Origin of the sequence: Polaribacter sp. (assembly GCF_049276715.1) — a bacterium.
Lineage (GTDB): Bacteria > Bacteroidota > Bacteroidia > Flavobacteriales > Flavobacteriaceae > Polaribacter.
In genome coordinates, this window is the sequence record NZ_JBASWY010000016.1 from 1 (window position 1) to 57,671 (window position 57,671).

Consider the following 57,671-nt stretch of genomic DNA (forward strand, 5'->3'; position numbering starts at 1 on the left):
GTATTTACAATCCTAATACTTTTAGTAAAAATTATTTATTCAAAAAATCGATACATAAAACTGTTGATAATTATAAATTCGAAGAATACACAGTTGACATATATGATTATGTTGATTATTACAAGTCTTTGTAAAAAAACTAACCAACCCATATTGGGTAGGTTTTTTCTCTCTTTTAACGTAAAACGTATCTTCTTATCTCAATTCAAATGAGATGTTTTTAAGACAGAAAAATTCCAACTTTTAAACTCTTTAGGATTTTACTATTCGCTCAAATTTTAACTAGCCTCTACTCTACTTATTTCAACCTCAACAAGATCTTAAAAACTAATAATTGTATTTAATTATAAATAGTATATTTGTTAATATAAACAACTCACAGAGTTGTATTATTTACTTAAAAAATATAGTTGCGGGTGCAGACAAGGGTGCTGAAAAAAAGAATCCCTCTCAAACTTAATGTTTAAAAGGGATTTAAAGTTACTTTCGTTGGCCTACAAGGACTCGAACCTTGAATGGCGGTACCAAAAACCGATGTGTTACCAATTACACCATAGGCCAATGCTTCTTAGCGGATGCAAATTTAAAGCAAAGTTTTAAATTCACAAACATTTTTATGCAATTTTTGAATTTAACAAACTTTTATGAGCATAAATACCTCTAGAAAAGCACTGTTAAATCAATTTTATTCATATTTATTAGTAAATTCGCCCAAGATTATCAGAGAACTTATGACATCAGAAAAATTTAAAAAATGGAACATCATTTTAGGATGGGTTACATTTGCAATAGCTTTAATAACCTATACACTAACTCTTGAGCCTACAGTAAGTGCTTGGGATGTAGGTGAATATATTTCTACAGCAGTTAAGCTAGAGGTTGGACATCCACCAGGAGCACCTCTTTTTCAAATGCTAGGTGCATTTTTTGCCATGTTTACTTCTGATGTCACTGAAATAGCAAAAATGGTAAACTTTATGTCTGCATTAGCAAGTGCATTTACCATTTTGTTTATGTTTTGGACGATTACCAATTTAGCAAAAAAGTTAGCTTTAAAAACGGGTGAAATTTCTGAAGGAAAATACATTGCAATTTTAGGTAGTAGTATTGTGGGTTCTCTTGCTTATACCTTTTCTGATAGCTTTTGGTTTAGTGCTGTAGAAGGCGAAGTGTATGCAATGTCATCATTTTTAATGGCTTTACTTTTTTGGTTGGGTTTAAAATGGGAAAGCGAAATACATCAACCAAGAGGAAACAAATGGTTAATTTTAATCAGTTTTGTAGTAGGTTTATCATTTGGAGTTCATATACTCTCGTTGTTGGTTATTCCTGCAATTGTTATGTTATACTTCTTTAAAACATATAAAAAGATCAACTTAAAAACCTCTGCTATTGCCACTGTTGTATCTGTTTTTGTTTTAATATTAGTTTTTAAATTTATATTCCCATTTACGTTAAAGTTCTTTAGTGCGTCAGAATTATTTTTTATTAATTCTATTGGATTACCATACAATTCTGGTAGTGTAATTGCAGGCCTTATTCTAATTGCTTTGTTTTACTTCGGATTAAACTACACCAGAAAAAACAATAAAATAACCGCAAACACTTTAATACTTTCTGTATTATTTATTGTGCTTGGTTTTTCTTCATGGATGATGTTACCAATTAGAGCCAATGCAAATACAACCATAAACGAGAACAATCCATCAAGTGCTCGTGAATTATTGGCTTACTATGAACGAGAACAATATGGAGATGCTAATGTTTTTTACGATACTTATTATTCGAATACCTATAGCAGAGATCAAGATGCAAAAAATCCTACAAGAGATGATAAACCAAAGTACGAAAAGAGAAATGGTAAGTACGAAATTGTAAATGTTTACAAAGATGTTTTGCCAAATTATTCTGATAAACACAAGGGTTTTATTCCAAGGATGGTAAATCCTGCATCAGAAAAAATGTACAAAGCCATTGCTGGTATTCCAGAAAATAGCCAAAGAAGACCAACATTTGCCGAGAATATTAAGTTTATGATGAGCTATCAGTTTGGCTATATGTATGGCAGATATTTTATGTGGAATTTTGCTGGGCGTCAAAATGATACACAAGGAAATTTAGACATTTACAATGGTAATTGGTTAAGTGGTTTTGATTTTATTGATGAACCAAGATTAGGCTCACAAGACAAATTGCCTCCTCAAGTTTTGGAAAACAAAGGAAGAAATATCTATTATATGCTCCCTTTTTTATTGGGGATTATTGGCTTGCTATTTCAAATAAGATGGGATAAAGAAAACTTTTTCACTTTGTTATTGTTTTTCGTGTTTACAGGTTTTGCCATTATTTTTTATACAAACCCAAAACCATTTGAGCCCAGAGAACGTGATTATGCAGTAGTAGGTAGTTTCTATATTTTTGCCATTTGGATTGGTTTTGGAGTGCTTGCTCTATATGAATATTTAAAAAACTTTGCGAACAAAAAAGCAATCGCAGTTGCAGTTTCTTTGATATCACTTTTAGCTGTACCTTCTTTAATGGCTTTCGAAAACTGGGACGATCATGATCGTTCTAACAGGTACACAACTCACCTAAATGCGCAAGCCTATTTAGAAAGTACAGACCCAAATGCAATTATGTTTACCATTGGCGATAATGACACCTTTCCTCTCTGGTACATGCAAGAAGTAGAAGGCATTAGAACTGATGTAAAACTAGTAAATACAAGCCTTTTTCAAACAGATTGGTACATAGACCAAATGAAAAGAGCAACTTACAAGGCTGGTCCTATTCCATCTCAATTAACTCATGATGAATACAAATATGGTAGTTTAGATCTAGCGTATTATTTTGCTGAGTTGTTTCCTCAATTAAAAGATTCTGTGCTAGATTTAGATGATTTTATGAAATGGATCAGAAGCGATAGCAAACGTACTTTTTACGATTTAGATGATGATGGTAATCCTGAAAAAATATTACCAGTAAACAAAATCAGAATTCCTGTAAACAAAGAAAATGTTTTAAAATATGGCATTGTAGCGCAAAAAGATGCTGATAAAATTGTGCCATATATAGACATTAAAATTGATAGAGCAATAGCTAAAAACACCATTTTAATGTTAGATATTTTAAATACATTTAATTGGGAACAACCAATTTATTTTACAGGAGGCTCAAATACAGACAGTGAATATATCTGGTTGAAAGACTACCTTCAATTAGATGGTGTTGCTTTTAAATTTGTTCCAATTAAAACACCTACTAAAATTTACAGAAATGGTGAATTACAGAGAGAGTTAAGTTTGTTTGACATTGGTAGAATTGATCCTGAGAAAATGTATGCGAACATTCAAAAATGGAATTGGAGAAACATTAACGATGGTAAAATTTATATAGATGAACAGACAAAAAGAAATGCCATTTCTATGAGAAATAGTTTAATGCGTTTGTCTAGAGCATTTGCCATGGAAGGTGATACTTTAAAAGCTATAGAAGTTTTAGATTTATCTTTAGAAAAAATGCCTATTGAAGATTTTGATCATTACAGCCTTTCTTTAGAATACCCAGAAATGTATTACGATTTAGGTGAACAAGACAAAGCAAGAGCTAGTGCAAAAACCTTAATTAAACTATTTAAAGACAAGTTAGTTTGGTTTAGTACTTTTTCTGCAGATGATTTTGATATGGTTTTTGAAGAATTCGATTTAACCTTTAGATATTTATACAGAGGTGTTTTAGATCAAGTTGCACAACGTGATTCTGATGAAAAGTTTATAACAGATTTACAAAATGAATTTAACGAAACCTTAGATTTGTTTCAACACATTATACCTCAAGAAGAAATTAAATAATAGACAAAAGTAAAAACCACAAACTTAATAGTTTGTGGTTTCTTATTTTTATAAAAATACTAAACGTATTGTTGCACTAAGCCAATTAATGTATTTGCATCTTGATATCCTGTTTGGCGCCATTTCATTTCGCCATTTTTATAGATCATAAAAGTAGGATTTCCTTTAACTCTCAAGGCTTCTGCTAAAGTCTCGTTTTTCTTGATATCTATTTTTATCACTTTAGCTTTATCTCCTAAAGCTGCAGCAACATCTCTTAATGTATCTAAACTATTTTCAACTTCATCCCAATCAGCATAAAAATCGATAAGAACTGGCTTATCAACACTAATTAATTCTCCAAATTTTGTCATAATAAAATGTTTTTAAAGGGAAAAAACTTATAACTATTCTATTTTTATTGATACAAATATACTAAATCTTATTAAATAAGCTGATTATCAAGCTTTTTTCAATTCTATAACTGTAATCTCTGGCCAAATACCAACTCTACCAGGAAATGCATGATAGCCAAAACCTCTATTTACATTAATATATCTGCCAAATTCTTCATACAACCCTGCCCATTGTTTATACACATATTGAGATGGACTCCATTTAAAAAACCCAGGAATTTCAATGCCCATTTGCAAACCATGTGTGTGCCCACTTAAGGTTAAATGATAATTAAAATCGTCGTTTTTTACTTTGTATTCCCAATGACTTGGATCGTGACTCATTAAAATTTTAAAATCTTCTTTTTTTATTTTTGATGATGCTTTTGCTAAGTCTCCTGCTTGATTAAATCCCTTTCCCCAGTTTTCTACTCCTAAAAGTGCAATTTTTTGTCCGTTTTTTTCTAAATATCTATGTTCATCTAGCAGTAAATCGAAACCTATTTTTTGATGAATTTCTTTTACTTTCTGAAAATTATCCTTTTTATCTTGCGGATTTTTCCAATCCATATAATCTCCATAATCATGATTTCCAAGAATTGAATACTTGCCTTCTTTGGCTTCTAATTGTCCAAAAACATCAATCCAATTATCCATTTCATCAGCTGTATTATTTACAATGTCTCCTGTAAATAACATCAAATCAGATTTTTGCTCATTAATTAGATCGACACCATATTGTATTTTTTCTTTGTTGGTAAAACTCCCTGAATGAATATCAGAAATTTGAGTAATGGTAAAACCGTCAAAAGCATCTGGCAGATCATCAAAAGTAAGTTGATATTTCACAACCTTATAATTGTACTTTCCTTGAATAATTCCGTAAATAAAAGAAGCAAAAGGAATGGCTGCCAAACCCAAAGCAATTTGTGATATAAACTTTCTTCTACTTTCTAAAGGTTGAGTTTCTGTATTCGAAATTATAGAGATTCCTTTTACAATCCATCTGTACATATCTTCTCCAAAAAGGACTAAAAAAAATACCAATTTCGGAATTATAAAGGTTAGCAATAAACCCATTGCCATTTGAAATTTTGGTGTTTGACCATCACTTCTAGAATAGGTTAAAATGGTGATAAAAAAATTGATATAAACAGCAATACTTACTAGTAAAAATCCCAATCTCAAAAACTTATTTTTAGAGATTGTTTTAAGAGCATTAAAAGTATAAATCTCAAGAATTACGATTAAAAAAGTAACAATTATCAGTGGAAAAATCCAACGTAACATAAATTTATTTTTGGGTATTTGCAAAGGTAACTGTTAAAAAACGAATGAATTTTAACAACTTGTTAAAGTTTTTAGTAGTTTTAGCTAATAATTTTTAAATACATATGGATTCTATTGTTACTTTTTTTGAAAATCTAACCAGCTTACAAAAGTTTATTTGGATTGTTGCTTGCTTATCTGTTTTCTGGATTTTAGAAGGCGTTTATCCTTTAAAAAAACATCAATACAACAAATGGAAACACGCTAAAACAAACTTCGTTTTACTCTTCTCTACAATGATTATTAATGTAGTTTTTGGCTTGATTACTGTTGGCGTTTTTTTATGGATAGAAACCTCAAACTTCGGTTTATTAAACATGGTTGATTGGCCTGTTTGGGTAGAAATTATTTTAGCAATTATGATTTTAGATTTCACCTCACAATATCTAGTTCATTTTTTATTACACAAAATACCATTTATGTGGCGTTTTCATACAGTACATCATAGTGATACACATGTAGATGTTACTTCTGGCACAAGACATCATCCAATCGATTTTATTTTTAGAGAAACCTTTGCTTTAATTGGAGTTTTAATTGCAGGCTTGCCAGTTTCTTACTATTTAATGTATAGAATTTTAACAGTACTTTTTACTTATTTTTCGCATGCTGACATTAGTTTGCCTACTAAATTAGACAAAGCCATTAGTTATGTTTTTATTTCGCCAAACACGCACAAATTCCATCATCATCATGTAATGCCTTGGACAGATACTAATTTTGGAAATATTTTTTCTTTTTGGGATCGTATTTTTGGCACTTTTATTTACAAAGACACTAAAGATATTGTGTATGGAGTAGATATTTTAGATGCAGAAAAAGCAGATGATATTCTTTATCAATTAAAAGCTCCTTTTAAAAAAGGATTAAAATCGGCAACATATAAAGCTTAAATTATTTTTGTTTTTTGTAGTTTTATCTTTTTACAATTTCAGATAAAATGGCAGATCAAAAAAGACTTTTTTTAGTTGATGCGTATGCATTAATTTTTCGTGGATATTACGCTTTTATAAAAAACCCAAGAATCAATTCGAAAGGATTAGATACTTCTGCAATTATGGGTTTTATGAACTCACTCTTAGATGTTATAAAACGTGAAAGACCCGACCATTTAGCTGTTTGTTTTGACAAAGGTGGCAGTGCAGACAGAGTAGAAATGTTCGAAGCTTACAAAGCCAACAGAGATGCAACTCCAGAAGCTATAAAATTGGCTGTACCTTACATTCAAGAAATCTTAAAAGCCATGCACATTCCAATTATGGTAAAAGAAGGTTTTGAAGCGGATGACGTTATTGGTACACTTTCCAAACAAGCAGAAAAAGAAGGCTATAAAACATTTATGGTAACACCAGATAAAGATTTTGCCCAATTGGTTTCCGAAAATATTTTTATGTACAAACCACGTTTTGGAGGTGGTTACGATATTTGGGGAGTACCAGAAGTTTTAGAAAAATTTGAAATTACAAATCCTTTACAAGTGATTGATTTTCTTGGAATGATGGGAGATTCTTCTGATAATATTCCTGGTTTGCCTGGAGTTGGAGAAAAAACCGCAAAGAAATTTTTAGCAGAATATGGATCTATGGAAAACCTATTAGCAAATACCCATGAGCTAAAAGGAAAAATGAAAGAAAAAGTAGAAGCTGCCAAAGAATTGGGTTTGCTTTCTAAAAAATTGGCAACCATAATGTTAGATGTTCCTGTTACGTTTGACGCTAAAGATTTTACCTTAGATCAACCAGATGTAGAAAAAGTAACCGAAATTTTTAATGAGCTAGAATTTAGAAATTTACTCTCTAATTTTTTAAACACTTTTGCAGATGAAAATGCAACTGCTACAAATAGTTCAAATGACACTTCGCCTGAAAAAGAGAAACCTCAGCCTAAAAAACCAACTCCAAATGTTGGTGGCCAATTCGATTTATTTGCAGCTCCTGGAACAGGAAATCTCTCAGAAACTGAAACTGCTTCTGGTTTTAAAACCATAGAAAATACCAATCATTTTTATCAACATATAGATTCTCCTTTATCAAGAAAATTATTAATTAATAAGTTAATGCAACAAACTTCTGTTTGTTTCGATACAGAAACTACAGGTTTAAAAGCGCTGGAAGTTGAGTTGATTGGCATCGCGTTTTCTTTCGAAATTGGCAAAGGATATTATGTTTCTTTTCCAGAAAATCAAGAAGAAACCAAATCCATTTTAGAAGAATTTAGACCCTTTTTTGAATCATCAGAAATAGAAAAAATTGGACATAATTTAAAATATGATATCAAAGTTTTATCAAACTATAACATGCCAGTAAAAGGTAAATTATTTGATACCATGATTGCACATTATCTAATTAACCCAGATATGCGTCATAATATGGATGTTTTGGCAGAAACGTATTTAAATTATCAGCCAGTTTCAATTTCAGAATTAATTGGTAAAAAAGGCAAAAATCAGCTTTCTATGAGAGATGTTCCTATTGCAGATCAAACAGAATATGCTGTAGAAGATGCAGATGTTACCTATCAATTAAAAGAACATTTTACCAAAGAATTACAATCTGGAAATGTGACAAAATTATTTAATGATGTTGAGTTACCATTGGTTTCTGTGCTAACAGCTATGGAAATTGAGGGCATCAATATCAATACAGAATTTTTGCAAGAACTGTCTGTGGCTTTAACTGATGACATTAACAGATTAGAAAAAAATATTTACGAATTGGCTGGAGAGGAATTTAATATCGCTTCTCCTAAACAATTGGGAATTGTATTGTTCGAAAATATGAAGTTGGTTGATAAACCCAAAAAGACGAAAACTGGGCAATACAAAACAGGTGAAGATATTTTATCTTACTTAGCAAAAGACCACGAAATTATTAGAGACATACAAGATTATAGACAATATAAAAAATTACAAAGCACTTACGTAGATGCTTTGCCAAATGAAATCAACCCAAAAACAGGCAGAATTCATACACAATATATGCAAGCTGTTGCAGCTACTGGAAGGTTGAGTTCTAACAATCCGAATTTGCAAAACATACCTATTAGAACAGAAAGAGGTCGTGAAATTCGAAAAGCATTTATTCCTAAAAGTCAAGAATATTTATTGTTGGCTGCAGATTATAGTCAAATTGAATTAAGAATAATTGCTGCATTAAGTGAAGAAGAAACCATGATCAATGCTTTTAAAAATGGCGAAGATATTCATGCATCAACAGCATCAAAAGTTTTTAATGTGGATATTAAAGATGTGACTCGTGAACAGAGAAGCAATGCAAAAACTGTAAATTTTGGAATTATTTATGGGGTTTCTGCTTTCGGTTTGAGCAATCAAACCGATTTAAACAGAAGTGAAGCAAAAGAATTGATTGATACGTATTACGAAACCTATCCTAAATTAAAAGCCTACATGTCTGCACAAGTAGATTTTGCAAGAGAACATGGTTATGTAGAAACTGTTTTAAACAGACGTAGATATTTAAAAGACATCAATTCTAGAAATGCAGTAGTTAGAGGAGCTGCAGAAAGAAATGCTGTAAATGCACCTATTCAAGGTTCTGCTGCAGATATTATAAAACTAGCAATGATTAATATTCACAAGCGTTTTGAAAAAGAAAACTTTAAATCTAAAATGTTATTACAAGTGCATGATGAATTGGTTTTTGATGCTTTTAGAGATGAATTAGAAACCATCAAACCAATTATAAAATACGAAATGGAAAACGCTTTTAAAATGACAGTTCCTTTGGATGTAGAAATTGGTGTGGGTTATAATTGGTTGGAGGCGCATTAAGATAAATTATGGATCTAGATTACATAGAAGATTACAATGGACATGAAGAAAATATTGTACGATTATTTAATTTTGATAAAGCTGAAGCAATAAAATTCAGAGATTTATTAAAAGATACCATTATTGATAAAAAACAGAAACTAGATTTAAGTCAAGTAGCTTTTATAAATACAGATAATTGTAATTTAATTTTTGGCTTGTTTAAAACTGATGAAGGAATTCTTACGAAAGATAACCAAACGTTTTTCTGCATTTTAACCCTAGAAGGTTTCAGAAAAATGATACACCTTTTGGAACCTTTTTGCAACAAAGAAACCAAAGGATATCAATATTTATATGATATTGACAATCCAACTGATTTATTATTTTCTCCCTCTGCTAATTAATTAGCTGATTCTCCTTTGTGCGAACGCCATAAAATTTAATGAAATAAACCATTTTAATAAAGGCCTTATTTAATTATATATATAAACTAATTATCTTTGAATATTACTTTATAAAATTGATGCACTTTTTACATTTTAAAACCAATGTTTCTGAAATACAACTTCCAGAAAAATTCACGTTTCCATTTTATTACAAACCACACTTATTAGCAAAAATTGCTATTAAAGAATTACAGGAATATTTAGAAAATCAAACCGATTTTAAACACAATTTTGGTTTTATTAAAAATTCTGATGAATTACCAATTGGAAAAATGTTTGGAGTTCTAGTGGTGCAAAACAACCAAAATGAAATAGGTTATTTAGCTGCTTTTTCTGGAAAGTTAGCGGATAAAAGCTTGCCCAAAAAATTTGTCCCTCCCGTTTTTAATATGAGAACAGAAGGTAGTTTTTATATTAAAGGCGAATTAGAAATTGATGAAATAAACCATCAATTAACAATTTTAAAAAAGGATGAAAACTACCTAAATTTAAAGAAAAAAGTAAAAAAACTTGAGAATGAAATAGCTGAAGATTTAGAGTTGCAAAGAAAAAAAATGAAGCTTTCTAAAAACAACAGAAAACAAAGAAAGAAAAATGCAGCTTCGCTTTTAAGTGATAAAGACTTTGAAAAATTCACGCAAAAGCTTACCCAAGAAAGTTATAATGATCAATTTTTTTACAAAGAATTGGTTGAATATTACCAATCTAAAATAGATAAAATTCAAAATAAATTAACTCCTTTCGAAGATAAAATCTTGACCTTAAAAAAAGAGCGAAGAGAAAAATCTAATATTTTACAACAAACTTTGTTTAGTAAATACGCATTTTTAAATCAAAAAAAAGAACTTAAAAACTTGTTAGATATTTTTGATGATCCTGCAATAAAACCTCCTGCAGGTTCTGGAGAATGCGCTGCACCAAAGTTATTAAATTATGCTTTTGCAAACGATTTAAAACCAATTTGCATGGCAGAATTTTGGTGGGGAATTTCGCCAAATTCAGCAATTCGAAAACACAAAAATTATTATCCAGCTTGCCAAAGTAGATGCAAACCAATTTTGGGTCACATGTTAAATGGTGTCAAAATAGATGATAATTTATTGCTCGAAAACTTATCAATAAATAAAGAACTTGAAATTATTTACGAAGATGAAGTTTTAATTGTGATTCACAAACCTGCCGAATTTTTATCTGTACCAGGCAAAGAAATCAGTGATTCTGTTTATATCAGAATTAAAGAAAAATATCCAAATGCAACTGGCCCTTTAATTGTACATAGATTAGACATGTCTACTTCTGGAATTTTATTGCTCACAAAAACTAAAGAAGCCAATAAAGTTTTACAAAGTCAGTTTATAAACAGAACCGTTAAAAAAAGATATGTGGCTTTGTTAGATGGAATTTTATCCGAAAATAAAGGAAGCATCAAACTTCCATTAAGAGTAGATTTAGATGACAGACCCAAACAATTAGTAGATTTTGTTCATGGCAAAAATGCAGAAACAACTTGGGAAATTATTAATAGAGAAAATGGCAAAACTCGCGTTTATTTTTATCCAATTACTGGCAGAACACATCAATTAAGAGTGCATGCTGCTCATAAAAACGGTTTAAACTCGCCCATCATTGGTGACGATTTATATGGAAAAAAAGCAAACAGATTGCATTTACATGCAGAATTTATTGAGTTTTTACATCCATCAACTAACAAAAAAATGAGTTTTACAGTTCCTGCTGATTTCTAAAATAGAAATCATTTTTATATGTAATTTTGCAATTATATGAGCATTATTTCTAAAGACATACAAAAAGCAATTTCGTTATTAGAAAACGAAGAATTGGTTGCCATACCAACAGAAACTGTCTATGGTTTGGCAGGGAATATTTTTAGCGAAAAAGCCATTAAGAGTATTTTCGAAACTAAAAAACGCCCTTTTTTTAATCCTTTAATTGTTCATATTTCTTCTGTGGATGAATTGGAAACCATCGTTTCAGAAATTCCTAAAAAGGCACAAAAATTAGCCAATGCTTTTTGGCCAGGTTCTTTAACTTTGGTTTTAAAAAAGCAACCTTACATACCTAAAATAATTACTGCTGGTAAAGATACAGTTGCAGTTCGTGTGCCAAATCATCCAGTAACTTTAGAGTTGTTAGCGCAATTATCTTTTCCTTTGGCTGCTCCAAGTGCAAATCCGTTTAACAATATCAGTCCTACAAAACCAGAACATGTAGAACGCTATTTTAAAGATGATATTAAAATGGTTTTAGATGGTGGAATTTGTAAAAACGGCATAGAATCTACCATTATCGGTTTCGAAAACGATGAACCTGTTATTTATAGACTAGGTGCTTTGGCTCTAGAAGACATCGAAGCTGTTGTTGGAAAGGTAATTATTAAAAATAAAAAGGAAGAGAATCCTGATGCTCCAGGAATGTTAGAAAAACATTATTCGCCTTTAACCGAAACTATTCTAACTACTGATATTGCATCAGAAATTAAAAAATATCCAACTAAAAAAATAGGAATTTTAGCTTATAACACCTCTTGTAAAAGTGATGAAATTGTATCAGAAATTATTTTATCGAAAGCCAGTAATTTAAAAGAAGCAGCATCAAATTTATACAATGCTTTACATGAATTAGATCACAAAAATTTAGATATAATTATTGTTGAAAAAATGCCAGATATTGGTTTGGGGAAATCTATGAATGATCGTTTGCAAAGAGCTTCTTATAATTCTTAGACTTCTTTTTTATCATTTAAAAAAGAGAACAAAAACGATCTAAATATTGATAATAAAATACTAAAAAGTAAAGCTGTCCAAAAACCTGGGACCTTAAAATCATCAACTAATTTATCTGCCAATAAAATTATGATGGCATTTATTACAAAAATAAATAATCCGAAAGTTACAATCGTTGCTGGTAGTGTAAAGAAGATTAAAAGTGGTCTTACAATCATATTTAACAAGGCAATAACTACAGCAACAAGTATTGCAGAAACATAGCCAGAAACTTCTACTCCTGGCAAAATATTAGCCAAAATAACCACTGCTAAGGCAGTTAATAAAATTTTTAAAAAGGTATTCATATGTGGTGTTTTATTATTTTAAGTTACCAAAATTATACCAAAGACAAAAAGATACATTTTTGGCAGACTGCCTTAAATTAATAACTTTTTAAGGTAAAACCAAAACTTAAAATGCTGTCTTCTCTTTTTTGATTTTCTATAACAATACTCTCAAATGTATGTATATAATTAATTTTAAAGTTTAGGTACTTCCAAATTGGTAATTCTAAGCCAAAATCTGCTTGCCATCTATAATTATTAATTTCTTCTAGAGAAGGTTGGTAGTAGCTTTCATGGCTTACAATCATCTTATTTTTAAAGAGATGATATTTACCACTCAACCAAATTGTACCTCTAAAAGTATTAATATTGTTATTTCCATTATATTCATCAAGATTAAAAAGTGCTCTATCGAATTTTGTTTGTTCGTACTCGCTTGTAACAGAAAGTTTGAGCCAATCTTTTTCTTTGTTATAAACTTGAAAGGATAAACCTGCTCCAAACATAGAACGAATATCTATTTCTCTTCTAAAGTTAGTGCTTACAAAAGCAAGTAGTAATGGATATATTTTTTTATCTGGATTTAAGTATAAAAAGTTTAAACTTAGCACATCTTCATCTGCTTTTACTTTACCAAACTCTTGATATATATAAGAATTCTGAGTTTTAAAAACCATTCTTTTCGATGCTTTAAAACTTAGGTCAGATTTTGCTCTAAAAATAAAAGTTTCTACATTACCATCTTGCCAAAAACCCGTTAAAGAAAGTTGTGCTTTTAGTTTTAAAGTATCACTTTCATTAATTTGCGCAACAAGAAAAGTTGGGAATAATAAGAAAATAAATAAAATATTTTTCACTCTATTTTATTTTCAAGAATTACTTATTCTGCTGTTCTGCAGCTTTACGTTCTAATTCTGCTTGAAATTCTTCCATCACAGGTTTTACAGTGCTTTCTGGAATGTCTGAAACTTTTATATACATTAAACCATCTACAGCATTATTGAATTTTGGATCTACATTAAAAGCAACCAAACGTGCATTTTGTTTTACGTATTTTTTAATTAAGACAGGTATTCTTAGAGCACCAGGTTCAATTTCATCGATAATTTTATCGAACTTTTGCATATCCGCTTTTGTAGCATCAAATACAAAATCTTTGTCATCGTCTTTTAATTTTACCTTAAATTCTTTCTTCGGATGAATATATTGTGCAATGTAAGGGTCGTAGTAATGCGATTTCATAAACTCTATCATCAACGATTTTGAGAAATCAGAAAACTGATTGCTTATAGAAACACCACCCATTAAATATTTGTATTCTGGGTAACGTAAAGTTACATGTACAATTCCTTTCCACAACAAAAATAAAGGCATTGGTTTTTGCTGATATTCGTCAATAATAAAAGCCCTACCCATTTCTATGGTACTTTGCATCATTTGATGCAATTCTGGTTCAATTCTAAACAACGTCTGAACGTAGAAACCATTAATGCCATATTTTTTATAAATTTCTTTTCCAAGCCCCATTCTGTAAGCGCCTACTAAGCAATTTGCTTCTCTGTCCCACAAAATTAGATGGTAATAATACTTGTCGTATTTATCTAAATCTATTGCTTTGTTCGTTCCTTCTCCAACATTTCTAAAAGTAATTTCTCTTAATCTACCTATTTCGTGCAATAAATTAGGAATGTCTTTTGCGTTGGCAAAAAATACTTCGTAATTTTTACTTTCTATAGATCTACAACCATTTTCTCTTAAAGCATCTACTTCCTTGATAAATAAATCAACGTTTTTCTGAGCAATTATTTTTTTAACTGATTTCTTTATTTTTATTTTTTCAGTTGATAATATATTCTTCTTTTTCTCAAAAGGATTCGCCAACATGTATGTTTTTCTTCGAATAAACTCGTAAAAAGCGGGTATTTCTTTATACTCATCCTGGTCTGCTACAGAAATAGGTTTCCCTATTCTTACTTTTATTACTTTTCCATTTTGTGAAATTGCTTCAGATGGCAATTTTGCAGTTCTTAAGGTGTCGCTAATTCTAGATAAAAAATAAAATAAGCGACTATTTTTTGCGTGAAAATAAATTGGAATTACTGGTACATGTGCTTTTTTTATCAAACGAACAGCACCTTCTTCCCAAGGTTTATCTACTTTTAACCTACCATCTTTATAGGTAGAAACTTCGCCTGCAGGAAAAATACCTAATGGTTTTCCTTCTTTTAAATGTAACAAAGCACCTTTAATTCCAGCCATACTAGATTTTGCATCCTTTCTGTTTTCAAAAGGATTTACAGGCATTACATAAGGTTTTAATGGCTCTATTCTATGTAATAAAAAATTAGCAATTATTTTATAATCTGCTCTTTTTTCTATCAATAATTTTAATAAAAGAACACCATCTATTCCTCCTAAAGGATGATTAGAAACTGTAATAAATGCGCCTTCTTTTGGAATTCTTCTTAAATCTTCTTCTGGAATTTGAAACTCAATATTACAATCGTCTAAAACTCCGTTTAAAAATGCAAGATCAGTCTTACTTCTATTGTTTTCGTAGATTTTGTTAATTGCAGAAATTCGTAAAACTTTTATAAGAAACCATCCAACAAGCGTTCCAAGAAAACCAAATTTCTCTAAGCCAATAACTTGTGCAATTTCTTTAGATGTTACTAATGCCATAAATTGTGATTACAAACCATGGCAAACTTACTAAAAAAATCAAAACAAGTCTTTTCTTAATGCTATTTAATAATTATTTGTGATGTTTCCTTATTTACTTGAGTTAACAACGATGTTCCTTTTTGTTCAATCATTTTTATTGCAGCTTCGTTAAAATGACGAACTGTAAATAAATCTACTCCTTTTTGAACATCAATCTTAAATTGTGTTTTTAACTCGTTGTAAAAATCATCGAATTTATTAAATTTATTGTCAATACAAACAGAAAAACTAATGGCAGAGTTTTGTATTAAATTTACTTTTAGTTGATAATCGTGTAATTTCTGAAAAATAAAACTAATGTTATTTTCTACCATAAAAGAAAAATCTAATGCAGAAATAGATACTAAAATCTGATCTTTTTTTACAATAAAACAAGGTGTTTCTGGCACTAATCTTGCGCCTTTAGAAACTTTAGTTCCTTTGGCTTTTGGGTTTAAAAACGAACGAACTAATAAAGGAATTTCTTTATTTTCTAAAGGTTGTAGTGTTTTTGGATGAATTACAGAAGCACCATAAAAAGCCATTTCTATAGCTTCTTCATAAGAAATTTGTTCCAATAAAGTTGTCTCAGAAAAAACTCTTGGATCTGCGTTTAAAACTCCAGGAACGTCTTTCCAAATAGTAACACTTTCTGCATTTAAGCAATATGCAAAAATACCAGCAGTATAATCTGAACCCTCTCTACCTAAAGTTGTGGTATTTTCTGTGTCGTTTGCAGCAATAAAACCTTGTGTAATGTTTACTTTATTAATGTCTACTTTCGCAGAAATAAGTTCTTCTGTTAATTGCCAATCTACTTTTGCATCTCTATAATTGCTATCGGTTTTAATATAATTTCTCACATCAAACCAAACATTTTCTTGTCCTATTTTTTCTAAATAGGCACTTACTATTTTGGTGGATAAAAGCTCTCCAAAACAAATAATTTGGTCATAAACATAATTATATCTCTTTGAGGAGTTTCTTGCTAAAAACCAACCTAATTCTCCAAAAAGAATATCTATATCTTTATAAATAGCATCTGTTTTATCAAAAAGATCATTCATGATTTGTTTATGATATTCTTCAATAAAACTTAGCTTTTCAGGCAAATTATCCTCTTTATTGTAATATGCTTCTACAACTTCTTCGAAAGCATTGGTTATTTTTCCCATGGCAGAAATTACTACAAGTGTATTTTCTGCACCTTCCGTTTTTATAATGCTTGCAATATTTTTTACACCTTCTGCATCTTTAACGGATGCTCCACCAAATTTAAAAATTTTCATTTCTAATTATTTTGAATAAATTTTGCTAAATTTTCTCTGTTCATTTGCACAACAGACCAATTATTTAAATAAGTTGCTCCTGTACTTTTATAAAAATCAATTGCGTTTGTGTTCCAGTCTATTACCTCCCAAGCAACCCTATTAAAATTATGTTCGTAAGCATAATTTAAAACAGCTTTATAAAGCGCTTTTCCTGCTCCAATTTTTTGTCTGCTTTTTGTTACTATTAAATCTTCTAAATGAATCGTTTTTCCTTTCCAAGTAGAATAACGCTCGTAAAATAATGCAATACCAATAATATTATTTTCCTCTTCTGCAACAAAAAGATGAAATTTTGGATTTTTAGAAAAGCCATCATTTAATAAATCTTGCTCTGTAATTTCTACAGCATCTGGTTCTTTTTCGAAAATGGCTAATTCTGTAATTAAATTTAGTGCTGCTTTAACATCTTTTTTTTCACCTTTTCTGATAATAAAACTCATTTTTATAAATTTTGCACAAAGATACTTGATTTTGTAATCGTTAAAAATTAATGATGATTTTTGACAAAAAAACGAATTTTGTTCAAAATTTTAAACACTTAAGAAATCGTTATCGAATACAAAAAATTTAATTTGAAAACGTTGTAGTTCGTGAAAAAAGATATCATCTTTGCAGAATCAATCAAAAATCAATCAAAATGGCAAAAAAAAATCAGACTTTAGGAGAATTTATCATCGAAAATCAGAATGATTTTAAATATTCTTCTGGAGAATTGTCTCGATTATTAAACTCAATAAGATTAGCAGCTAAAGTTGTAAATCACGAAGTAAATAAAGCTGGTTTGGTTGATATTACAGGCGCTGCAGGAGATACTAATATTCAAGGTGAAGACCAACAAAAGCTGGATGTTTATGCCAATGATGTGTTTATTGAAACCATAAGAAATAGAAATATTGTTTGTGGAATTGCCAGTGAAGAAGAAGACGATTTTATCATTATTAATAGTCAAGATAAAAATCATCAAAATAAATATGTCGTTTTAATGGATCCTTTAGATGGTTCATCCAATATTGATGTAAATGTTTCTGTAGGAACAATTTTTTCTGTTTTTAGAAGAGTTACTGAGGTTGGAACACCAGTAGAACTTAAAGATTTTTTGCAATCTGGAGACAAGCAAGTTGCTGCAGGATATATTGTTTACGGAACATCTACAATGTTAGTTTATACTACAGGAAAAGGCGTTAATGGTTTTACATTAAACCCAGCTTTAGGAAGTTGGTATTTATCTCACCCAAACATGAAATTCCCAGAAGATGGTAATATTTACTCTGTTAATGAAGGAAATTATTTAGATTTTCCTGCTGGGATAAAAATGTACATAAAATATTGCCAAGCAGAAGAAGGTAATAGGCCCTATACAAGCAGATATATTGGTTCTTTAGTTTCTGATTTTCATAGAAATATGATTAAAGGTGGAATTTACATGTATCCAAAAGGCTCTAAAAATCCGAAAGGAAAATTACGATTACTGTATGAATGTAGCCCAATGGCTTTTTTAGCAGAACAAGCAGGAGGTTTAGCAACTGATGGCACTAAAAGAATTATGGAAATCGAACCAACAGAACTGCATGAACGTGTACCTTTTGTTTGCGGTAGTAAAAATATGGTAAAAAAAGTAGACGAATTTATGAAAACATTTGGGGAATAAATCCTTTCTATTAAACTATAAGTTAACAAATTCTTAAACTCTTGTATTTAGAGTTTTTAATGGTTAAATTTGTGAAACAAAAATTAATTGAATTAATAAAAATATAAAGTTATGGCTTTTGAATTACCAGAATTAGGATATGATTACAACGCATTAGAACCAAATATTGATGCTAGAACTATGGAAATACATCATAGTAAACATCACCAAGGTTATACAAATAATTTAAACAACGCAATTGCAGGTAAAGATTTAGAAGGAAAATCTATTGAAGATATTCTTACAAATTTAGACATGAGTAATAGCGCTGTTAGAAATAATGGTGGTGGTTTTTACAATCACTCTTTATTCTGGACAGTATTAAACCCAAATGATAGAGGCTATTTATCTGGAGAATTAAAAGATGCTATAGAAGCTGCTTTCGGTTCTAAAGATGCTTTTATTGAAGCTTTCTCTAAAGCTGCTGCAACTCAATTTGGTTCTGGTTGGGCTTGGTTATGTGTACATAAAGGAGGGAAAGTAGAAGTTTGTTCAACACCAAATCAAGACAATCCTTTAATGCCAGGAGTTACTTGTGGAGGAACACCAATTTTAGGTTTAGATGTTTGGGAACATGCATATTACTTAAATTACCAAAACAGAAGACCAGATTACATTAACGCTTTCTTTAAAGTAATTAACTGGAATGAGGTTGAAAAAAGATATGCAGCTGCTAAATAAAGTCTTAGCAATTTTTTAAGTATAAATAAAGCATCCTAAAATTAGGATGCTTTATTATTTTATTTAATTATAACTTTCTTGGAAATAGTACTTCCATTTTCGGTTTTTATATTTACAATATAAATTCCCGATTTTAAGTTTATACCAATTTTAGCATTTCCATTAGAGGTGAAATTTATTTTCATTTGTTCTTTACCTAATATATCATAGATTTTTAAAGTTGATTTTTGAGTAACTAAACCTTTAATATTAATTGTATAATCTGTAGTATAAATTAAAACATCCTTCAAAGAATTACTTGTTGCAGTTGCTGTTGCAGTTTCATATTTAAATAATTCTCTTCCTGTTTCGCCTCCATCTGCACTAAAAAATAAAATAGAATTATGGTCTGCAAATCTTTGTGGATCTGCATTTAAATTTCCAGCATGTAAATCTGCAATTAAAACTGTTCCTGCTTCTGTACCATCTCTTTTATACAATTCTTTACCTAATTCATCTGTATAGGCTTCAAAAAACAATTCATTATTAAATATAAAAAAATCGTTAGGATTTCCATGATCATTTCTATCACCAGGACTAATATCTTTTAACATTGTGGTATTTTCTGGTGTGCCATCAGAACACCATAATTCATAACCAAAATCTCCATCTTTTGCAGCAAAAAATAATTTATCTTTAAAAACAATTGAACTAAAAGTGGTGTTATTTAATTCTAGATCTTTAAATAAGTTAGTGCCTGATTCTGTTCCATCAGAAACCCAAAGTTTATTTCCTGTTCCAGAATTCGCTTGAAAATAGACTCTGTTTTTATATATTGTAAATTCTTTTGGACTCGAATTACTTGTCCCTGATCTGATGTCTTTTATCAAAATAGTTCCTTCTTCTGTTCCATCTGTTTTCCATAATTCAGAACCATTTTCTGCTGTTTTTGCAATGAAAAGTAACATATCATTTAAAATTATAAATTTTTCAGGATTTGAGTCTGAAGCTCCTGAATTTATATCTTTTACTAAAACAGTGCCAGCTTCTGTTCCATCAGATTTCCAAAGTTCGTTTCCGTTTTCAGAATTTTCACCACTAAAATAAAGCATATTATTGTACTCTATTTTCTCAGCTCCTGCTTGTACATCTTTTACTTTTACTGTGCCTGCTTCTGTACCATCTGTCTTGTAAAGTCTTTGTCTTGCTGAAAAGCTTTCTGTAGCAGAAAAGAAAAGTGAATTGTCAAACACAATAAAACCATTAACATCTGCACCAAAAACAGGGAAAATTTGTTTCACAACAGAAAAATTGGTTCCATCTGTTTTTATGAGTTGACCACCAGCTTTTGCTACAGCCCTAAAATACATGTCATTATTAAAAATAATAGGTTGCGAAAACCCAGAATAATCACCATCTACAAAATCATAAACTACTTCAGTTCCTGTTTCTGTGCCATCTGTAGTATATAATGCAGATCTTGCTAGTTGGTATGTTGCAGTAAAATATAGCTTACCATTAAAAGAAAATAATTGATTCGGATTTGCATCACCATTTCCAAAATTAATATCCTTTATTATAGCTATTTGAGCATTAATATTAAAAATTGTAATAAGTGTTATACAGATATAAAGTAGTTGTTTTCTCATAGCTTTGTTTTTTTTGATTCGTTAAAATAGATTTAATTCTGGAGCTTTTTAAGACTCCAAAACCAAATCAAGAGTTTTTATATTTCATCATTTTCTTCAGCAGCATCAATTAAAATAGCAACTTTCCCTCCTTTTCCTTTGGCAATAGCATGTACAATTTGTTGCCCTGTTTCTTCATCTGTAAAAACTTTAAAACTTTTAATAGTATATTCTTGACCAGCATATTTTTTATCCCAAGCGTTTTCTTTTACGTAACTTTCTGAAACTACTTTGTTTTGTAATGATGCAACAGAATTTTTAACTAAATCGTTACTAGCAATACTTTTTGTTGTATTTATTGCATTTTTAATTCCTTGAGTACTGTTAACATTTAAGTTAGAAACATCGTTTACATTTTTTACGGTCTTAACAATATTGCCAAAAGATAAACTCGATTTAAACTTGTAAACAAATGCATAGTTACCCTCATTACTTGCTTTTTTTAAAACAATTACATCATCTACTTTGTATTCTTTTCCTTTTTGTGAAGTGAATGGTTCATCAGAATTTTCTCCTTTAATTTGTGCTAAAACAAACATTGGTGCTAGCAACAATAAAATAATTACATTTTTTTTCATGATTTGGTTATTTTTAAAATTAAAAAAACAGCACCCATTTCTCATTTGTTAATTCATCCTAAAAAAGAATGTGAGATGGATACTGTTTTAAAACAATATTTTTAAATTTTTAGTTGCGATGAATTAACACCTCAAAAGTAGTACTGAAAGGAAAGCAAGAAAATAGAGTGATTTACGTATTTACCTAAGGTAATTACCGTAATTTAAGAAGTAAGTCCGTTTTGAAACGCAAATCTTATTAAAGAAGCCACATTATTCACATCAATTTTACGCATAATATTAGTTCTGTGGGTATCTACAGTTCTTGGACTTATAAATAGTTTTTCGCCAACTTGAGTATTGGTTAATCCTTGAGAAATGTATTTTATGATTTCTAATTCTCTAGTAGTTAATTCTTCTAAAAGCGGCGATTTTTTTGAATATTGATGAAAAGAGTTTGGTTTATCATCAGAAATTAAAGCTTTTGTAACATCTGCATTAAAATATTCTTTGCCATTATAAATATTTTTAATAGCATATAAAAGTTCATCACTTGGTATTGTTTTTAGCATATAACCTTTTACACCAATTTCTATTAAACTCTTAATAATAGATGCTTCTTGATGCATAGAAAGCATGGCAACTTTAACTTTCTTATGGTTTTTTAGAATTTGTTTTGCACAGTCAATCCCATCCATAATTGGCATATTGATATCTAACAAAGCAACATCTACCAAATTATTTTCAATAAAATTAATAGCTTCTTGTCCATTTTCTACAAATGCGACAACCTCGAAATCTGAATTGTTTTCGAACGTATTTTTAATACCTTCTGCAATTAATGGATGATCGTCTGCAATTAAAATTCTAATAGGCATTTAAAGCGGAATTTTTATAGTTACTAAAGTACCACTTTTAGTGCTTGGCTCAAAGTTTACATTGCCATTTACAAGATCTAATCTGCTAGAAATATTTAGCAAACCAATCCCTTTTTTACTGTTTTTTACCACAAAACCAACACCATTATCTTCTACAATTAAAATAATATTGTTGTTTGAATTAAAAAGTTGTACACTAACTTCAGTAGCTTTGCTGTGTTTTATAATATTATTGATGAGTTCTTGGGTAATTCTATAAATAGTAACTTCAATTTTTTGAGGCAGCCTTGCATTAATATTAAAATGCTCTAAATTGTAGTGTATGTCTGCAAATCCTAAACTACTTACAAGCAAATCACTTAAGGCAGGAATAATACCTAGTTCTTTTAACGCTCTTGGCATCATTTGATGAGAAATATTTCTTAATTCTTGATTAGAATTCTCTAAACTATCTAACAATTCGTTAGATTTTTTTTCATCAATTACGTTTTTTTTAGAAAATAAGTTTCGCGATTTTAAAATAATACTTCCTATTTGTTGCACAACCCCATCATGTAATTCTCTGGCAATTTTGCTTCGCTCTTCTTCTTGGGCTTCAATAATTGCTTTAAAACCCAATTCTTTTTGTTTTAAAATTGCTTCTTGATTTTTTCGCTTCGTTCTTTGACTAATGGCAAAAAAAATACCTGCTGCAATAGCTAAAAAAGTGAGTAAAATGTAAATCCAATTTTGAGTTTTAGACAAAGCAAGTTCTGTTTCTGCTTTTTCAGTTCTAGTTTTTAAAAGCTCTGTTTCTTTTTCTTTGAAATCATATTTAATTTGAAGTTCTGCAAATTTTTTGGCTTTAGTTTCATCAATTAAACTATCTTTTTGAATAATAAACTGATTGTAGAAATATAAAGCTGAATCTTTTTTATTTAAAAAGTCATAATTCTGGGCAATTATTTCATAGGCATCTACAACTTCTTCTCTTGTTTCAACTTTTTTTGCATAAAAAATGGCTTTTTTCGCAAAGTAATTAGACTTTTTATATTCCTTTTCTGTTTGATTTGCTTCTGCCAAGTTTTTGTAGGTTTCAGCTAAACCTAAATCGTTCTCCAATTTTAAATGAAAATCAACAGCTATATTAAAATTTTCTATTGCCTTTTTAGAATTATTTTCTTCTCTGAAAACCAATCCAATATTATTATATGCAAATCCTTTTGTTCTAAAATCTGCTTCTTTATTCCCTGAATTGGTAATTTTATTCAAATAAAATCGAGCTGAATCTTTAACTTTTAATAAATTATAAACGCCACCTACAGACAAATAAGATTGATAAATAACAGCAGAATCTTTTATTTTATTTCTTACTTCCAAAGCTTTTAAGAAATATTTTAAAGCTTCATTATATTGTTTTAAATTTTGATATAAGATACCTATATTGTGATTTGGATTTGAAATCGCATACAAATTATCTGTTTTTTCAGCAAAAAAAAGGGACGATTGATATTCGTTAATTGCATCAATATAATTGTCGGTATTTGTGTAAACCAATCCTTTTAAATTGTGAACACTTGCTTTTCCATAATTATCTTTATGTGGATACCAAACTTTTGCTGTATCACATTTTTTTAATGTTTTTTGATATTCGCCTGCATAATAATAAAATATGGCTTCATAATAATTTGCTTGAGCCAACCAAAGACTGTCTGGTTTTTTGAAAGCAATTTTTTTTGCTTCAGAAACTAATTGTAAGGCATTTTTATAATCGTCTTTAATTTCCCATGCATTTTTTATAATTCTGTAAAATTCAACAGAATCATTCCTAACATTTTTCTGTGCATAAGATTTAAAGCCGAGGAAAAAGAATACTCCTAAAATTAAGAATAATTTTATTTTCATCGCAAGTTTGATTGATTTAACAAATATCAAAAAAATTATTTGCTTTTTAAAGTCAAACACTTAAAAACTAGTAAGCAACAAAAAAAGCATCCTAAAATTAGGATGCTTTTTTTGTTTTTAAAACGTCACATTAGCTAATAATAAACTTCTAAAACTTTTGCATTCTTAGATGTTAATTCAACCCTTTTTATGGAAGCAGGTAATAAAAGTGTTTCTCCATAATTTATGGTGTAGGTTTTTCCTTGTGATACAAGGTTAACTGAACCCTCCACACACATATATATAATAAAAGAATCTATGGTTGAATAATCCTTTTTTACTGTTGTATTTATTTCTAAAATATTGGTCTTAAAATAAGGAGAATGAACTAATTTATTAGAAACATTTTTTTGGAGATTGTAAGTCGTTTTATAGTTGCTATGAACTTCATAATCTATTACGTCTATTGCTAAATCGTTATGTAATTCTCTTTTTTCTCCAGTTTTAGAATCTACTCGATCATAATCATAAATTCTATAGGTAATATTTGATGTTTGTTGAATTTCCGCCAACAAAACACCAGCGCCAATTGCATGAACACGACCTGTAGGAATGTAAAAAACATCACCTTTACTTACATTTTCATGGTGCATAGCATTTAAAATGGTGTTTTCTTTTAAATGATTTTTATAGGTGATTTTATCAATTTTTTCATCAAAACCAACAATTAACTCGGCATCTTTATCTGCATGCATTACATACCACATTTCGTTTTTACCAAAAGAATCATGGCGCTCTTTAGCAATTTCGTTACTAGGGTGCACTTGAATTGATAATGGAGTTTTAGCATCAATAAATTTTATTAGTAATGGGAATTCCTCTCCAAATTTTTCATAAACAGCTTTTCCAACAAAATCTCCTTGAAATTGGTTTGATAAGTCTCGTAAAGTTTTTCCTATTAAAGAACCTTCTGCAACTATTGTTTCATCACCTGAAACATCTGAAATCTCCCATGATTCTCCTATATTTTCTTCTGTGTAGTTTTTCTTTAATTCTGATTTTAATTTCTCACCTCCCCAAATTCTGTATTTAAAAAGTGGTGTAAATTTTAAAGGATATAGTTTCATATTTTAGGATATCTTTTATCCAAAGATAATCTTTATTAAAAAATAGACCAATATTATTTTCTTTTTGAAGAATCTCGAATTACCAATTCTGCTTCTAAAATAATTTTATTTAAAGATTGTTGTATTTTATTTTTCTTTGAATATTCCAAAAAAGTTTCAGCAGCAATTCTTCCTATTTTATAACTATGCTGGTTTACACTCGTAATTGTTGGAGTAACCATGGCTGTAAAAGGCTCATTGCCAAAACCAACCAAGGCAATTTCATTGGGCATATTTATTTTGTGTTCATTTAAAACCTGTAAAGCACCCAAAGCAGCAAAATCTCCAGCAGCATAAACAGCATCTGGTCTGTTTTTTAATGCCAATAATTCGAGCATTTTTTCTCTACCATCTTCTAAAGTAAGATTACATTCTATTAAAAGATCTTCTTCTAAAGGTAAATTGTGTTTTTTTAAAGCATCTACATAACCTCGAATTCTATTATTATAAATCCTAGTTCGTTTGTAACCTCCAATATGTGCAATTCTTTTACAACCTTGTTCCACTAAATGATTTACAATTAAATGACTACTATTATAATCATCTATTCCAATATAATCTACGTTCAAATCATTTTCTCCACGATCGAAAGTAATTAAAGGTATTCCTGCAGATTTCACTTTTTCAAAATATTCTAAATCAATAGTCTCATTTGCCATTGATGCAATAATACCATCTACTTGAGTATACAATAAGGTGTCTATATTTTTACACTCTTTTGCAAAAGATTCATTCGATTGGGTGATAATAATATTATAACCTTCTTCATCTAAAACCTCCTCAATATTATGTATTACTGATGAAAAAAAATTACTATTTGTTCTAGGCACAATAACTCCTACCAATTTACTTTTTCCACTTCTTAAAGCACTGGCTAAATGATTTGGCTGATAGTTTAAGTTTTTCGCAACCTGTCTAACTGCTATTTTCGTTTTTTCGCTAATTCTAGAATTATCATGTAAGGCTTTAGAAACAGCTGCTGCAGAAATATTTAGCACATTTGCAATATCTTTTATGGTAGTTTTCTTTTTATTTGCCAAATTTTTATATATTTGCTTAAACGTTTAAACAAATATACTTTGTTTAACAATACAATCAAAACAAATAGGTAAATATGGGTTTTGATTTTATTTTAATCATTTGCTTAAACGTTTAACCAAATTTAAAACAATAAAATTAAATTAATAAAAATGGGTAAAGTAGTAACTTTCGGAGAGATCATGTTAAGATTAGCTCCACAAGGATTTTTAAGATTTTCACAAGCCAATAATTTTGATGTAGTTTATGGTGGAGGAGAATCTAATGTAGCTGTTTCATTAGCAAACTTTGGAGTTTCTGTAGATTTTGTAACACGTTTACCAAAAAATGATATTGGTGAATGTGCAATGATGGAAATGAGAAAACGAGGTGTTGGTGTAGATAAAATAGTGTATGGTGGAGACAGATTAGGTATCTATTTTTTAGAAACTGGTGCTGTTTCTAGAGGCTCTAAAGTTGTTTACGATAGAGCGCATTCTGCAATCGCAGAAATAAAATCTGGAATGATTAATTGGGATACTGTTTTTGATGGTGTAGAATGGTTTCATTGGACAGGTATTACACCAGCAATTTCTCAAGGTGCTGCAGATGTTTGTTTAGAAGCTGTAAAAGCGGCTAGTGCAAAAGGTGTCACTATTTCTACAGATTTAAACTACAGAGCAAAATTATGGACTTATTGCGATGATGCTCACAGAGAAAAAGTAATGACAGAACTTACCTCTTATTGTGATGTTATTCTAGGAAACGAAGAAGATGCAGAAAAACATTTTGGAATTCATCCAGAGGGTTTAGATGTGCATAAACACGGACATGATGTAAAAGCAGAAGCTTTTTTATCGGTTTGTAAACAAATGATGGAAAAATTTCCAAGAGCTAAAAAAGTAATTACTACTTTAAGAGGCTCAATATCAGCTTCTCATAATACTTGGGCTGGTGTTTTATATGATGGTAAAAACATGTTAGAAACACGTCAATATCAAATTACAGATATCGTAGACAGAGTTGGTGGTGGAGATTCTTTTATGGGAGGTTTAATCTACGGATTATTAAAATATCCAGAAGATGACCAAAATGCATTAGACTTTGCAGTTGCTGCATCTTGTTTAAAACACACTATTAAAGGTGATGCAAACTTAGTAACAGTTTCTGAAGTAGAAAAATTAATGGGTGGTGATGCTTCTGGCAGAGTAGCAAGATAAAATCCCATCTTTAATTCTTCCCAAAGGGAAGAAAAAGGAATTTCTATTAAAATTCAGAATTCAAATAAATTATTAACTTAAAAAAAAGTCCTTTCCTCTGGAAAGGATTTAGGATAGGAAAAAATGGCACAATATTCAAGAATAGAAGTAGCACAAGTAATGAAAGATACAGGAATGGTTCCTTTATTTTTTCATGGCAATATAGAAATTAGTAAAAAAGTTTTAAAAGCATGTTATGATGGTGGAGCTCGTTTAATGGAGTTCACAGCAAGAGGAGATTTCGCTCACGAAGTTTTTGGCGAATTAACCAAATATGCAATTAAAGAATTACCAGGAATGGTAATGGGTGTTGGCTCTGTAACAGATGGTGCAGCAGCTTCATTATATATGTCTTTAGGAGCTAATTTTATAGTTACGCCTGTTTTAAGAGAAGATATTGCAATTGCATGTAATCGTAAAAAAGTATTATGGTCTCCAGGTTGTGGTACTTTAACCGAAATTGCGAGAGCAGAAGAATTAGGTTGCGAAATTGTAAAATTATTTCCAGGCGATATTTATGGTCCTGATTTTGTAAAAGGAATCAAAGGTCCACAACCTTGGACAAGCATTATGCCAACAGGTGGTGTTTCTCCAACCAAAGAAAATTTAAAAGGATGGTTTGATGCAGGTGTAACCTGTGTTGGAATGGGTTCTAAATTAATGGCAAAAACTGCTGATGGCAATTTTGACTATAAAAAAATAGAAGAAATGACTAGAGAAGCCTTAAATATCATAAAAGATTTAAGGAGCTAGTTTTTTATTTGATTTATTTAAAACGAGAGAAGCAGTCTATTTTAGGCTGCTTTTTTTATTATTTTTATATCGAACTAAAAGAATATGTAAAAAGCCTTTTTTTATATATTTGAAACTTAAAAATTTCTTTTCAATGGATGACTTTTTGCTTTATCTTAAAATGGGGCTCACTCACGTTTTAGATTTTACAGCTTACGATCATATTTTATTTTTAATTGTTTTAGCGGTTGTTTTTAGTTTTCATCAATGGAGAAAAGTTTTATGGTTGGTAACTTTATTTACAGTTGGCCATTCAATTACCTTGGCACTTTCTGCTTATGAAATTCTAAAAATTAGAATGGATTTAATTGAGTTTCTAATTCCACTTACTATCTTTATTACTGGGTTAATTAATGTTTTTATATCCAGTAGAAAATCGATAAAAAATAATAATATCAACTTACTTTTTGCATTGTTCTTTGGCTTAATACATGGTTTAGGATTTTCTAATTATTTTAAAATGATGATTGGACAAGAAGAAAACAAATTACTTCCTTTATTAGAATTTGCATTGGGAATTGAAGCTGCTCAAGTAATTATTGTTCTTGGAATTTTAATTTTAGGAATGTTATTTCAGAACCTTTTTAAAGTTTCTAGAAGAGATTGGATTTTAGTAACATCATCAATTGTAATTGGTTTTTCTATTCAAATGATGATAGACAGAGTTTTTTGGTAAAAATTTTGTCTTATTATTAACGCCTTAATTCTACAAATCTTTTTACTTTCGTTTTATGACAGAAAAAAAGCAGTTAAAATACGACAGAGCGTATTTAAAAATGGCTTATGAATGGGGAAAATTATCTCATTGTAAACGCAAACAAGTTGGGGCTTTAATTGTAAAAGACAGAATGATTATTTCTGACGGTTTTAATGGCACACCAACAGGTTTCGATAATTGTTGCGAAGACGAAAATGGGAACACAAAATGGGAAGTTTTACACGCAGAAGCCAATGCTATTTTAAAAGTAGCTTCCTCCACACAATCTGCAAAAAATGCTACTTTATATATTACATTATCACCCTGCACACAATGCAGTAAATTAATTCATCAAGCTGGTATTAAGCGAGTTGTATATGCAAACGCGTATAAAGATCCATCAGGATTAAATTTTTTAGAAAAGGCAGGTGTAGAATTAAAACAACTCTCTTATGAACAAGAATAACTTACCCATATATTTTGCAATTGCGGTTATTTTTGGCATTCTTATAGGTGTTTTTTTTGGTGGTAATTCTAACGAAATGTTGTCTTTTGCTAAAAATTCTTCGCAAGAAAGAAAAATAAAAAGACTTATAAATTTTATCGAAAAAGATTATGTAGATGATGTAAATACGGATAATTTGTTGGATGGTGCAATTACTCAAATGTTGGGTGAATTAGACCCTCATTCTGTATACATTCCTAAAGAAAACTTACAAGCTGTTACCGAAAATATGCAAGGCAATTTTGTTGGAATTGGTGTTCAATTTAGAATGATAAAAGATTCCATTACAGTTGTACAGCCCATAAAAGGAGGCCCAAGCATTAAAGCTGGCATTAAAGCTGGAGACAGAATTTTAATGGCAGACAAAGACACTTTGTATGGCAAAAAGTTCAGAAATATCTCTGTCCCAAAATACTTAAAAGGCAAACCAGACACAAAAGTTACCCTTCAAGTTTACAGAAAAAGCAACGATTCTTTGTTTTCTGTAAACATAACTCGTGGCAAAGTAAACATTAAAAGTGTAGATTTAGCTTACATGATTAATGATTCTGTTGGTTACATCAAATTAGATCGCTTTGCTAGAAATACCTATAAAGAATTCAAATCTTCACTATCTACTTTAATCGATAAGGGAATGACAGATTTGGTGTTAGATTTACGAGGAAATGGTGGTGGTTTCATAGACATTGCCAATAGAATTATCGATGAGTTTTTAGAAAACGATAAGCTTATGGTTTTTACTAAAAACAATAAAAATGAAATCGAAGAATTTATTGCTACTTCAACTGGCTCTTTCGAAAAAGGTGGTTTGTATATTCTCATTGATGAAAATTCAGCATCTGCATCAGAAATTGTTGCAGGAGCTTTACAAGACAATGATAAAGGAACCATTATTGGAAGACGCTCTTTTGGTAAAGGTTTAGTGCAAATAGAAATGGATTTAGGTGATGGTTCTGCTGTACGTTTAACAACTGCAAGATACTACACACCAACAGGACGTTCTATACAAAAACCTTATGATGGAAATGGAAATAATAAATACTATGAAGATTTTGAAGCCAGAGTTTCTAGTGGAGAATTATTAACCAAAGACAGCATAAAAGTAGTAGATTCTCTAAAATATAAAACGCCAAAAGGCAAAATAGTCTATGGAGGTGGAGGTATTATTCCAGATGTTTTTGTAGCAATAGACACAACTTCTTACATGTTTAATTTTTATTTTAATAGTGTAAATAATTATGCCTTTAATTATGTAGACACGAATAGAAAAAAACTACAAAAATGGAATTTAAGCAGTTTTATAGCAGATTTCGATACAGATCAAACTATTTTCGATTCGTATTTATCTAGCATAAAAGACAGAGCAAATCCATCATTTAAAACCAAAGAAAGTTTAAAAAAATATTTAAAAGCCTCGATTGCCAATGTACTTTTTGGCGATATTGGCTTTTACAGAATTATGCACCTAGATGATAAAATGCTGCAAAAGGTTTTAGAATTGGAAAGTAAAAAAGAATAGCTTTTCTTTGTAGCAATGATAACAATTACAACATCTAATAATAAGAACGTTTACTTTGCCTCAGATCAGCATTTAGGAGCCCCAACTCCTAAAGAAAGCATGCCAAGAGAAAAGAAATTCGTGGCTTGGTTAGATGAAATTAAAAAAGATGCAGAAGCCATTTTTTTATTGGGCGACTTGTTCGATTTTTGGTTCGAATACAAAACCGTTGTTCCCAAAGGTTTTATTCGTGTTCTAGGAAAGTTAGCAGAACTAAGAGATGCTGGCATTCCTATTTATTTCTTTGTGGGAAATCATGATTTATGGATGACTGACTACTTTCAAAAAGAGTTAAACATTCCTGTTTATCATAAACCACAAGAATTTATCATCAACAATAAAAAGTTTTTCATTGGTCATGGAGATGGTTTAGGGCCTAGAGATATTGGTTACAAACGCATGAAAAAAGTATTTACGTTTCCGCTTTTTAAATGGATGTTTCGTTGGTTACATCCTGATTTAGGAGTGAAACTAGGCCAATATATGTCTGTAAAAAACAAAATGATTTCTGGTGAGGAAGATTTTAAGTTTTTGGGAGCAGAAAATGAATGGCTTGTGCAGTATTGCAAAAAAAAGTTACAAGAAAATCATTATGATTATTTTGTTTTTGGTCACAGACACTTACCTTTAGAAATTGAATTAGCAGAAAATAGTATGTATGTAAATTTAGGTGACTGGATCAACTATTTTACTTTTGCAGAATTTGACAAAAACAGGCTGATTTTAAAAGAATATTAAACTTTTAAAGTTACAATTCTCCAAGTTTTACCTTGATAGTTATAATCAATAAGGTTTTTAAAACCAATAGCTTGGTGTGCATTTAAAGAAACTTGGTTTTTTAAATCTATTTCAGTTACTATCAAATCAAATTTACTTTCGCAAATATTGGTTTTCATAAAATTATAAAGCCCTCTAAAAACTCCTTGTTTTCTAAAGTCTTTATCAATACATATTTGCCCCATTACAATATAACTTTTTGACGTAACTATTTTGTTTATTTCTATAAACATAGGTTTTAAAACTTCAATATCATCAGAAAATTCCTTGGTCATAGAAAGTGCAAAACCCACTACTCTATCATTATATTTTGCAATAGTATGTGGGCATGCTTTGTGCATTTTTTCTAAAATTTCTAAAGTATGTTTTACAGTTACAAAGCCTTGTTGTTGTTTTTCTTCATCAGATAAATTTTCTAGAAGATTTATATTTTGAAGTGCTAAAATTTGTGCTAGCTCTTCTCTGGATGTTGTTTTACTATAGGTTATCATATTTTATTTTTTTTGCTACAACTACATAAGTATCAAAAGCATAACTCTTTCTATCAATAAACTCTAAAAGTTCAAAGTTGTTTAAATGTAAAAAAAGTTCCCATTCATTTTTTGTAAAAGCTCTTACTTCTGAATCATCTTGGGCTATTACTATTTTGTTATTATTTTCAATTTGATAGTATTCAGCACTCCAATTAAACATAAAATTTTCTGATGTGTTGGTGTTAAAAAAACTCGTTCTTTCATATTTTTTTTGATTAAAATTAGCAGTGTGTATTACTTCTTTTCCTCCTTTAATTTCTCTAAAAAAACGATTGGCATCGATAAAATCAAAACATAAAATACCATCGTCTTTTAAATTATTATAAATCGATTTTAAAGCATTATTTACATCTCTATTCGTTAATAAATAGCTGGAAGTTCTGCCTGTAATAATTACGCTTTCAATTTTACTATTTAGATTAAAATTTGTCATATCACCCAAAATAAAATCGTTATTCAAGTTTTTGGATTTGCACAAATTTATCATGTCTAAACTATAATCTAAACCTGAATAATTAAAATTGTTTTTAATAAAATAACTGGCTAAATTACCAGAACCACAGCCAATTTCTAAAACTTCATTTTTGTGATGTCTTCTTAAAATAGCACTGTAAAAAGAAAATTCGTCTTTATAATTGATAAATGTTTGATACATTTCATCGTAAATTGTTTCAAATCCTTTGGAGTATAGACTTTGCATAGGTTCTAATTTATAAAATAAAGATAAAAAAAATGCTACTTGAAAAAGTAGCATTTTTAAAAAATAAAATTTAATTTTTATTAAAACTGATAGTTTAAAGATAAATTAAACATTGTACCTAATTGACTAAAGTGATAACCATCATAGGTCATTTGAGAATAACGTTGGTTAAATGTAATTAAGTTAGATTGGTTTTTAACCTGAGCTGGATCTGCTAAGAGCGCTGTTCCAGCAGCATTTTCTGCTTTAAAACTCCATTCTGGTAAAATATTAAATAAATTATTAATGTTTAATGCAAGTGTTAGTTTGTCTGTTGCATTAAAGTTAATACCTAAATCTGTAACAATTTTAGGAGTAAATTCTGTTCTTAAATCTGAACTCATTCCTTGTTGTTTAAAGGTAGTTTTACCAAAATAGGTGTTATTTAAAGATAAGCCCCATTTACCTAAATCATATGTAGTCCCTAAAATCCATTTCGTTTGAGGTCTAGAAGTAAAAAACAATGCCTCTTGAGTAGCATTTACTACAGATTGTCCTGCAGCAGCAACTATAGCTGGATTTTTAACAGCTCCATCTCTTTCATTTTGTATGGTATAGTTTCCAGATAAATTAAAGCCTAAAGTTCCATTGCCAACAGCTAATTTGTCATAAGTTAAAACTACATCTAAACCAGAAGTTTTAGTATCTAAAGCGTTTACAAAGAAACTTAAATCACTTAAGTTGTTACTAGTTAAAATTTGATCTAATGCTGTATTTCCTGCAGCAGAAGCACCAATTTCTGTACTTAACACAATTCTATCTTCTACATTAATGCTATAATAATCTACTGTAAAGCTCAAATTTCTATTTACTTTACCCCCAAAACCTAAAGTAAAGTTAGTAGATGTTTCTTCTTTTAATTTAGGAATACCCAATAAACCTGCTTGAGAAGATACATTATTTACCAAACCACCAACTTGAATTCCTTGTCCAGGAACAAAGCTATACTGTGCTTTTTGTGTATAAATTTGGTGTAATGTTGGTGCTCTAAATCCGGTAGATAAAGAAGTTCTTAAAGTATACTTATCGTTAATTGTATAAGCTCCACTTGCTTTCCAAACAAATGCATTTCCAAAATCAGAATAGTTTTCAGATCTAATAGTACCATCTAAAGTTAAATTTTCTGTTGGATTCCAGTTTAAAGAAGCATATCCACCAAAGTTATAACGTGTAAAAACACCTGAATTCTCTGGGCTATTCCCTGCAAATGAATCTGCTCCACCACCATCGTAAGATGCTAATTCTCCTTCCACAACCTCAAAAGTTTCATATCTAAACTCTGTACCGAATGCAAAACTTAAGTCGTCTGAAAGAATTTTAGAAATATCAATATTTCCTACATTGTGTGAAAAACGAGTTCCTCCTGGATCAAAAGATTTTTTACTGTTTGCTCTGTACAATTCTGCCCCTTCAGTAATTTCTCCTGTATCTACAACTCCATTCCCATTGGCATCTACCCAAGTTGAAGGTGAATACACTACATTTCTGTTGTGAGAGTTATTTACTTTATAAGTTTGCGAGTTACCACCTGTAGTAAAACTTGCATCAATATTCCAATCATTAATAACAGATTTAAAACCTACTGTTGCATTATAATCATTTAAATCACCTTCAAATGTTGGCACATACCCATCATAACCTCCTGCATTTGTTGGATGATTCCCAGGAAAAAAGTCAGCTAAATATGGAAAAGCTGTAACTGTTCTCCAATAAGGTGTTCTATAATTTGCAAAAGAGTTTACTTTTTTATTAATAAAAGCAGCATTAAAATATAAATTAGATTCTTTACTTAAATTGTATTGACCATTTACTAAAAATTTAGCTGCAGCAGTTTCTGGTGATCCATTAATATTACCTGCATCTGGTCTTCTTCTTAAAAATTCTTGAACATCAGCAAGACTAGCTCCAAAATCAGCAGCTTCTCCAGCAGCATCTACAGTTCCTGGTCTGTTCGCTAAACTTGTTTTAGAAAAATCTACAGTATAATTTACAAATCCTTTATCTTCTCCTATAGTAGTTCCATTATTTACAGAAACTCCGAACATTTCTCCATCTCCTGCAGATGTTAAACCTGTTCTTAAAGTTGCAGAACCTCCATCTGGATTGTCTTTTAAAATAATGTTAATTACACCAGCAATTGCATCAGAACCATATTGTGCAGAAGCTCCATCTCTTAAAACCTCTACTGTTTTAATTGCATCTACAGGAATACCAGAAATATCTGAACCGGTTTCACCTCTACCTGGAGAAGTTTGCGTATATAATAATGCACTTAAATTTTTACGTTTTCCATTAATTAAAATTAAAGTTCTACTAGGACCCATATTTCTAATTTCATAAGGATCTAATAAAGAAGTAGCATCATTTACTGGAGTTTGAACCGTGTTAAATGATGGTATTTTAAACTGTAAAGCTTTATCGAAAGTAGTTTGCCCAGTTGATACTAAGTCTTTAGCAGAAACAATATCTATTGGTAATGGACTTTTAGTATTACTTCTAACGGGTGTTCTAGAACCTGTAACTACAATTTCATTAAGAGATTCGCCACCTTCAAGAATTGTAACATTTAAAAAAGATGCATTTGTAACATCAATTGTTTTGGTTGTATAACCAATAGAAGAAAAGGTAAGTTTTACTGGCAATTGTTTAACTGTAATAGTAAACTCTCCAGTATCATTTGTTGTTGTTCCATTTGTAGTACCTTTTACAACAACATTAATAAAAGGAATTGCTTCTCCAGAAGCATCTGTAACCTTTCCCTTAATTGTCTGCGCTACCAATGATAATGGTAAAAACAATAAAAAAGAAATCGTTAAAAGTTTAAATAAGTTTTTTTGTTTCATTTGTTAAGTAGTTTTGAATTTAGCACAAATATTGATGTTTTAATTGAATCTAACAAATAATTTTAACAATTTCTTAACAACAGAATTCTAAATCAACAAAACCAACAATGATTTAACAATTTTGCTACTAAAAATATATTTAAAATAGTTTATATCTTTAACCTTCTTTTAACAAGGAGATTTTTGTTAAAATTGTAGATTTGTTTTCTTGAAAATTAATAATTAATTAGAATATATAATGGAAGTAGATGTAAGAGCTATTAACGAAAAAATAGAAAGAGAGAGTGCTTTTATAGACATTCTTACCTTCGAAATGAACAAAGTAATTGTGGGTCAAAAACAAATGATAGAAAGTTTGTTAATTGGTTTGCTAGGAAATGGTCATATTCTTTTAGAAGGTGTTCCTGGCTTGGCAAAAACTTTAGCCATAAACACATTGTCTAAAGCAGTACAGGGTTCGTTTAGTAGAGTTCAGTTTACTCCAGATTTATTGCCTGCAGATGTTGTTGGAACTATGATTTACAACATGAAAGTAAATGATTTTTCCATAAAAAAAGGTCCGATTTTTGCAAATTTCGTGTTGGCTGATGAGATAAATAGAGCACCAGCAAAAGTACAATCTGCACTTTTAGAGGCAATGCAAGAGCGTCAAATAACAATTGGTGATACTACTTTTAAATTAGATGAGCCGTTTTTAGTCATGGCAACTCAAAACCCAGTAGAACAAGAAGGAACATATCCTTTACCTGAGGCGCAAGTAGATAGATTTATGTTAAAGGTAGTTATAGATTACCCAAAACTAGCAGATGAGCAAATTATTATGCGTCAAAATTTAACAGGTAATTATTCAAGTGTTAACCCAGTAATTTCTGTAGAACAAATTTTAAAAGCTAGAGAAATTGTAAACGAAGTTTACATGGATGAAAAAATAGAAAAATACATTCTAGATATCATTTTCGCAACTCGTTATCCAGAGAAATATAATTTAGCAGAACTTAAAGATTTAATAAGTTTTGGTGCTTCTCCTAGAGGAAGTATTAATTTAGCAAAAGCAGCCAAGTGCTATGCATTTATTAAGAGGAGAGGTTATGTTATTCCAGAAGATGTAAGAGCAGTTGTTTTTGATGTATTACGTCATAGAATAGGAATTACCTACGAAGCTGAAGCAGAAAATGTAACATCTGTAGAAATCATCAACTTAATTATAAACGAAGTAGAAGTACCTTAAAATTAGCTTTTAGCAATTAGCCAACAACCAACAGCAAATAGCCAACAGCTTAAAAAATGGATACCAAGGAAATACTTAAAAAAGTTCGCAAAATAGAAATTAAGACAAAACGTTTGTCTAATGATATTTTTGGAGGTGAATACCATTCATCTTTTAAAGGACGAGGTATGACTTTTTCAGAAGTACGCCAATACCAATTTGGAGACGATGTAAGAACCATCGATTGGAATGTTACTGCACGTTACAATGAGCCTTATGTAAAGGTTTTTGAAGAAGAACGTGAATTAACAATGCTTTTAATGGTAGACGTTTCTGGATCTGAATTTTTTGGAACTTCTACACAATTTAAAAAAGATACAGTTACAGAAATTGCTGCAACTTTGGCTTTTTCTGCAACTCAAAACAACGATAAAGTTGGTTTAATTTTATTTTCTGATGATATAGAGCTGTACATTCCACCAAAAAAAGGAAAAAGTCATGTTTTAAGAATTATTAGAGAATTAATTGAGTTTAAACCAAAAAGTAAAAAAACGAGTATTGCAGCTGCTTTAAAATTTTTATCCAGCGTTTTAAAGAAAAGAGCCATTGTTTTTATGCTATCAGATTTTATGGATGATGATTACGAAAAAACAGCAAAAATTGCAGGTAGCAAACACGATTTAACAGGCATAAGAGTCTATGATAAACACGATGAGGAAATCCCTAATTTAGGAATGGTACCCATGTTAGATTCAGAGACAGGAACAGTTGAATTGGTAAATACGTCATCGAAAACAATTAGAAATAACTACAAAGCAAATGCTTTAAGGCTTACTGACTATTATATAAATACTTTTAGAAGAAGTGGTGCAGGTACTATTAACACTAGAGTTGACGAAGGTTACGTAAAAAAATTATTAGGCTATTTTAAACATAAAGGAAGATAAAAAAAGCCCATCTTAATCTTCCCTAAGGGAAGAAATACTCAGATGAAAGAAAACTATAAAGAAGATATATAAAAGTTGAAAAGAGTCAATACATATAAAATATTTCAAAAAGTAAATAAAAAAGAACAAGCTAAACGTCCTCTTTCCTTTGGAGAGAGGATTGAGGAGAGAGGCTTATTTTTACTTTTTGTTTTTCTTTTTTGTACTTGTGGTTTATTTGGTCAAAATCCAGTTGTAAAATCACAAGTAGAAACTTCTAACATTCGAATTGGAGAGCAGTTTAATTACAGAATTTCTGTAAATGAAACAAAGAATGTAATTCTACCAAAATTGGTTTTAAAAGGTTTAGAAATAATTGATTCTGCAAAAATCGACACATTAGACAACATGCTAATTCAAAAGTATGTTATAACAGGTTTTGATAGTGGTTCTTTTTATATACCACAACAACAGGTTTTTATAAAAAATCAAGCATATTTAACAGATTCTTTATTAATAAATGTTGCTACAGTTGCTATAGATACTACTCTAGTTAAAAAATATCCAATAAAGTCTATCAAAAAAGAACCTTATGTTTTTGATGATTTTAAGATGTACATCTATTTACTTTTAGCAGCCTTACTAATTATAGGTTTTTGGATTTATTGGTTTGTAATTAGAAAAAGAAGAATTGTGGAAGATGAACCTACTTACAAAGCACTTCCTCCTTACGAAGAAGCTATTTATAGGTTAAATGAATTAGACGAAAAATTATTGTGGCAAAACAATAAAGTAAAAGAATATTACAGTGAATTAACGGAAATTATTCGTGTGTATATAGAGCGTGAATTAAAAGTGCCTGCATTAGAAAAAACTACAGATGATATTGTAGAAACTTTAAAAGATTTCCATGATTCAGCTTCTATTAGAACATCAAAAGAAACGATACTAAAATTAAAAGAGCTATTGCAAGAAGCAGATTTAGTAAAATTTGCGAAATCGAAACCTTTAGCTTTAGAAATTGAAGAAGACAGAAAAGATGCAGCATATATTCTTGCCAATTTAAAACCAAAACCAGTTATAAAGAATGATGAATTGGAATAATTTTGAGTTTTTGAATCCTGAGTTTTTATGGCTCCTAACAGTAATACCTTTATTAATTGTTTGGCATATTTTAATGCGCAAAAAAGATTCTGCAGTTTTAACGATACCTAGTATTAAAGGCTTTAAAACAAAATCTTCTTTAGTATCAAAATTAAAACCAATTCTATATATTTTAAGAATGCTGGCTTTAGCCTCTATTATTGTTGCTTTGGCAAGACCTAGAAATGTTTCTGTAAGTAAAAAAACAAAATCAAACAGAGGTATAGATATTGTAATGGCTATTGATGTTTCTGCAAGTATGTTAGCCAGAGATTTAAGACCTAATAGACTAGAAGCTTTAAAAATAGTTGCCATTGATTTTGTAAACAGAAGACCAAATGATAGAATAGGAATTGTAGTTTACGCAGGCGAAAGTTTTACACAAACACCTATTACTAGCGATAAAAGTATTGTAAAACGAACCATATCTGAATTACAATGGGGTCAGTTAGAAGGTGGAACAGCAATTGGAATGGGATTAGGTTCTGCAGTAAATAGATTAAAAGATAGCGAAGCAAAAAGTAAAGTAATTATTCTATTAACAGATGGTGTAAATAATTCTGGAAATATAGATCCAAGAACAGCAACAGAACTTGCAAAAGAATTAGGTATTAAGGCTTACACAATTGGAATTGGAACAAATGGAATGGCAGATTTTCCTTGGAGTAAAGATCCAAGAACAGGACTCTTAAACTTTAGAAAGCAACAAGTAGAAATAGACGAAGATTTGCTAAAAGAAATTGCCTCTGAAACCAATGGTAAATATTTTAGAGCTACAGACAATGAAAAGTTAGTAGAAATTTATAATGAAATTGACAAGCTCGAAAAAACAAAAATAGAAGAATTCAAATATTATAATTATCAAGAAATGTATAGAGATTTGGTCTTTTTAGCATTAGGCTTTTTAATGTTAGAATTTTTGTTAAGAAACACAATTTTTAAATCTTTTATTTAAAAATTATTGTAAACAGTTGTCAGTTTAAGTGATTTTTGAAAAATAAAAAAATATAAAGTAAAGAGTTTCTTCCCTTTGGGAAGATTAAGATGGGCTTATGTACAAATTAGAAGAACCAATTTATTTTTATCTATTAGCAATTATTCCTGTAATGATTGTTATCTTTTTATTGGTTTTATGGTGGAAAAAAAGAACGCAACTTAAATTTTCGAATCCAGAATTATTAAAAAAATTAGCACCTAATTCATCAACATTTAAATCAACTTTAAAATTGATAATGTTGCTTTTAGGGATCGCTTTTCTGGTTGTTTCACTAGTGAATCCTAAAATGGGTTCTAAACTGCAAACTGTAAAAAGAGAAGGTGTAGATGTTGTGTTTGCACTAGATATTTCTAAAAGTATGTTAGCAGAAGACATTGCTCCTAACAGATTAGAAAAAGCAAAACAAATTATCTCTAAAATTATAGATCAATTAGGAAGTGATAGAGTAGGTATTATTGTTTATGCAGGCAATTCTTATCCGCTTTTACCTATAACTACAGACCACGCAGCTGCAAACATGTTTTTGCAAAATGCAAACCCTGACATGGTTTCTAGCCAAGGAACCGCAATTAATGAAGCTTTAGAATTGGCAAAAACCTATTATAATAAAGACGATCAAACCAATCGTTTTTTAATTATAATTTCAGATGGAGAAGATCATCAAGAAGAAACAAAACAAGTGGCACAAAACTTGTCTAATTCTGGTGTAAAGATTTATACAATTGGTGTTGGTACAGAAAAAGGTGGCCCAATTCCTTTAAGAGTAAATGGCAATTTAGTTGGTTATAAAAAAGACAACCAAGGAGAAACTGTAATTACTAAAAGAGTTCCACAAATTTTAGAAGAAATTGCAGACATAGCAAATGGTAAATATATAGATGGAAATGCAACTGAAAACCCAGTTAAAATAATAACCGATATTATTGGAAATGCACAAAAAAGCGAATTCGAAACAAAACAATTTTCAGATTATAAAGATCAGTTTCAATGGTTTTTAGCCATTGGTATTTTATTTTTACTTTTAGACGTTTTCTTATTTGATAAGAAAACCAAATGGGTGAGAAAAGTTGATTTATTTAACGAAGAAAAAACGAAAAAATAATAAAGATGAAAATTTTAGTAAACTTTCTTATTGTTTGTTTAATGCTATTTAGTACTGTAGAAATTACAGCACAAATAGATTCTGTTGCCCAACAAAGAAAGGCAAGGAAAATGGTTAGACAAGGAAATAAATTGTATGAACAAAAGCAATATACAGATGCTTCTGTTGCTTATCAAAAAGCATTGGGTAACAGTGCTTTTTATGATAAAGCTAGCTACAATTTAGGCAATGCATTATATCAAAATAAAAACTTTAAAGAGGCTGTACCTCAATACGAATTAACAGCCAAAACCGCAGAAGATAAGTTCACAAAAGCAGAAGCATATCATAATATGGGCAATTCTATGATGGAAACAAAAAACTATCAAGGAGCAGTAGACGCTTATAAAAACTCTTTAAGAAACAATCCTAATGATGATGAAACTCGTTATAATTTAGCAGTTGCTCAAAAAATGCTAGACAAAGAAAATCAGGACAATAAAGACGATAATAAAGATAAAAAGGACAATAAAGACAAAGAGAACAAAGATAAAGACGACCAAAATAAAGACAAAGATAAAGACAATAAAGAGGGTGATGACAAGGATAAAAAAGATGATAAAGACAAAGATGGAAAAGGTGATGATGACAAAAAAGACCCTAAAAAAGATGATGATAAGAATGATAAACAAAAGCCAAAACCACAGCAAGGTAAAATGTCTCCACAACAAATTAAGCAATTGTTAGAAAGCTTAAATAACGAGGAAAAAAAGACCCAGAAAAAAATGAATGCCCAAAAAGCAAAAGGAGAAAAAGTAAAACAAGAAAAAGATTGGTAAGTTTAACTTTTTAAGAAGATGATGAAGTTGAAATTTTACATACTATTTATTATAAGCTTATTATCGCTTTCTGTTCTCTCTCAAGAACCAGAATTAACAGTTTCTGTAAGCAAAAATAAGCTGGGTTTAAACCAAAGACTGAGAATAGAGTTTTCTATAAACAAACAAGGGGCAGACGATTTTACACCTCCTAAATTTACAGATTTTAGAGTAATTCAAGGGCCAAGCCAATCTGTAAGTCAATCTTGGATCAATGGAAAAGTTAGCTTTTCTCAATCTTACTCTTACATTATTACTCCTCAAAGAAAAGGCGAACTTATAATTGGTGCAGCAAGTATAGAAATTAATGGAAGAACTCTCAATTCTGAATTGATTAAAATTATAGTTGTAGACCCTATAGACATTCCAGAAAATCCAAATGATCCAGATTATATAGCGCAACAAAATATTCATTTAGTTGCAGAAATATCAAAAGCTAAACCTTTTGTTGGCGAAGGCATTTATGTAGAATATAGATTGTACGTAAGTGAAAACGTTAGCGTTTTCGACACTTCAGTAACAGAAGCTCCACAATATATTGGCTTTTGGAATCAAGAAATAGATATTGATGGTTTTCCTGTAAAAATGGGAAAATATAATAATGAAAATTACAGATATATTGTGCTTAGAAAAGCATTATTAATACCAACAAAAACGGGTAATTTAGCAATTGACCCCATGAAAATGGATATTGTCATTGGTGTTCCAACTGGTAGAGCAGATTTTTTTGGAAATACAATTACAAAAAATATTAGAAAAGAATTTGCATCTGCTAAAAAAATCATCCAACCTAAATTTCTTCCTTTAGAGGGAAAACCTGATAATTTTACAGGTGCTGTTGGCGAATTTAAATTCGATGTTTCTTTAAGCAAAGATGCATTAAAAGCAAACGAATCTTCGCAAATTAACTTACAAGTTTCAGGAAAAGGAAACTTAAAATTGTTTGAATTACCAACAATAGAAACACCTGCAGAATTAGAAAAATATCAACCAGAAAGAAAAGAAAATGTTAGAATTTCTACAGATGGTTTAGTGGGTTCTGTTTCAGATGAATATACAATTGTGCCTCAATTTAAAGGAAAATACAAAATACCAAGCACTTCCTTTTCTTACTTTAATCCAGATACAGAAAAATATACCACAATTTCTACTGACGACTTATTTGTAAATGTATTAGAAGGAAAAGAGTTAAACACAACAAACGATCAAAATCAATTTACAAAACAAAGTGTAAATTCTAAAGGAAAAAACTTTAGATATATTCAAACAAAGAGCGATTTTGTAACTTCAGAAAATACTGACTTTTATAAATCGAATCTTTTTTACCTTTTATTATTTCTTCCTTTAATAGCAATTCCAATAGGCATTTTTATTGCCAAAAAGAAAAACGAACGCAACAGCGATGTTGTTGGGGCAAAACAACGTAAAGCAGAAAGATTAGCCAAAAAATATTTGTCTGAAGCACAAAAACAATTAGGCAAAAAAGAAGCCTTTTACGAAGCTTTAGAACGTGCTTTGCACAATTATTTAAAAGCGAAATTAGGTGTTGAAATTGCAGATATCAGCAAAGAAAATATTTCTAAAATTCTTGAAAAAAGAACTGTAAAAGAAATTACGATAACTCAATTTATTGATGTTTTAAAAGCGTCAGATTTTGCACGTTATACGCCTATTACAAACACAGAAATGAATCAAGAATTTGAAAGAGCAAAAAGTGTAATAGTTGAATTAGACAAACAGTTGTAAAATGAAAAAACTTCTTTTTTTATTGTTGATAATTACCAATGCTGTAATTGCTCAGAATGCCAATGAACTCTTTAATTCTGCAAACGATTTATATAAAAATGATAAATTTAATGAAGCTATAGAGCTTTATAAAAAAATTGAAGCAAAGAGTTTGGTTTCGTCTGAATTGTATTATAATTTAGGCAACTCTTATTATAAGTTAAACAAAGTTGGGCCATCTGTTTATTATTTTGAAAAAGCTTTAATATTAAATCCATTAAACGAAGATGTCCTAAATAATTTAATTTTTGCAAAACGTTTAGCATTAGACAACATCGAAGAATTACCAAAAACAGTTTTTCAAAAATTTAATATTAATTATTTACAAAAGCTTTCTTACAACCAATGGTCTATGGTTTTAATTGGGTTTGCGTTTTTAGCTAGTTTGTTATTTCTACTCTATTACTTTTCGCACACGCCCTCAAGAAAACGTTTCTTTTTTGTAACCAGTTTGCTCAGTCTTATTTTTTTGGCAATTACTCTTATCATCACAATTAATCAATATTCTTTTTTTATAAATAATAAAGAAGCGATTGTTTTTGCAGAAAAAACAGAAGTAAGAAACGCGCCAACATTAAATTCTGAAGAAGTTTTTACCTTACATGAAGGCACAAAAGTTATTGTGTTAGATGCCATTGATAATTGGAAAAAAATAAAAATTGCAGATGGCAAATTAGGTTGGATTATTTCAGATGAAATAAAACTGCTAAACGATTTTTAATTATAAATATCTGTTTTTTTAAATCTCTTTTACTATATTGCTTCGTTTAGAAATAAACGAAACTTTGAAAGTAAAAATTGTAATTTTCTTTTCCCTTCTTTTTTTAAATTTAATTATTGCGCCCACAATAATTTCTTTGGTTGATAATGCCCAAGAAATAGCTTTTTTTATAGATATAAATGAAGACGAAGAAAACAAAGGAGAAGAATCAACAAAAAATTTAGAGATTAAAAATCAAACCTCAGAAGGCATTTATACGTTATCTCTTGCAAAATTTCACAATCAGAGACAAATAGATTTTTATCCGAAAAAATATACATCCTTGTATTTCAGCATAAAAACACCACCACCAGAATTTACTGCTTAATTCTTTCATAATTAATTTATTAATCATTTTAAAATCAATCTAAAAAAATTAGATTACTATAAATAGATATGTTTAAATATATAAAAAACGATTTACCAGCTAGTATTGTAGTGTTTTTTGTGGCTTTACCACTTTGTTTAGGAATTGCCCTTGCAAGTGGTGCACCCTTATTTTCTGGGGTAATTGCTGGTGTTATAGGAGGTATTGTTATAGGTGCTTTGTCTGGTTCTAAAATTGGCGTTAGTGGGCCAGCAGCAGGTTTAGCTGCAATAGTTTTAACTGCAATAAGTGCTTTAGGAGGTTACGAAAATTTTTTAGTTGCTGTAGTTTTAGGAGGTATCATTCAACTAGTTTTTGGCTTGTTAAAAGCAGGAATTATTGCATACTATTTTCCTTCCTCAGTAATTAAAGGAATGTTAACAGGAATTGGAATTATTATCATTTTAAAACAAATTCCACATTTTTTTGGTTATGACACAGAGCCAGAAGGCGCAGACAGTTTTATTGAAGCTTCAGGAGAAAATACATTTTCAGCCATTTTACACATTGCAGATAATATTGCTCTAGGATCAACAATAATTGGCTTTATTGGTTTAGGAATTTTATTACTTTGGAGTAATGTATTGTCTAAAAAAGGAAAAATTTTTCAATTAATTCAAGGGCCTTTAGTTGCAGTAGTTATAGGTATTTTGTATTATGTTTTCACGAAATCTAACACTAGTTTAGGTATAGACCCAATACATCTTGTAAGTGTTCCTGTGCCAGATAATATAGACTCTTTTGTTGCTCAATTTAGATTTCCAAATTTCGGTGTTATTGGCAATCCAGAAATTTGGGTTACCGCTTTTACAATAGCTTTAGTAGCAAGTTTAGAAACACTACTTTGTGTAGAAGCTACAGATAAATTAGATCCTCATAAAAATGTAACACCAACAAATAGAGAATTATTGGCTCAAGGTACTGGAAATATTTTATCGGGTTTAATAGGTGGTTTGCCAGTTACTCAAGTAATTGTTAGAAGTTCAGCCAATATTCAATCTGGTGGAAGAACAAAATTATCAGCAATAGTTCACGGATTTTTACTGCTGATTTCGGTTATTTTAATTCCAACTTTATTAAACAAAATTCCACTTTCAGTTTTAGCTGCAATCTTATTAATTGTTGGTTTCAAATTAGCAAAACCATCATTATTTAAGCAAATGTGGAATTTAGGGTGGAAACAGTTTGTGCCTTTTACAGTAACAGTTTTAGGTATTGTTTTTACAGATTTACTTATTGGTATTGGAATGGGTTTAGGGGTTGGTATTGTAATCATACTTATTAAAAGTTATCAAAATTCTCATTTTTTACACATTGAAGATAAAAGTAATGGTAAACATAGAATTAAAATGACCTTAGCAGAGCAAGTTACCTTTTTTAACAAAGGAGCTATTTTAAATGAACTCGATACTTTGCCTAAAGATACTTATTTAGAGTTGGATGTTAGAAAAACAAGTTATTTAGATAACGACATTATAGAAATTTTAGAAGATTTTATTATAAAAGCCAAAGAAAGAAATATAGATATCAAATTAATCTCTGAAAGAGGTGTTTTAGAGAACCCAAATAGTTTTGTAGAATTTTTTAAATTAGAAAAAAAATTATAAAAACACAATATTATGCCACATAGAAATAAAGCAATCACAAAAGAAGTACAAGATCTATTAACGCCTAATAAAGTGTTACAAGATTTTATAGAGGGTAATGCTCGTTTTATAAGAGATGAAGTTCATACTATAGATCATAAGGCGCTTATTTCTCAAACAACAGATGGGCAACATCCAAAAGCAATTGTTTTATCTTGTATTGATTCGAGGGTTCCTGTAGAAATCATTTTTGATCAAACAATTGGAGATATTTTTGTAGCCAGAGTTGCTGGTAATTTCGAAAATACAGACATTTTAGGAAGTATGGAATATTCCTGTAAAGTTGCAGGAAGCAAGTTGGTGTTCGTTTTAGGCCATGAAAGTTGTGGAGCTGTAAAAGCTGCTTGCGATCATATAAAACTAGGTAACATTACTGCTATGTTAGACAATATTCAGCCTGCTGTTCAACTATCTGAAACTCAAATAAAAGGAGAGCATAATTCTTCTAATACAGAATTTGTAGACAAAACCATAGAAAACAATGTGAATTTAACTATCCAAAGAATTAGAGAAAAAAGCCAAATTTTAAAAGAAATGGAAGAAGATGGTGAAATTAAAATAGTTGGCGGTGTTTATCATATTAGCAATGGAAAAGTGGAATTATTATAAGGTAAATTTTTATTACACAATATTAAAAGAGAATACTGTTAAATAAACTTTAAAGAAGGATTTTCTTTATCCATAATAGAAGGAAATAAGGTAGGAATTATAGATTTTACTGGGCTGTAAAGTACAGATTCATCCAATGTTTTCTTCTCTACAAATGGTATGGTTTTATTAAACTTATCAAAAAGTAAAAATATAACACTTAATATTAAAGACCATTTTAGGGCACCAAAAATTGCACCTAAAATTTTGTTTAACAAACCTAAAGCTGTAATATCAGCAAGTTTAGTAAGTAATTTTCCTATAAAAATAATAGCAAGTACCACAACTAAAAACGTAACACCAAATGCCACAATTTTGTAGGTTTTACTTGACCATTCTAAAACTGAATCAAACAACATGTTTTCTACATAATAAGAAAAATGAATGGCACAAAATACACCAGCAATAATAGCCACTAAAGATGCCACAGAAGAGAATAGGCCTGTTATAAAACCTCTTATTGCAGCAAAAATTAATATTGCAGCAATTATAATGTCGATAACATTCATCATAAATAATTTTTGTAAATCTACATCCTTTTTTTACAAATTAAAAATTGACATTGTATCTTTACTTTTTTAAATCGTTGTATGGAAAAATTGAGCAGCTTAAAAGAGAAATGGGATTATTTGGTTACCAAATTAACAAATGATTTTTCTGAAGGAGATGAACTAAATGTAGATGGAATTATCTATTTAATTGGTGTGCAAGAATTAGGGCAAGGTCATCGAACTTTTAAAAAAGACGAAAAAATGAACCTCATGCACATTGCCATTTGCAAAATGCTAGAACCTTATGGTTATTACGAGTTCGATTTTTTTGATGATGATGGCTGGCCACATTACAAAACACTTACAGAATTACCCAACTTAAAACCTGGTGAACAAACCGTTTTAATGAAAGAAGCTATTGTTGCTTATTTTGAAAGTTTAGAATATTTTTAGATTCCTGTTTTCACAAGAATGACACTTTTAGTTGAAATCTAGAGAACATCTCTAGATAATTTTTTAAATTAAGTTACACTCATTTTACGAATCATTATAGAAAATATTTTTGGAAAAAAGCGTTTAACATACACCCCAAATTTCTCTTTTACACCAGAAATATAAATTTCTTCTTTCCTTTGTTTAATGGCCTTTGCCATTAGTTTTGCAAAACGTTCTGGCTGAATTCCGTTTTCTGTGGCAACATCCATTTTTTGTTGTGGAGTTCCATTTCCAGTTAAGGCATTTTTAGAAACGTTGGTGTATACAAAACCAGGACAAATTAAGGTTACTGCAATATTATTTTGATGATTTTCTGTGCGTAAACTATCAAAAAAACCATGTAAAGCATGTTTACTTGCTGCATAACTGGATCGTAAAGGAGTTCCTATTTTACCAACAATACTAGTAGTTACCACAAAATGTCCGGTTTTATTTTTTATAAAATGGGGTAAAATTGCTTTTGTTAGGGCAATAGTTCCTAGATAATTGATATCCATAATTCGCTTATCCACAGAAATGTGAGTGTCTTTTACCAAAGAACGTTGGCTAATTCCTCCATTATTTACCAAAATATCCACTTTGCCAAAAGCAGCAATCGCTTCATCTGCTGTCGATTGTAAATTGGTATAATTTTCCAAATCTAAAGTGATGATTTTTACATTTGCAGAATTTTTGCACGCATTCTTAACCAATTCTAAATCATCTTTTTTTCTAGAAGATAAAATCAACTTGGCATCTTGGTTCGATAATTCAATTGCTAATGCCTTTCCAATTCCAGAAGAAGCACCAGTAATCCATACAATTTTATCAGAAAAAGGCATAATTATTTAATTTAACGTTAAATATACCTATTTTAATAGAGAAATAGTATTTTTGGAATACTTCTTGAAAAAGAATATTAAAAGAATAAAATGCATCGAAAAATGATAAAAAAAATACTCCCTTTTTTACTCTTATTTGCTTCAATTACATACGCTCAGCATACCATAAAAGGTTTTATGAGTCCAAAAATTGAAAGTGATTGGGTTATTATATATAAAATTGAAGGTACGAAACAAGCTTTTGTAAATAATACAACTCTAAAAACAGATTCCCTTTCAATTGGTGGAGTAAATCAAGCTGTAAGAAGTTTCGAAATAAAATTACCTTCATCAGCAAAATCAGGCAGTTACAGAGCAACTTACAGATTGGAAGGTGCTGGATTTGTTGACTTTTTTTACAACAAAGAAGATATTTCTTTTATTTTTAATCCAGATTATCCTCAAGAGTCCATTGCTTTTACAGAATCGTCAGAAAATATTTTATACAGTAATTATATAAATCAAAGTTCTAATGCTCAGCAAAAACTAGATTCCATTCAAGTGGCTGTTTTACAGAATAATAATTTGAATTTAAAAGATGATTATCAAAAAGCATATATCAATTTTAAGGCCATTCAAACTCAATTTGAAAAAGAGGGGGTAAACAAATATGTGGAGCCGTTTATAAAAGCGAGCCCAAGAAAAAATTCTGAAAAATTAATAACTTCTGTGGATGACTATCTATTTCAAATGAAAAACACTTTTTTCGATAGATTAGATTTTTCGAATGAAAAACTCATTAATTCATCATTTTTAACCAATAGAATTTTAGATTATATATTCTACATTAATTATTCTGATGATTTAAAAGAACAGCAAGAACTCTACAAAACATCTATAGAAACTGTGCTTTCTAAAATTAAAAGTGATGCTTATAAGAGAGACATCATTCAATTTATAATAGAACAATTTGAAGCTTCTAAAAATTTAGAAATTATAGATTATCTGTTTGAAAATCATTACAGCAAGCTTCCAATAAGCATACAAGACCAGAAATTTAAAGAAGAAAAAATGGCTTTGTTTGCAACTGAAGTTGGCAGAATTGCACCCGATTTTTCTTGGCAAGAAAATGGTAAAACCCTAAAACTTTCTACTTTAAATGATGCTGAAAATTATGTTTTGGTTTTTTGGAGCACAAGTTGCTCTCATTGTTTAAGAGAAATTCCTGAATTGCACACTTACATGGCAAACAAACCAAATATAAAAGTAATTGCATTTGCCTTAGAAAATGATGCTTTTGTTTGGGAAACTTATCAAAAAACAAATTTAAGTGGTTGGCATAATGTTTTAGGTTTAAAGAAATGGGAAAATAAAACAGCAAGAACCTATCAAATAAATTCCACACCAAGTTATTTTGTTTTAGATAAGAAAAAGCAAATTATTGCAAAACCCAATGAAATTAAGGATGTAAAGGATTTTTTGGATAAAATGTAGTTTTAAAAATGCAAAAAAGCATCTTCTAAATGTTCGATTTTGGTTTGTTTTTTATTTTGGATAATGGCAATAATATCAAAACGAACCTCAACATCTAAATCTCTTTCAACCACATAATTGTCTATAGCAGAAATAAGTAGTTTTATTTTCTTCGGATTTACAAATTCTTCTGGATTTCCAAAATAGGCAGATGTTCTTGTTTTTACTTCAATAGCTGCTAAAAGCTCTCCTTTTTGAGCAATAATATCTACTTCAGCTTTTAAATATCTGTAGTTTTTTTCAAGGATTTTGTAATCGTTTTTTAGTAAAAAATCGATAGCCAATTGTTCTCCTTTTTTACCTAATTCGTTGTGATCTGCCATCTGTTTTAAAGTTGTAAAGTAGAAAGTTATACCGTTTAAAAGTTAGTGAAAAATAACTTTATATTTTTCTTTATCAACTTTTAATGCGATTTTTCTCCCAAAAATCAAAGCCCTATTATCTGCCTCATGACCTGCAGGAAAATCAAATAAAACAGGAATATCTTTAGGAACAACCCCTAAAATTAGCTCTTCAATAGAACTTCCCCAACTTGTAGAGTTCTTTTTTATTAAAGACATATTACCTACAATAACTGCTTTTACATTGTTAAAATAACCAGCTCTTTTTAAACTTTGCAACATTCTATCAATAGAATATTTATACTCCCCTATTTCTTCAATAAAAAGAATTTTGTTTTGAGTGTTTAACTGACTTTTAGAACCTAACATAGATGTTAAAATTGCTAAATTTCCACCAACTAATTGACCTTCAATTTCTTTAGATGACAAAGTTCTGTTATATTTTGATGTTGGAATTGTGTAAAAAATTTCCTCGCCAAAAAGTGCTTTTTTAAAAGAGGATATGGTTTCTATAATTTCTTCTGGTTTTTCCTCTAAACTTGTTGCCATCATTCCATGAATGGTTTCTACACCTAAATTATGAATGTGATTGTGAAAAGCAGTAATATCAGAATACCCAATTACCCATTTTGGCTTTTGTTTAAACTTGGTAAAATCTAATTTATCTAAAATTCTTACGGATCCATAACCTCCTCTTGCAGCCCAAATAGCTTTAATGTTTGGCTGATCTAAAGCATTTTGAAAATCTTTACAACGTTCATCATCTGTACCTGCAAAATGATTGTTTTGGTTATAAATGTTTTTCCCCAAAACCACCTTTAACCCCCAGCTTTCAGCTAACTGTTTTGCTTTTTCTATAGTTGCTATTCTGTTTTTTAAAATTCCTGCAGGTGCAACAATTGCAATGGTATCTCCAGCTTTTAAATATGGTGGAGTTCTTAATTTGTCTTGGGCTTTAATTGATGAAATAAACATCAATAAAAAAAATAAGAATAAATTTAATTTTTTCAAAATAATAGCTTTTTCCCTTCTCATAATACAGAATCAATTTTACTGTAAATGTATTTATTTTCAATGGTTTTAAAAAATTCCTTTTTGTACTTTTGCACTTCAAAAATCAGTCCAAAAATTTAGAGAAACACTATGAGTGCTCCAAAAAGATATACAATTACTGCAGCTTTACCTTATACAAATGGCCCCATTCATATTGGGCATTTAGCAGGTGTTTATGTGCCAGCCGATATTTATGCACGTTATTTACGCTTAACTGGTAAAGATGTTGCTTTTATTTCTGGTTCAGATGAACATGGTGTTGCAATACCAATGAGAGCAAAAAAAGAAGGTGTTTCTCCACAAAATATTATTGATAAATACCACACAATCATTAAAAAATCTTTCGAAGATTTTGGAATTTCTTTCGATAATTATTCTAGAACGTCAGCAGAAATTCATCATAAAACAGCATCAGATTTTTTTACAAAATTGTACAATGATGGTGAGTTTGTAGAAGAAATTTCAGCACAATTGTATGATGCAGAAGCAGATCAATTTTTAGCTGATAGATTTGTTGTTGGAACTTGTCCAAAATGCGGAAATGAAGAAAGTTATGGAGACCAATGTGAAAACTGTGGTACAAGTCATAATGCCACTGATTTAATCAATCCAAAATCTGCAATTACAGGCAATGTGCCAACCATAAAAGAAACCAAACACTGGTTTTTACCTTTAGATAAACACGAAGCTTTTTTACGAGAATGGATTTTAGAAGGTCATAAAAACGACTGGAAACCAAATGTTTACGGACAAGTAAAAAGTTGGATAGACGATGGTTTACGTCCAAGAGCAGTTACCAGAGATTTAGATTGGGGAATTCCTGTTCCTTTAAAAGATGCTGAAGGAAAAGTGTTATATGTTTGGTTTGATGCGCCTATTGGATACATTTCTTCTACCAAAGAATGGGCAGAAAGAGAAGGTAAAAATTGGGAAGATTATTGGAAAAAAGACGATACCAAATTGGTTCATTTTATAGGGAAAGATAATATTGTTTTTCACTGTATTATTTTCCCTGCCATGTTAAAAGCACATGGAAATTATATTTTACCAGACAATGTACCTGCAAATGAATTTTTAAATTTAGAAGGAAACAAATTATCGACTTCTAAAAATTGGGCAGTTTGGTTGCACGAATATTTGGAAGAATTTCCAAATCAGCAAGATGTTTTGCGTTACACATTAACAGCAAACGCACCAGAAAGCAAAGACAACGATTTTACGTGGAAAGATTTTCAGGCAAAAAACAACAACGAATTGGTTGCTATTTTTGGTAATTTCATCAATAGAGTTGTAGTTTTAACTAATAAATATTACAATGGAATTGTTGCTAAACCTTACGATTTTTCAGAAATAGATAAAGAGGTTTTAGCAGCTGTAAAAGAATTTCCAGCAATTATTTCATCATCCATAGAAAGATACAGATTTAGAGAAGCTAGTCAAGAATTAATGAATTTAGCAAGACTTGGAAACAAGTATTTAGCAGATGAAGAACCTTGGAAAGTAATAAAAGTTGATGAAGAACGCGTAAAAACAATACTATTTGTAGCGATTCAAATCTCGGCAGCCTTAGCAATTTTATCTGAACCTTTTTTACCTTTTACTTCAGATAAATTGAAGGAAATTTTAAATGTAAGGTGGAGCGATTCGACTCAGGAGAATTTTATCGAGAACTCTTGGAACAATGTTGCAAAAAAGGATGTTTTAATTCCAGCAAATCATCAAATAAATCAAGCAGAATTGTTGTTTTCTAAAATTGAAGACAGCACAATTACTGCCCAAATTGATAAATTAGAAGCTACAAAAATTGCGAATGAGCAAGAAAAGAAAGTGGTTTCCCCTCAAAAAGAAATCATAGAATTTGATGATTTTACAAAACTAGACATTAGAATTGGAACTATTTTAGAAGCAGAAAAAGTTGCCAAAACTAAAAAGCTCTTAAAACTAAAAGTAGATGTAGGAATAGATGTTAGAACCATTGTTTCTGGAATTGCAGAAAGTTTTTCTCCAGAAGAAATTATAGGGCAACAAGTTTCTGTTTTGGTAAATTTAGCACCTAGAAAAATTAGAGGTGTAGAAAGCCAAGGAATGATTTTAATGACAGATACACCCGATGGAAAATTGGCTTTTGTAGAACCAGAAAAGAAAGTTAAAAACGGACAGGAAATTAGTTAATCAAAAAAGTTTTAATTCTTACTTGTAAACTATTTTTTACTACTTTACCCTTTCAAACTTAAATTGATCTGTAAATTATGTCAAAAAAATTAGTATTTATTGCATTCGTAGTTTCACTTGGTGGTTTTTTATTTGGGTTTGATGCTGGTATTATTTCTGGAGTCATGTCTTATGCAGGTCCAGAATTTAATTTAGATGATATTCAATCTGGTTGGGTGGTTAGTTCACCTTCTTTTGCAGCAATGATTGCCATGCTTTTTTCGGGTAAATTAAGTGATAAAATTGGTAGAAAAAAGATTCTAATTTATGTAGCATTTCTGTACGCAATTTCTGCTCTTTTGTCTGCGTATGCCAACTCTTATGAAATGCTTTACATCGCTAGAATGATTGGTGGTTTGGCTTTTGGTGCAGCTTTAGTTTTAGCACCTATGTATATTGCAGAAGTTTCATCAGCAAAAAACAGAGGTAAATTAGTGGCTATACAACAACTAAACATTGTTTTAGGTTTTTTTGCAGCCTTTTTAAGCAACTACTTCTTTAACAAATACAATACAACAGGTAATAGTTTTCTAACAGATGCAAATGTTTGGAGATGGATGCTTGGTGTAGAACTAATTCCTGCATTGTTTTACTTTGTTGCGCTATTTTTTGTGCCTAAAAGTCCAAGGTGGTTATTTTTAAATGATAAAATTGATGATGCAAAGAAAGTTTTAATCAATATCCATGGAAAAGTTTCTGCAGAAATTGAGATTTTATCTATGGAAAAAAATGCAAATCAAGATAAAAACACGAATAGTTCCTCGTTAAAAAATTTAATAAAACCAAGCCTTCGTTTCATTTTTATAGTGGGTTTAGTAGTTGGAATTTTGCAACAAATTACAGGTATTAATGCCGTTTATTTTTATGCAACAAGCATATTTAAACAAACAGGTATTGGAACAGATGCTTCGTTTTCTTCTGGAATTCTATTAAGTTCTGTTACTGTTATTTTTACCATAATTGCTATGTATTTAATTGATAAAATGGGCAGAAGACCTTTGCTATTAATTGGTACTTTTGGTATTGCTTTTAGCCTTTTATTGTGTGCTTATGGTTTTAACCAAGCCACTTATAATTTATCTTCAGAAAAAATTGAAACCTTAAAATTTGAGGGTTCAGAAAAATTAAATACAATTGCCAACAAAGAATATACTTTTGATGTCGATTTTAAAAACGAACTAAAATCTATTTTAGGCAATCAGGTTTACAGTAAAAATGATGGCGCCATTTTAGAAGCTGCAACCACTATAAATGCAACCTTAGTTTTAGTTGGTATTTTAGGTTTTATTGCCTGTTTTGCTTTTTCTTTAGGGCCAGTAATGTGGGTGTTGTTATCTGAATTATATCCTTTAAAATATAGAGGTTTGGCAATTGGTGTTATTGCCTTTGTAAACTCGTTAGTTAGTTTTGTTATTCAGCTTATTTTTCCTTGGGAACTCTCTAATTTAGGCAATGCTATGTCTTTTTTCTTATTTGGTTTTGTGGCCTTAATTGGTTTCTTTATCATGCTTAAAATTGTGCCAGAAACCAAAGGAAAATCTTTAGAAGAAATTGAGAAAGAGTTTGTGAAAGCGTAAATTTGCAAATGCTTAAAATTGCTCATCACCCAATTTATAATCATCCTTTAAAAGAAGGGCATCGTTTTCCGATGATTAAATATGATTTCATTCCTCAGCAATTAATTTATGAAGGCACTTGCAAATCAGAAAATTTCTTTGCTCCAGAAATACCCAACAACAAACACTTTTTTACGGTTCATGAACCTGATTATTTTTTCGATTTATTAAACATCACTTTAAACCAAAAAGAAGCCAGAAAAATCGGTTTCCCTCTTTCTGAAGTTTTGATTAAAAGAGAAATGATTATTGCAGATGGCACCATGAAAGCAAGTGAATTTGCTTTAAAAAACGGAATTGCAATGAATATTGCAGGTGGAACTCATCATGCATTTTCTAACAGAGGCGAAGCTTTTTGCATGTTGAACGACCAAGCAATTGGGGCGAAATATATACAAAATAAAGGTTTGGTTGGTAAAATTCTAATTGTAGATTTAGACGTACATCAAGGAAATGGAACTGCAGAAATTTTTAGAAATGATACAACTATTTTTACATTCTCTATGCATGGAAAAGGAAATTATCCTTTTGTAAAAGAAAAATCAGATTTAGATATAGAATTCGAAAACGGAACAAAAGATGAAGAGTATTTATCAACTTTAAAAGACATTTTACCAAAACTCATCAACCAAGAAAAACCAGATTTTATTTATTATTTATGTGGTGTAGATGTTTTAGAAACTGATAAATTAGGTAGGTTAAGTTTAACAGTAGAAGGCTGTAAAGAACGAGATCGATTTGTTTTGCAAACCTGTTACAATTTGCAAATTCCTCTAATGTGCTCTATGGGTGGTGGCTATTCTAAAGACGTAAATATTGTGGTAAATGCACATGTAAATACATTTAGATTGGCGCAAGAAATTTATTTTTAAATAAAAAATTTATTTGTTAATATCCCTTAAAAAACAATTAATTTTTCATAATTAATTTTAAATTTTTGTTTTTTTTACATAAAATTGGCATAATTATTGGATTTAAATCAACAAATCTAAATCAAAAAAACTATGAAAAAAATCTATTTAAATTGTCTGTTAATTACTTTAATATTTGCGGGCTTTCAAAATTCTTTAACAGCTCAAAAAAACATTGATACTCTTTACAGCAATTACACCAAACTTTATCAAGAAGTTGTGTATGCCCATTTAAACAAATCTAAATATGTAAAAGGTGATATGTTGGGTTTTACAGCCTATGTTTTTGATAAGAAAAAGAAGGTTCTGTCCAACAATACAAGTAATTTATATTGCGTAATTACGGATACTGAAAATAATGTGGTACTTAAAAAATTAGTAAAAGTAGAAAACGGAATTGCATATGCCAATTTTATGATTGCTGATTCTCTTAAAAGTGGCTCATACATCTTTAAATCTTACACCAATTGGATGCGTAACTTTTCTCAGAATAATTATTACGCACAAAATTTTGAAGTTATTGGTGCAGAAAAAAATAATGATAAAAAAATTGCATCAAACTTTTATTTAGATGCCCAATTTTTGCCAGAAAGTGGTCATTTACTGCACAATGTAATCAACACAGTTGGTGTTGCCATAAAAGATACTTTGGGTTTTGGTGTTGCCAATATTGATGGAAAAATTTAT

51 protein-coding genes and 1 tRNA gene (1 of these 52 running past the window's edge) are annotated in these 57,671 nt (G+C 30.0%); 31 read left to right on the forward strand and 21 right to left on the reverse strand.

Features of this window, described 5'->3' with window-relative positions; all coding sequences use genetic code 11:
• Positions 1-489 precede the first annotated feature (489 nt).
• A tRNA-Gln gene (locus WAO74_RS04065) sits at positions 490-561 on the reverse strand.
• 83 nt (positions 562-644) lie between these two features.
• Between WAO74_RS04065 and WAO74_RS04070 the strand changes: the two genes are divergently transcribed.
• Complete coding sequence (locus WAO74_RS04070) at positions 645-3,851, forward strand: DUF2723 domain-containing protein (protein WP_422159892.1); 3,207 nt, start codon at positions 645-647, stop codon at positions 3,849-3,851.
• A gap of 59 nt (positions 3,852-3,910) precedes the next feature.
• Here the strand turns inward: WAO74_RS04070 and WAO74_RS04075 are convergent, their stop codons facing one another.
• Together WAO74_RS04075 and WAO74_RS04080 are read right to left on the reverse strand one after the other, a co-directional pair.
• Positions 3,911-4,204, reverse strand: coding sequence for a thioredoxin family protein (locus WAO74_RS04075; protein WP_422159893.1), 294 nt, complete (start codon positions 4,202-4,204; stop codon positions 3,911-3,913).
• Between the two features lie 87 nt (positions 4,205-4,291).
• Positions 4,292-5,515, reverse strand: coding sequence for a metallophosphoesterase (locus WAO74_RS04080; protein ID WP_422159894.1), 1,224 nt, complete (start codon positions 5,513-5,515; stop codon positions 4,292-4,294).
• Positions 5,516-5,619: 104 nt separating this feature from the next.
• Between WAO74_RS04080 and WAO74_RS04085 the strand changes: the two genes are divergently transcribed.
• The 5 genes from WAO74_RS04085 (at position 5,620) to WAO74_RS04105 (ending at position 12,516) form a co-directional block, all read left to right on the forward strand.
• Complete coding sequence (locus tag WAO74_RS04085; protein ID WP_422159895.1) at positions 5,620-6,447, forward strand: sterol desaturase family protein; 828 nt, start codon at positions 5,620-5,622, stop codon at positions 6,445-6,447.
• Between the two features lie 47 nt (positions 6,448-6,494).
• Complete coding sequence (gene polA / locus WAO74_RS04090) at positions 6,495-9,344, forward strand: DNA polymerase I (RefSeq protein WP_422159896.1); 2,850 nt, start codon at positions 6,495-6,497, stop codon at positions 9,342-9,344.
• Positions 9,345-9,352: 8 nt separating this feature from the next.
• Positions 9,353-9,730 carry a hypothetical protein gene (locus WAO74_RS04095; protein ID WP_422159897.1) on the forward strand — a complete coding sequence of 126 codons (378 nt, stop codon included), beginning with the start codon at positions 9,353-9,355 and terminating at the stop codon, positions 9,728-9,730.
• A gap of 119 nt (positions 9,731-9,849) precedes the next feature.
• The gene (locus WAO74_RS04100) at positions 9,850-11,517 is read left to right on the forward strand and encodes a pseudouridine synthase (RefSeq protein WP_422159898.1); all 1,668 of its coding nucleotides are present in this window, start codon (positions 9,850-9,852) and stop codon (positions 11,515-11,517) included.
• 36 nt (positions 11,518-11,553) lie between these two features.
• Positions 11,554-12,516 (forward strand): L-threonylcarbamoyladenylate synthase, encoded by a 963-nt coding sequence (locus tag WAO74_RS04105; protein ID WP_422159899.1) that lies wholly within the window; start codon positions 11,554-11,556, stop codon positions 12,514-12,516.
• On the opposite strand, the gene WAO74_RS04110 is transcribed toward WAO74_RS04105, so the two are convergent.
• The 5 genes from WAO74_RS04110 to WAO74_RS04130 form a co-directional block, all read right to left on the reverse strand.
• Entirely contained in the window at positions 12,513-12,863 is a 351-nt protein-coding gene (locus tag WAO74_RS04110) for a phage holin family protein (protein ID WP_422159900.1), read from the reverse strand. The genes WAO74_RS04105 and WAO74_RS04110 overlap by 4 nt on opposite strands.
• Before the next feature lie 77 nt (positions 12,864-12,940).
• Positions 12,941-13,699, reverse strand: a complete 759-nt coding sequence (locus WAO74_RS04115) for a DUF481 domain-containing protein (protein WP_422159901.1) — start codon at positions 13,697-13,699, stop codon at positions 12,941-12,943.
• Positions 13,700-13,718: 19 nt separating this feature from the next.
• Positions 13,719-15,524 (reverse strand): GNAT family N-acyltransferase, encoded by a 1,806-nt coding sequence (locus tag WAO74_RS04120; RefSeq protein ID WP_422159902.1) that lies wholly within the window; start codon positions 15,522-15,524, stop codon positions 13,719-13,721.
• 62 nt (positions 15,525-15,586) lie between these two features.
• The gene (locus tag WAO74_RS04125; protein WP_422159903.1) at positions 15,587-16,834 is read right to left on the reverse strand and encodes an aspartate kinase; all 1,248 of its coding nucleotides are present in this window, start codon (positions 16,832-16,834) and stop codon (positions 15,587-15,589) included.
• A 2-nt stretch (positions 16,835-16,836) separates the two neighbouring features.
• The gene (locus WAO74_RS04130) at positions 16,837-17,316 is read right to left on the reverse strand and encodes a GNAT family N-acetyltransferase (RefSeq protein ID WP_422159904.1); all 480 of its coding nucleotides are present in this window, start codon (positions 17,314-17,316) and stop codon (positions 16,837-16,839) included.
• 197 nt (positions 17,317-17,513) lie between these two features.
• On the opposite strand from WAO74_RS04130, the gene fbp reads away from it, so the two are divergent.
• A complete protein-coding gene (gene fbp, locus WAO74_RS04135) occupies positions 17,514-18,524 on the forward strand; it encodes a class 1 fructose-bisphosphatase (RefSeq protein ID WP_422159905.1) in 1,011 nt (336 codons plus the stop codon).
• 111 nt (positions 18,525-18,635) lie between these two features.
• Positions 18,636-19,244, forward strand: coding sequence for a superoxide dismutase (locus tag WAO74_RS04140; protein WP_422159906.1), 609 nt, complete (start codon positions 18,636-18,638; stop codon positions 19,242-19,244).
• Between the two features lie 59 nt (positions 19,245-19,303).
• Here WAO74_RS04140 and WAO74_RS04145 read toward each other — a convergent pair whose 3' ends face one another.
• The 6 genes from WAO74_RS04145 to WAO74_RS04170 all read right to left on the reverse strand — a co-directional run bounded on the left by WAO74_RS04145 (position 19,304) and on the right by WAO74_RS04170 (position 26,415).
• Positions 19,304-20,872: an ELWxxDGT repeat protein gene (locus WAO74_RS04145; RefSeq protein ID WP_422159907.1), complete on the reverse strand. Its 1,569-nt coding sequence runs from the start codon at positions 20,870-20,872 to the stop codon at positions 19,304-19,306.
• A 77-nt stretch (positions 20,873-20,949) separates the two neighbouring features.
• Complete coding sequence (locus tag WAO74_RS04150; RefSeq protein WP_422159908.1) at positions 20,950-21,489, reverse strand: hypothetical protein; 540 nt, start codon at positions 21,487-21,489, stop codon at positions 20,950-20,952.
• Between the two features lie 203 nt (positions 21,490-21,692).
• The gene (locus WAO74_RS04155; RefSeq protein WP_422159909.1) at positions 21,693-22,346 is read right to left on the reverse strand and encodes a response regulator; all 654 of its coding nucleotides are present in this window, start codon (positions 22,344-22,346) and stop codon (positions 21,693-21,695) included.
• On the reverse strand, positions 22,347-24,230 hold the full coding sequence (locus tag WAO74_RS04160; protein ID WP_422159910.1) for an ATP-binding protein: 1,884 nt from the start codon (positions 24,228-24,230) through the stop codon (positions 22,347-22,349).
• 134 nt (positions 24,231-24,364) lie between these two features.
• On the reverse strand, positions 24,365-25,336 hold the full coding sequence (locus WAO74_RS04165) for a type I phosphomannose isomerase catalytic subunit (RefSeq protein WP_422159911.1): 972 nt from the start codon (positions 25,334-25,336) through the stop codon (positions 24,365-24,367).
• A 53-nt stretch (positions 25,337-25,389) separates the two neighbouring features.
• Positions 25,390-26,415, reverse strand: a complete 1,026-nt coding sequence (locus WAO74_RS04170) for a LacI family DNA-binding transcriptional regulator (protein WP_422159912.1) — start codon at positions 26,413-26,415, stop codon at positions 25,390-25,392.
• A 150-nt stretch (positions 26,416-26,565) separates the two neighbouring features.
• On the opposite strand from WAO74_RS04170, the gene WAO74_RS04175 reads away from it, so the two are divergent.
• From WAO74_RS04175 to WAO74_RS04200, 6 genes are all read left to right on the forward strand, one after another.
• Positions 26,566-27,612 (forward strand): PfkB family carbohydrate kinase, encoded by a 1,047-nt coding sequence (locus WAO74_RS04175; RefSeq protein WP_422159913.1) that lies wholly within the window; start codon positions 26,566-26,568, stop codon positions 27,610-27,612.
• Positions 27,613-27,735: 123 nt separating this feature from the next.
• Entirely contained in the window at positions 27,736-28,404 is a 669-nt protein-coding gene (locus WAO74_RS04180; RefSeq protein WP_422159914.1) for a bifunctional 4-hydroxy-2-oxoglutarate aldolase/2-dehydro-3-deoxy-phosphogluconate aldolase, read from the forward strand.
• Positions 28,405-28,537: 133 nt separating this feature from the next.
• On the forward strand, positions 28,538-29,119 hold the full coding sequence (locus WAO74_RS04185) for a HupE/UreJ family protein (protein ID WP_422159915.1): 582 nt from the start codon (positions 28,538-28,540) through the stop codon (positions 29,117-29,119).
• A gap of 55 nt (positions 29,120-29,174) precedes the next feature.
• Positions 29,175-29,606: a deoxycytidylate deaminase gene (locus tag WAO74_RS04190; RefSeq protein ID WP_422159916.1), complete on the forward strand. Its 432-nt coding sequence runs from the start codon at positions 29,175-29,177 to the stop codon at positions 29,604-29,606.
• Entirely contained in the window at positions 29,593-31,164 is a 1,572-nt protein-coding gene (locus WAO74_RS04195) for a S41 family peptidase (protein WP_422159917.1), read from the forward strand. The genes WAO74_RS04190 and WAO74_RS04195 overlap by 14 nt, the downstream gene beginning before the upstream one ends.
• Before the next feature lie 15 nt (positions 31,165-31,179).
• Positions 31,180-31,941 (forward strand): UDP-2,3-diacylglucosamine diphosphatase, encoded by a 762-nt coding sequence (locus tag WAO74_RS04200; protein WP_422159918.1) that lies wholly within the window; start codon positions 31,180-31,182, stop codon positions 31,939-31,941.
• On the opposite strand, the gene WAO74_RS04205 is transcribed toward WAO74_RS04200, so the two are convergent.
• The 3 genes from WAO74_RS04205 to WAO74_RS04215 form a co-directional block, all read right to left on the reverse strand.
• The gene (locus WAO74_RS04205) at positions 31,938-32,471 is read right to left on the reverse strand and encodes a GNAT family N-acetyltransferase (RefSeq protein ID WP_422159919.1); all 534 of its coding nucleotides are present in this window, start codon (positions 32,469-32,471) and stop codon (positions 31,938-31,940) included. The genes WAO74_RS04200 and WAO74_RS04205 overlap by 4 nt on opposite strands.
• Positions 32,458-33,213: a class I SAM-dependent DNA methyltransferase gene (locus WAO74_RS04210; protein ID WP_422159920.1), complete on the reverse strand. Its 756-nt coding sequence runs from the start codon at positions 33,211-33,213 to the stop codon at positions 32,458-32,460. Before WAO74_RS04210 ends, WAO74_RS04205 begins: the two co-directional genes overlap by 14 nt.
• Before the next feature lie 80 nt (positions 33,214-33,293).
• Positions 33,294-36,095 (reverse strand): TonB-dependent receptor, encoded by a 2,802-nt coding sequence (locus tag WAO74_RS04215; protein ID WP_422159921.1) that lies wholly within the window; start codon positions 36,093-36,095, stop codon positions 33,294-33,296.
• 238 nt (positions 36,096-36,333) lie between these two features.
• On the opposite strand from WAO74_RS04215, the gene WAO74_RS04220 reads away from it, so the two are divergent.
• From WAO74_RS04220 to WAO74_RS04270, 11 genes are all read left to right on the forward strand, one after another.
• Positions 36,334-37,323, forward strand: coding sequence for an AAA family ATPase (locus WAO74_RS04220; RefSeq protein WP_422159922.1), 990 nt, complete (start codon positions 36,334-36,336; stop codon positions 37,321-37,323).
• A 56-nt stretch (positions 37,324-37,379) separates the two neighbouring features.
• Positions 37,380-38,249 carry a DUF58 domain-containing protein gene (locus tag WAO74_RS04225; protein WP_422159923.1) on the forward strand — a complete coding sequence of 290 codons (870 nt, stop codon included), beginning with the start codon at positions 37,380-37,382 and terminating at the stop codon, positions 38,247-38,249.
• 159 nt (positions 38,250-38,408) lie between these two features.
• Positions 38,409-39,332 carry a hypothetical protein gene (locus tag WAO74_RS04230; protein WP_422160054.1) on the forward strand — a complete coding sequence of 308 codons (924 nt, stop codon included), beginning with the start codon at positions 38,409-38,411 and terminating at the stop codon, positions 39,330-39,332.
• Positions 39,319-40,326 (forward strand): vWA domain-containing protein, encoded by a 1,008-nt coding sequence (locus WAO74_RS04235; protein ID WP_422160055.1) that lies wholly within the window; start codon positions 39,319-39,321, stop codon positions 40,324-40,326. The genes WAO74_RS04230 and WAO74_RS04235 overlap by 14 nt, the downstream gene beginning before the upstream one ends.
• Positions 40,327-40,423: 97 nt before the next feature.
• A complete protein-coding gene (locus WAO74_RS04240) occupies positions 40,424-41,470 on the forward strand; it encodes a vWA domain-containing protein (protein WP_422159924.1) in 1,047 nt (348 codons plus the stop codon).
• Between the two features lie 5 nt (positions 41,471-41,475).
• Positions 41,476-42,288, forward strand: coding sequence for a tetratricopeptide repeat protein (locus WAO74_RS04245; protein WP_422159925.1), 813 nt, complete (start codon positions 41,476-41,478; stop codon positions 42,286-42,288).
• A gap of 18 nt (positions 42,289-42,306) precedes the next feature.
• Entirely contained in the window at positions 42,307-44,073 is a 1,767-nt protein-coding gene (locus tag WAO74_RS04250) for a BatD family protein (RefSeq protein WP_422159926.1), read from the forward strand.
• A gap of 1 nt (position 44,074) precedes the next feature.
• Entirely contained in the window at positions 44,075-44,833 is a 759-nt protein-coding gene (locus tag WAO74_RS04255) for a tetratricopeptide repeat protein (RefSeq protein WP_422159927.1), read from the forward strand.
• Between the two features lie 64 nt (positions 44,834-44,897).
• Positions 44,898-45,200: a hypothetical protein gene (locus tag WAO74_RS04260; protein ID WP_422159928.1), complete on the forward strand. Its 303-nt coding sequence runs from the start codon at positions 44,898-44,900 to the stop codon at positions 45,198-45,200.
• 68 nt (positions 45,201-45,268) lie between these two features.
• Positions 45,269-46,846, forward strand: a complete 1,578-nt coding sequence (locus tag WAO74_RS04265; RefSeq protein WP_422159929.1) for a SulP family inorganic anion transporter — start codon at positions 45,269-45,271, stop codon at positions 46,844-46,846.
• Positions 46,847-46,858: 12 nt separating this feature from the next.
• A complete protein-coding gene (locus WAO74_RS04270) occupies positions 46,859-47,494 on the forward strand; it encodes a carbonic anhydrase family protein (protein WP_422159930.1) in 636 nt (211 codons plus the stop codon).
• A gap of 38 nt (positions 47,495-47,532) precedes the next feature.
• Here the strand turns inward: WAO74_RS04270 and WAO74_RS04275 are convergent, their stop codons facing one another.
• The gene (locus WAO74_RS04275; protein ID WP_422159931.1) at positions 47,533-48,045 is read right to left on the reverse strand and encodes a CvpA family protein; all 513 of its coding nucleotides are present in this window, start codon (positions 48,043-48,045) and stop codon (positions 47,533-47,535) included.
• A 78-nt stretch (positions 48,046-48,123) separates the two neighbouring features.
• Here WAO74_RS04275 and WAO74_RS04280 point away from each other — a divergent pair, with 78 nt between their 5' ends.
• Positions 48,124-48,477, forward strand: coding sequence for a hypothetical protein (locus WAO74_RS04280; RefSeq protein ID WP_422159932.1), 354 nt, complete (start codon positions 48,124-48,126; stop codon positions 48,475-48,477).
• A 68-nt stretch (positions 48,478-48,545) separates the two neighbouring features.
• Here the strand turns inward: WAO74_RS04280 and WAO74_RS04285 are convergent, their stop codons facing one another.
• Entirely contained in the window at positions 48,546-49,340 is a 795-nt protein-coding gene (locus WAO74_RS04285) for an SDR family oxidoreductase (RefSeq protein WP_422159933.1), read from the reverse strand.
• 102 nt (positions 49,341-49,442) lie between these two features.
• Between WAO74_RS04285 and WAO74_RS04290 the strand changes: the two genes are divergently transcribed.
• Positions 49,443-50,813: a TlpA family protein disulfide reductase gene (locus WAO74_RS04290; RefSeq protein ID WP_422159934.1), complete on the forward strand. Its 1,371-nt coding sequence runs from the start codon at positions 49,443-49,445 to the stop codon at positions 50,811-50,813.
• Between the two features lie 2 nt (positions 50,814-50,815).
• Here the strand turns inward: WAO74_RS04290 and WAO74_RS04295 are convergent, their stop codons facing one another.
• Together WAO74_RS04295 and WAO74_RS04300 are read right to left on the reverse strand one after the other, a co-directional pair.
• A complete protein-coding gene (locus WAO74_RS04295) occupies positions 50,816-51,175 on the reverse strand; it encodes a YraN family protein (RefSeq protein WP_422159935.1) in 360 nt (119 codons plus the stop codon).
• Positions 51,176-51,217: 42 nt separating this feature from the next.
• Entirely contained in the window at positions 51,218-52,168 is a 951-nt protein-coding gene (locus WAO74_RS04300; protein WP_422160056.1) for a S66 peptidase family protein, read from the reverse strand.
• A gap of 168 nt (positions 52,169-52,336) precedes the next feature.
• Between WAO74_RS04300 and metG the strand changes: the two genes are divergently transcribed.
• The 4 genes from metG to WAO74_RS04320 all read left to right on the forward strand — a co-directional run.
• Positions 52,337-54,418 carry a methionine--tRNA ligase gene (metG, locus tag WAO74_RS04305; RefSeq protein WP_422159936.1) on the forward strand — a complete coding sequence of 694 codons (2,082 nt, stop codon included), beginning with the start codon at positions 52,337-52,339 and terminating at the stop codon, positions 54,416-54,418.
• Between the two features lie 77 nt (positions 54,419-54,495).
• Positions 54,496-56,034 carry a sugar porter family MFS transporter gene (locus tag WAO74_RS04310; protein WP_422159937.1) on the forward strand — a complete coding sequence of 513 codons (1,539 nt, stop codon included), beginning with the start codon at positions 54,496-54,498 and terminating at the stop codon, positions 56,032-56,034.
• 8 nt (positions 56,035-56,042) lie between these two features.
• On the forward strand, positions 56,043-56,945 hold the full coding sequence (locus tag WAO74_RS04315) for a histone deacetylase (RefSeq protein WP_422159938.1): 903 nt from the start codon (positions 56,043-56,045) through the stop codon (positions 56,943-56,945).
• 132 nt (positions 56,946-57,077) lie between these two features.
• Positions 57,078-57,671, forward strand: partial view of a hypothetical protein gene (locus tag WAO74_RS04320; protein WP_422159939.1) — the 5' end (the start) only. The gene runs 1,746 nt beyond the window's last position; only the first 594 of its 2,340 coding nucleotides appear in the window; it begins with the start codon at positions 57,078-57,080; its stop codon lies beyond the right edge, outside the window.

Coding starts and splice junctions, on each gene's coding strand:
- WAO74_RS04070 (WP_422159892.1), top strand. CDS start 645: ATGAGCATAAATACCTCTAGAAAAGCACTGTTAAATCAATTTTATTCA.
- WAO74_RS04075 (WP_422159893.1), bottom strand. CDS start 4,204: ATGACAAAATTTGGAGAATTAATTAGTGTTGATAAGCCAGTTCTTATC.
- WAO74_RS04080 (WP_422159894.1), bottom strand. CDS start 5,515: ATGTTACGTTGGATTTTTCCACTGATAATTGTTACTTTTTTAATCGTA.
- WAO74_RS04085 (WP_422159895.1), top strand. CDS start 5,620: ATGGATTCTATTGTTACTTTTTTTGAAAATCTAACCAGCTTACAAAAG.
- polA (WP_422159896.1), top strand. CDS start 6,495: ATGGCAGATCAAAAAAGACTTTTTTTAGTTGATGCGTATGCATTAATT.
- WAO74_RS04095 (WP_422159897.1), top strand. CDS start 9,353: ATGGATCTAGATTACATAGAAGATTACAATGGACATGAAGAAAATATT.
- WAO74_RS04100 (WP_422159898.1), top strand. CDS start 9,850: ATGCACTTTTTACATTTTAAAACCAATGTTTCTGAAATACAACTTCCA.
- WAO74_RS04105 (WP_422159899.1), top strand. CDS start 11,554: ATGAGCATTATTTCTAAAGACATACAAAAAGCAATTTCGTTATTAGAA.
- WAO74_RS04110 (WP_422159900.1), bottom strand. CDS start 12,863: ATGAATACCTTTTTAAAAATTTTATTAACTGCCTTAGCAGTGGTTATT.
- WAO74_RS04120 (WP_422159902.1), bottom strand. CDS start 15,524: ATGGCATTAGTAACATCTAAAGAAATTGCACAAGTTATTGGCTTAGAG.
- WAO74_RS04125 (WP_422159903.1), bottom strand. CDS start 16,834: ATGAAAATTTTTAAATTTGGTGGAGCATCCGTTAAAGATGCAGAAGGT.
- WAO74_RS04130 (WP_422159904.1), bottom strand. CDS start 17,316: ATGAGTTTTATTATCAGAAAAGGTGAAAAAAAAGATGTTAAAGCAGCA.
- fbp (WP_422159905.1), top strand. CDS start 17,514: ATGGCAAAAAAAAATCAGACTTTAGGAGAATTTATCATCGAAAATCAG.
- WAO74_RS04140 (WP_422159906.1), top strand. CDS start 18,636: ATGGCTTTTGAATTACCAGAATTAGGATATGATTACAACGCATTAGAA.
- WAO74_RS04145 (WP_422159907.1), bottom strand. CDS start 20,872: ATGAGAAAACAACTACTTTATATCTGTATAACACTTATTACAATTTTT.
- WAO74_RS04150 (WP_422159908.1), bottom strand. CDS start 21,489: ATGAAAAAAAATGTAATTATTTTATTGTTGCTAGCACCAATGTTTGTT.
- WAO74_RS04155 (WP_422159909.1), bottom strand. CDS start 22,346: ATGCCTATTAGAATTTTAATTGCAGACGATCATCCATTAATTGCAGAA.
- WAO74_RS04160 (WP_422159910.1), bottom strand. CDS start 24,230: ATGAAAATAAAATTATTCTTAATTTTAGGAGTATTCTTTTTCCTCGGC.
- WAO74_RS04165 (WP_422159911.1), bottom strand. CDS start 25,336: ATGAAACTATATCCTTTAAAATTTACACCACTTTTTAAATACAGAATT.
- WAO74_RS04175 (WP_422159913.1), top strand. CDS start 26,566: ATGGGTAAAGTAGTAACTTTCGGAGAGATCATGTTAAGATTAGCTCCA.
- WAO74_RS04180 (WP_422159914.1), top strand. CDS start 27,736: ATGGCACAATATTCAAGAATAGAAGTAGCACAAGTAATGAAAGATACA.
- WAO74_RS04185 (WP_422159915.1), top strand. CDS start 28,538: ATGGATGACTTTTTGCTTTATCTTAAAATGGGGCTCACTCACGTTTTA.
- WAO74_RS04190 (WP_422159916.1), top strand. CDS start 29,175: ATGACAGAAAAAAAGCAGTTAAAATACGACAGAGCGTATTTAAAAATG.
- WAO74_RS04195 (WP_422159917.1), top strand. CDS start 29,593: ATGAACAAGAATAACTTACCCATATATTTTGCAATTGCGGTTATTTTT.
- WAO74_RS04200 (WP_422159918.1), top strand. CDS start 31,180: ATGATAACAATTACAACATCTAATAATAAGAACGTTTACTTTGCCTCA.
- WAO74_RS04205 (WP_422159919.1), bottom strand. CDS start 32,471: ATGATAACCTATAGTAAAACAACATCCAGAGAAGAGCTAGCACAAATT.
- WAO74_RS04210 (WP_422159920.1), bottom strand. CDS start 33,213: ATGCAAAGTCTATACTCCAAAGGATTTGAAACAATTTACGATGAAATG.
- WAO74_RS04215 (WP_422159921.1), bottom strand. CDS start 36,095: ATGAAACAAAAAAACTTATTTAAACTTTTAACGATTTCTTTTTTATTG.
- WAO74_RS04220 (WP_422159922.1), top strand. CDS start 36,334: ATGGAAGTAGATGTAAGAGCTATTAACGAAAAAATAGAAAGAGAGAGT.
- WAO74_RS04225 (WP_422159923.1), top strand. CDS start 37,380: ATGGATACCAAGGAAATACTTAAAAAAGTTCGCAAAATAGAAATTAAG.
- WAO74_RS04235 (WP_422160055.1), top strand. CDS start 39,319: ATGAATTGGAATAATTTTGAGTTTTTGAATCCTGAGTTTTTATGGCTC.
- WAO74_RS04240 (WP_422159924.1), top strand. CDS start 40,424: ATGTACAAATTAGAAGAACCAATTTATTTTTATCTATTAGCAATTATT.
- WAO74_RS04245 (WP_422159925.1), top strand. CDS start 41,476: ATGAAAATTTTAGTAAACTTTCTTATTGTTTGTTTAATGCTATTTAGT.
- WAO74_RS04250 (WP_422159926.1), top strand. CDS start 42,307: ATGATGAAGTTGAAATTTTACATACTATTTATTATAAGCTTATTATCG.
- WAO74_RS04255 (WP_422159927.1), top strand. CDS start 44,075: ATGAAAAAACTTCTTTTTTTATTGTTGATAATTACCAATGCTGTAATT.
- WAO74_RS04265 (WP_422159929.1), top strand. CDS start 45,269: ATGTTTAAATATATAAAAAACGATTTACCAGCTAGTATTGTAGTGTTT.
- WAO74_RS04270 (WP_422159930.1), top strand. CDS start 46,859: ATGCCACATAGAAATAAAGCAATCACAAAAGAAGTACAAGATCTATTA.
- WAO74_RS04275 (WP_422159931.1), bottom strand. CDS start 48,045: ATGATGAATGTTATCGACATTATAATTGCTGCAATATTAATTTTTGCT.
- WAO74_RS04280 (WP_422159932.1), top strand. CDS start 48,124: ATGGAAAAATTGAGCAGCTTAAAAGAGAAATGGGATTATTTGGTTACC.
- WAO74_RS04285 (WP_422159933.1), bottom strand. CDS start 49,340: ATGCCTTTTTCTGATAAAATTGTATGGATTACTGGTGCTTCTTCTGGA.
- WAO74_RS04290 (WP_422159934.1), top strand. CDS start 49,443: ATGATAAAAAAAATACTCCCTTTTTTACTCTTATTTGCTTCAATTACA.
- WAO74_RS04295 (WP_422159935.1), bottom strand. CDS start 51,175: ATGGCAGATCACAACGAATTAGGTAAAAAAGGAGAACAATTGGCTATC.
- WAO74_RS04300 (WP_422160056.1), bottom strand. CDS start 52,168: ATGTTTATTTCATCAATTAAAGCCCAAGACAAATTAAGAACTCCACCA.
- metG (WP_422159936.1), top strand. CDS start 52,337: ATGAGTGCTCCAAAAAGATATACAATTACTGCAGCTTTACCTTATACA.
- WAO74_RS04310 (WP_422159937.1), top strand. CDS start 54,496: ATGTCAAAAAAATTAGTATTTATTGCATTCGTAGTTTCACTTGGTGGT.
- WAO74_RS04315 (WP_422159938.1), top strand. CDS start 56,043: ATGCTTAAAATTGCTCATCACCCAATTTATAATCATCCTTTAAAAGAA.